At 63.7% G+C, this 55265-nt stretch carries 64 protein-coding genes and 1 pseudogene (1 of these 65 running past the window's edge); 16 read left to right on the top strand and 49 right to left on the bottom strand.

The window, feature by feature from the left end:
• Positions 1-1069, top strand: partial view of a class I adenylate-forming enzyme family protein gene (locus AC1RRT_RS17895; RefSeq protein ID WP_493015242.1) — the 3' portion only. 452 nt of this gene lie to the left of the window's left edge; 1069 of the gene's 1521 nt are visible here — the last part of the coding sequence; its start codon lies off the left edge, out of view; its stop codon occupies positions 1067-1069.
• A gap of 53 nt (positions 1070-1122) precedes the next feature.
• Positions 1123-1797, top strand: a complete 675-nt coding sequence (locus AC1RRT_RS17890; protein WP_493015241.1) for a hypothetical protein — start codon at positions 1123-1125, stop codon at positions 1795-1797.
• On the opposite strand, the gene kefC is transcribed toward AC1RRT_RS17890, so the two are convergent.
• The 3 genes from kefC to AC1RRT_RS17875 are packed head-to-tail and all read right to left on the bottom strand — an operon-like array spanning position 1794 to position 5001.
• Entirely contained in the window at positions 1794-3605 is a 1812-nt protein-coding gene (gene kefC / locus AC1RRT_RS17885; protein ID WP_493015240.1) for a glutathione-regulated potassium-efflux system protein KefC, read from the bottom strand. The two genes, AC1RRT_RS17890 and kefC, sit on opposite strands and share 4 nt — an antisense overlap.
• A gap of 9 nt (positions 3606-3614) precedes the next feature.
• Positions 3615-4217: a glutathione-regulated potassium-efflux system oxidoreductase KefF gene (gene kefF / locus AC1RRT_RS17880; protein ID WP_493015239.1), complete on the bottom strand. Its 603-nt coding sequence runs from the start codon at positions 4215-4217 to the stop codon at positions 3615-3617.
• 22 nt (positions 4218-4239) lie between these two features.
• Positions 4240-5001 carry an SDR family oxidoreductase gene (locus AC1RRT_RS17875; RefSeq protein WP_493015238.1) on the bottom strand — a complete coding sequence of 254 codons (762 nt, stop codon included), beginning with the start codon at positions 4999-5001 and terminating at the stop codon, positions 4240-4242.
• 127 nt (positions 5002-5128) lie between these two features.
• Here AC1RRT_RS17875 and AC1RRT_RS17870 point away from each other — a divergent pair, with 127 nt between their 5' ends.
• Both AC1RRT_RS17870 and AC1RRT_RS17865 read left to right on the top strand, forming a co-directional pair.
• A complete protein-coding gene (locus AC1RRT_RS17870) occupies positions 5129-5764 on the top strand; it encodes a DsbA family oxidoreductase (RefSeq protein WP_493015237.1) in 636 nt (211 codons plus the stop codon).
• A 2-nt stretch (positions 5765-5766) separates the two neighbouring features.
• On the top strand, positions 5767-6297 hold the full coding sequence (locus AC1RRT_RS17865; protein ID WP_493015236.1) for a PAS domain-containing protein: 531 nt from the start codon (positions 5767-5769) through the stop codon (positions 6295-6297).
• On the opposite strand, the gene mfd is transcribed toward AC1RRT_RS17865, so the two are convergent.
• The gene (mfd, locus tag AC1RRT_RS17860; protein WP_493015235.1) at positions 6294-9833 is read right to left on the bottom strand and encodes a transcription-repair coupling factor; all 3540 of its coding nucleotides are present in this window, start codon (positions 9831-9833) and stop codon (positions 6294-6296) included. The genes AC1RRT_RS17865 and mfd overlap by 4 nt on opposite strands.
• Positions 9834-9837: 4 nt before the next feature.
• Positions 9838-10104: an FAD assembly factor SdhE gene (locus tag AC1RRT_RS17855; RefSeq protein ID WP_493015234.1), complete on the bottom strand. Its 267-nt coding sequence runs from the start codon at positions 10102-10104 to the stop codon at positions 9838-9840.
• Positions 10105-10208: 104 nt separating this feature from the next.
• Between AC1RRT_RS17855 and recG the strand changes: the two genes are divergently transcribed.
• The 8 genes from recG (at position 10209) to AC1RRT_RS17815 (ending at position 19501) form a co-directional block, all read left to right on the top strand.
• On the top strand, positions 10209-12320 hold the full coding sequence (gene recG / locus AC1RRT_RS17850; RefSeq protein WP_493015233.1) for an ATP-dependent DNA helicase RecG: 2112 nt from the start codon (positions 10209-10211) through the stop codon (positions 12318-12320).
• A 265-nt stretch (positions 12321-12585) separates the two neighbouring features.
• The gene (locus AC1RRT_RS17845) at positions 12586-13122 is read left to right on the top strand and encodes an RNA polymerase sigma factor (protein WP_493015232.1); all 537 of its coding nucleotides are present in this window, start codon (positions 12586-12588) and stop codon (positions 13120-13122) included.
• Positions 13123-13193: 71 nt separating this feature from the next.
• Positions 13194-14180 (top strand): FecR family protein, encoded by a 987-nt coding sequence (locus AC1RRT_RS17840; RefSeq protein ID WP_493015231.1) that lies wholly within the window; start codon positions 13194-13196, stop codon positions 14178-14180.
• 150 nt (positions 14181-14330) lie between these two features.
• Positions 14331-16721: a TonB-dependent siderophore receptor gene (locus AC1RRT_RS17835; RefSeq protein WP_493015230.1), complete on the top strand. Its 2391-nt coding sequence runs from the start codon at positions 14331-14333 to the stop codon at positions 16719-16721.
• 11 nt (positions 16722-16732) lie between these two features.
• Positions 16733-17353, top strand: coding sequence for a DUF4198 domain-containing protein (locus tag AC1RRT_RS17830; RefSeq protein ID WP_493015229.1), 621 nt, complete (start codon positions 16733-16735; stop codon positions 17351-17353).
• Between the two features lie 114 nt (positions 17354-17467).
• Complete coding sequence (locus tag AC1RRT_RS17825; RefSeq protein WP_493015228.1) at positions 17468-17659, top strand: hypothetical protein; 192 nt, start codon at positions 17468-17470, stop codon at positions 17657-17659.
• Positions 17660-17678: 19 nt separating this feature from the next.
• Positions 17679-19175, top strand: a complete 1497-nt coding sequence (locus tag AC1RRT_RS17820) for a PepSY-associated TM helix domain-containing protein (RefSeq protein ID WP_493015227.1) — start codon at positions 17679-17681, stop codon at positions 19173-19175.
• Entirely contained in the window at positions 19175-19501 is a 327-nt protein-coding gene (locus AC1RRT_RS17815; RefSeq protein WP_493015226.1) for a DUF3325 domain-containing protein, read from the top strand. The genes AC1RRT_RS17820 and AC1RRT_RS17815 overlap by 1 nt, the downstream gene beginning before the upstream one ends.
• Positions 19502-19504: 3 nt before the next feature.
• Here the strand turns inward: AC1RRT_RS17815 and AC1RRT_RS17810 are convergent, their stop codons facing one another.
• The 10 genes from AC1RRT_RS17810 to AC1RRT_RS17765 form a co-directional block, all read right to left on the bottom strand.
• Positions 19505-21733, bottom strand: coding sequence for a methyl-accepting chemotaxis protein (locus tag AC1RRT_RS17810; RefSeq protein ID WP_493015225.1), 2229 nt, complete (start codon positions 21731-21733; stop codon positions 19505-19507).
• A gap of 148 nt (positions 21734-21881) precedes the next feature.
• Positions 21882-22085 carry a DUF1737 domain-containing protein gene (locus tag AC1RRT_RS17805; protein ID WP_493015224.1) on the bottom strand — a complete coding sequence of 68 codons (204 nt, stop codon included), beginning with the start codon at positions 22083-22085 and terminating at the stop codon, positions 21882-21884.
• 7 nt (positions 22086-22092) lie between these two features.
• Positions 22093-22677: a biotin transporter BioY gene (locus tag AC1RRT_RS17800; protein ID WP_493015223.1), complete on the bottom strand. Its 585-nt coding sequence runs from the start codon at positions 22675-22677 to the stop codon at positions 22093-22095.
• Positions 22678-22692: 15 nt separating this feature from the next.
• Positions 22693-24693, bottom strand: a complete 2001-nt coding sequence (locus AC1RRT_RS17795; protein WP_493015222.1) for an acetyl-CoA carboxylase biotin carboxylase subunit — start codon at positions 24691-24693, stop codon at positions 22693-22695.
• A gap of 14 nt (positions 24694-24707) precedes the next feature.
• Positions 24708-26240 carry an acyl-CoA carboxylase subunit beta gene (locus AC1RRT_RS17790; RefSeq protein WP_493015221.1) on the bottom strand — a complete coding sequence of 511 codons (1533 nt, stop codon included), beginning with the start codon at positions 26238-26240 and terminating at the stop codon, positions 24708-24710.
• 171 nt (positions 26241-26411) lie between these two features.
• A complete protein-coding gene (locus tag AC1RRT_RS17785) occupies positions 26412-27641 on the bottom strand; it encodes a pentapeptide repeat-containing protein (RefSeq protein WP_493015220.1) in 1230 nt (409 codons plus the stop codon).
• 124 nt (positions 27642-27765) lie between these two features.
• Complete coding sequence (locus tag AC1RRT_RS17780; protein ID WP_493015219.1) at positions 27766-28470, bottom strand: ATP12 family chaperone protein; 705 nt, start codon at positions 28468-28470, stop codon at positions 27766-27768.
• Between the two features lie 33 nt (positions 28471-28503).
• Positions 28504-30564 (bottom strand): AsmA family protein, encoded by a 2061-nt coding sequence (locus AC1RRT_RS17775; RefSeq protein WP_493015218.1) that lies wholly within the window; start codon positions 30562-30564, stop codon positions 28504-28506.
• 28 nt (positions 30565-30592) lie between these two features.
• Positions 30593-31294 (bottom strand): HAD-IA family hydrolase, encoded by a 702-nt coding sequence (locus AC1RRT_RS17770; RefSeq protein ID WP_493015217.1) that lies wholly within the window; start codon positions 31292-31294, stop codon positions 30593-30595.
• Between the two features lie 118 nt (positions 31295-31412).
• Positions 31413-31751 (bottom strand): hypothetical protein, encoded by a 339-nt coding sequence (locus tag AC1RRT_RS17765; RefSeq protein ID WP_493015216.1) that lies wholly within the window; start codon positions 31749-31751, stop codon positions 31413-31415.
• Positions 31752-31974: 223 nt separating this feature from the next.
• Between AC1RRT_RS17765 and queF the strand changes: the two genes are divergently transcribed.
• Both queF and AC1RRT_RS17755 read left to right on the top strand, forming a co-directional pair.
• Complete coding sequence (queF, locus tag AC1RRT_RS17760; RefSeq protein WP_493015665.1) at positions 31975-32397, top strand: preQ(1) synthase; 423 nt, start codon at positions 31975-31977, stop codon at positions 32395-32397.
• A 3-nt stretch (positions 32398-32400) separates the two neighbouring features.
• On the top strand, positions 32401-33228 hold the full coding sequence (locus AC1RRT_RS17755; RefSeq protein ID WP_493015215.1) for a hypothetical protein: 828 nt from the start codon (positions 32401-32403) through the stop codon (positions 33226-33228).
• On the opposite strand, the gene AC1RRT_RS17750 is transcribed toward AC1RRT_RS17755, so the two are convergent.
• Positions 33203-33823, bottom strand: a complete 621-nt coding sequence (locus AC1RRT_RS17750) for a cysteine hydrolase family protein (RefSeq protein ID WP_493015214.1) — start codon at positions 33821-33823, stop codon at positions 33203-33205. The two genes, AC1RRT_RS17755 and AC1RRT_RS17750, sit on opposite strands and share 26 nt — an antisense overlap.
• Positions 33824-33901: 78 nt before the next feature.
• Between AC1RRT_RS17750 and AC1RRT_RS17745 the strand changes: the two genes are divergently transcribed.
• Positions 33902-34774, top strand: coding sequence for a LysR family transcriptional regulator (locus AC1RRT_RS17745; RefSeq protein WP_493015213.1), 873 nt, complete (start codon positions 33902-33904; stop codon positions 34772-34774).
• A gap of 4 nt (positions 34775-34778) precedes the next feature.
• Here the strand turns inward: AC1RRT_RS17745 and AC1RRT_RS17740 are convergent, their stop codons facing one another.
• From AC1RRT_RS17740 to AC1RRT_RS17720, 5 genes are all read right to left on the bottom strand, one after another.
• Complete coding sequence (locus AC1RRT_RS17740; RefSeq protein ID WP_493015212.1) at positions 34779-36098, bottom strand: DUF3422 family protein; 1320 nt, start codon at positions 36096-36098, stop codon at positions 34779-34781.
• Positions 36086-37069, bottom strand: coding sequence for an RluA family pseudouridine synthase (locus AC1RRT_RS17735; RefSeq protein WP_493015211.1), 984 nt, complete (start codon positions 37067-37069; stop codon positions 36086-36088). Before AC1RRT_RS17735 ends, AC1RRT_RS17740 begins: the two co-directional genes overlap by 13 nt.
• Before the next feature lie 32 nt (positions 37070-37101).
• A complete protein-coding gene (locus AC1RRT_RS17730; RefSeq protein WP_493015210.1) occupies positions 37102-37467 on the bottom strand; it encodes a hypothetical protein in 366 nt (121 codons plus the stop codon).
• A gap of 114 nt (positions 37468-37581) precedes the next feature.
• Positions 37582-38871: a replication-associated recombination protein A gene (locus AC1RRT_RS17725; protein WP_493015663.1), complete on the bottom strand. Its 1290-nt coding sequence runs from the start codon at positions 38869-38871 to the stop codon at positions 37582-37584.
• 47 nt (positions 38872-38918) lie between these two features.
• Positions 38919-40352: a DegQ family serine endoprotease gene (locus tag AC1RRT_RS17720; protein ID WP_493015209.1), complete on the bottom strand. Its 1434-nt coding sequence runs from the start codon at positions 40350-40352 to the stop codon at positions 38919-38921.
• A gap of 97 nt (positions 40353-40449) precedes the next feature.
• Here AC1RRT_RS17720 and AC1RRT_RS17715 point away from each other — a divergent pair, with 97 nt between their 5' ends.
• Positions 40450-40908, top strand: a complete 459-nt coding sequence (locus tag AC1RRT_RS17715) for a PAS domain-containing protein (protein WP_493015208.1) — start codon at positions 40450-40452, stop codon at positions 40906-40908.
• 84 nt (positions 40909-40992) lie between these two features.
• On the opposite strand, the gene rplQ is transcribed toward AC1RRT_RS17715, so the two are convergent.
• The 28 genes and pseudogenes from rplQ to AC1RRT_RS17575 form a co-directional block, all read right to left on the bottom strand.
• Positions 40993-41415, bottom strand: a complete 423-nt coding sequence (gene rplQ, locus AC1RRT_RS17710; protein WP_493015207.1) for a 50S ribosomal protein L17 — start codon at positions 41413-41415, stop codon at positions 40993-40995.
• A gap of 35 nt (positions 41416-41450) precedes the next feature.
• The gene (locus AC1RRT_RS17705) at positions 41451-42467 is read right to left on the bottom strand and encodes a DNA-directed RNA polymerase subunit alpha (protein WP_493015206.1); all 1017 of its coding nucleotides are present in this window, start codon (positions 42465-42467) and stop codon (positions 41451-41453) included.
• 131 nt (positions 42468-42598) lie between these two features.
• Positions 42599-42991 (bottom strand): 30S ribosomal protein S11, encoded by a 393-nt coding sequence (gene rpsK, locus AC1RRT_RS17700; protein WP_493015205.1) that lies wholly within the window; start codon positions 42989-42991, stop codon positions 42599-42601.
• A gap of 38 nt (positions 42992-43029) precedes the next feature.
• Positions 43030-43407: a 30S ribosomal protein S13 gene (gene rpsM / locus AC1RRT_RS17695; protein WP_341894650.1), complete on the bottom strand. Its 378-nt coding sequence runs from the start codon at positions 43405-43407 to the stop codon at positions 43030-43032.
• 190 nt (positions 43408-43597) lie between these two features.
• The gene (locus tag AC1RRT_RS17690) at positions 43598-44248 is read right to left on the bottom strand and encodes an adenylate kinase (protein ID WP_493015204.1); all 651 of its coding nucleotides are present in this window, start codon (positions 44246-44248) and stop codon (positions 43598-43600) included.
• The gene (secY, locus tag AC1RRT_RS17685) at positions 44245-45591 is read right to left on the bottom strand and encodes a preprotein translocase subunit SecY (RefSeq protein WP_493015203.1); all 1347 of its coding nucleotides are present in this window, start codon (positions 45589-45591) and stop codon (positions 44245-44247) included. The genes AC1RRT_RS17690 and secY overlap by 4 nt, the downstream gene beginning before the upstream one ends.
• A gap of 88 nt (positions 45592-45679) precedes the next feature.
• A complete protein-coding gene (gene rplO, locus AC1RRT_RS17680; protein WP_493015202.1) occupies positions 45680-46195 on the bottom strand; it encodes a 50S ribosomal protein L15 in 516 nt (171 codons plus the stop codon).
• 51 nt (positions 46196-46246) lie between these two features.
• The gene (gene rpmD, locus AC1RRT_RS17675; RefSeq protein ID WP_492983558.1) at positions 46247-46459 is read right to left on the bottom strand and encodes a 50S ribosomal protein L30; all 213 of its coding nucleotides are present in this window, start codon (positions 46457-46459) and stop codon (positions 46247-46249) included.
• Positions 46460-46464: 5 nt separating this feature from the next.
• Positions 46465-47040, bottom strand: coding sequence for a 30S ribosomal protein S5 (rpsE, locus tag AC1RRT_RS17670; RefSeq protein ID WP_493015200.1), 576 nt, complete (start codon positions 47038-47040; stop codon positions 46465-46467).
• A 16-nt stretch (positions 47041-47056) separates the two neighbouring features.
• Positions 47057-47428 carry a 50S ribosomal protein L18 gene (gene rplR / locus AC1RRT_RS17665; protein WP_492983562.1) on the bottom strand — a complete coding sequence of 124 codons (372 nt, stop codon included), beginning with the start codon at positions 47426-47428 and terminating at the stop codon, positions 47057-47059.
• Between the two features lie 11 nt (positions 47429-47439).
• Complete coding sequence (gene rplF, locus AC1RRT_RS17660) at positions 47440-47973, bottom strand: 50S ribosomal protein L6 (protein ID WP_493015199.1); 534 nt, start codon at positions 47971-47973, stop codon at positions 47440-47442.
• Positions 47974-47983: 10 nt separating this feature from the next.
• Positions 47984-48379: a 30S ribosomal protein S8 gene (rpsH, locus tag AC1RRT_RS17655; protein WP_492983566.1), complete on the bottom strand. Its 396-nt coding sequence runs from the start codon at positions 48377-48379 to the stop codon at positions 47984-47986.
• A gap of 12 nt (positions 48380-48391) precedes the next feature.
• On the bottom strand, positions 48392-48697 hold the full coding sequence (gene rpsN / locus AC1RRT_RS17650; RefSeq protein ID WP_493015198.1) for a 30S ribosomal protein S14: 306 nt from the start codon (positions 48695-48697) through the stop codon (positions 48392-48394).
• A 20-nt stretch (positions 48698-48717) separates the two neighbouring features.
• The gene (rplE, locus tag AC1RRT_RS17645; protein ID WP_493015661.1) at positions 48718-49248 is read right to left on the bottom strand and encodes a 50S ribosomal protein L5; all 531 of its coding nucleotides are present in this window, start codon (positions 49246-49248) and stop codon (positions 48718-48720) included.
• Positions 49249-49274: 26 nt separating this feature from the next.
• Positions 49275-49598 carry a 50S ribosomal protein L24 gene (rplX, locus tag AC1RRT_RS17640; protein WP_493015197.1) on the bottom strand — a complete coding sequence of 108 codons (324 nt, stop codon included), beginning with the start codon at positions 49596-49598 and terminating at the stop codon, positions 49275-49277.
• Positions 49599-49601: 3 nt separating this feature from the next.
• Entirely contained in the window at positions 49602-49970 is a 369-nt protein-coding gene (rplN, locus tag AC1RRT_RS17635; protein WP_297686983.1) for a 50S ribosomal protein L14, read from the bottom strand.
• Positions 49971-50006: 36 nt separating this feature from the next.
• Positions 50007-50243 (bottom strand): 30S ribosomal protein S17, encoded by a 237-nt coding sequence (rpsQ, locus tag AC1RRT_RS17630; protein WP_492972841.1) that lies wholly within the window; start codon positions 50241-50243, stop codon positions 50007-50009.
• Between the two features lie 11 nt (positions 50244-50254).
• Positions 50255-50449, bottom strand: coding sequence for a 50S ribosomal protein L29 (gene rpmC / locus AC1RRT_RS17625; protein ID WP_493015196.1), 195 nt, complete (start codon positions 50447-50449; stop codon positions 50255-50257).
• 3 nt (positions 50450-50452) lie between these two features.
• Positions 50453-50872, bottom strand: a complete 420-nt coding sequence (rplP, locus tag AC1RRT_RS17620) for a 50S ribosomal protein L16 (RefSeq protein WP_493015195.1) — start codon at positions 50870-50872, stop codon at positions 50453-50455.
• A gap of 17 nt (positions 50873-50889) precedes the next feature.
• Positions 50890-51594: a 30S ribosomal protein S3 gene (gene rpsC / locus AC1RRT_RS17615; RefSeq protein ID WP_492983580.1), complete on the bottom strand. Its 705-nt coding sequence runs from the start codon at positions 51592-51594 to the stop codon at positions 50890-50892.
• Between the two features lie 119 nt (positions 51595-51713).
• A pseudogene (gene rplV / locus AC1RRT_RS17610) lies at positions 51714-52085 on the bottom strand (50S ribosomal protein L22); the annotation flags it as partial.
• A gap of 2 nt (positions 52086-52087) precedes the next feature.
• Complete coding sequence (gene rpsS / locus AC1RRT_RS17605; protein WP_492983582.1) at positions 52088-52366, bottom strand: 30S ribosomal protein S19; 279 nt, start codon at positions 52364-52366, stop codon at positions 52088-52090.
• Between the two features lie 19 nt (positions 52367-52385).
• The gene (gene rplB / locus AC1RRT_RS17600; RefSeq protein WP_493015194.1) at positions 52386-53222 is read right to left on the bottom strand and encodes a 50S ribosomal protein L2; all 837 of its coding nucleotides are present in this window, start codon (positions 53220-53222) and stop codon (positions 52386-52388) included.
• 3 nt (positions 53223-53225) lie between these two features.
• Entirely contained in the window at positions 53226-53519 is a 294-nt protein-coding gene (locus AC1RRT_RS17595) for a 50S ribosomal protein L23 (RefSeq protein ID WP_492972835.1), read from the bottom strand.
• Entirely contained in the window at positions 53516-54136 is a 621-nt protein-coding gene (gene rplD / locus AC1RRT_RS17590) for a 50S ribosomal protein L4 (protein ID WP_493015659.1), read from the bottom strand. Before rplD ends, AC1RRT_RS17595 begins: the two co-directional genes overlap by 4 nt.
• A 23-nt stretch (positions 54137-54159) precedes the next feature.
• Positions 54160-54843 carry a 50S ribosomal protein L3 gene (gene rplC / locus AC1RRT_RS17585; RefSeq protein ID WP_493015193.1) on the bottom strand — a complete coding sequence of 228 codons (684 nt, stop codon included), beginning with the start codon at positions 54841-54843 and terminating at the stop codon, positions 54160-54162.
• Positions 54844-54856: 13 nt separating this feature from the next.
• Positions 54857-55165 (bottom strand): 30S ribosomal protein S10, encoded by a 309-nt coding sequence (rpsJ, locus tag AC1RRT_RS17580; protein WP_144257943.1) that lies wholly within the window; start codon positions 55163-55165, stop codon positions 54857-54859.
• Between the two features lie 30 nt (positions 55166-55195).
• Complete coding sequence (locus AC1RRT_RS17575; protein ID WP_071531421.1) at positions 55196-55264, bottom strand: EF-Tu C-terminal domain-related protein; 69 nt, start codon at positions 55262-55264, stop codon at positions 55196-55198.
• Between the last annotated feature and the right edge of the window lies 1 nt (position 55265).

Here is a 55265-nt window from a genome sequence, read left to right as displayed (position 1 = left end):
CTATGCCGATACGGCGGCGGACGATCCGGCCTATCTGGTCTACACCTCGGGCACGACAGGGAAGCCCAAAGGCGTACTGCATGCCCATCGCGCCGCCTGGGGCCGCCGCCCGATGCATCAAGGCTGGCTCGGCCTGCGCGACAGCGACGTGATGCTGCATGCCGGCGCCTTCAACTGGACTTACACATTAGGCGTCGGCCTGGTCGATCCATGGGCCGTCGGCGCAACAACCGTGCTCTACAACGGCCCGCGCGACATCCAGGTCTGGCCTAAGCTGCTGGAGCGTCATCGCGCCACCATTTTCGCCGCCGTGCCCTCGCTCTATCGCCAGATCCTGAAATACTGCGACCTCGATGCGCATGACCTCACGGCGCTGCGACATGGCGCCACCGCCGGCGAGGCCTTGCCGCCGCCGCTGCTGGAGGAATGGCAGGCCCGTACCGGCAAGCCGCTTTATGAAGCGCTCGGGATGTCGGAGATCTCGACCTACATCTCCACCGGGCCCGGCATGACCATCAAGCCCGGCAGTCCGGGCAAGCCGCAGGCCGGCCGCCGGGTCGCCATCCTGTCGCCCGACAGCGATGATCCCGTGCTGCTACCGATGGGCGAAACCGGACTGCTGGCTGTACATCGCTCCGAGCCGTCGCTGATGCTGGGCTACTGGCATCGGCCGGAGGAAGAAGCGCTGGTCTATCGCGGCGACTGGTTCTGCGGCGGCGACCTCGCCAGCCTGGACGCCGACGGCTATCTCTGGCATCACGGTCGCAATGACGACGTGATGAATGCCATGGGCTATCGCGTCTCGCCGGTGGAAGTGGAAATGGCGCTGGCCGACCATCCAGCCGTGGCCGAAATCGCCGTCACCGAACTCAAGGTGCGGGCCGATGTCTCAGTGATCGCCGCCTTCATCGTGCCGCGTGAGGGCCAGACACCCGACCTGGCCGAGCTGAGCCGTTATGCCGAGGCCCGCCTGGCTGCCTATAAATGCCCGCGCGAATGGCGCGTCATCGCCAGCCTGCCTCGCACCGCCAATGGCAAGGTCCAGCGCAAGAGGCTGGCAGCCGGCTGAACTGGCACCCGGCTTGCAGTTACCCCATCAGAATTGAACCGATGGGGATCACCATGAGTATCGCAGCCACTGCCGCCAAGAGTCCGTTCGGCGACGCTATGACCGCCCACCAGACCGTCGCCAGCAACACGCCGGCCACGATGATCGCGGCCAAATTCTCCGATTTACTCAAGGAAAAGCAGGGAAAACCCCAGACGACCGCGACACCGAACGGCGTTGCCCCGTCTCCGGACCAGCTCGCCAAATCCCTCTTCGGCAGCGCCTGGGACGACAAGGCCAAGAGCGTGCGACTGGATAAACTTGCCGCCGCCATGCAGAAGCGCACGGCAGAATTTGCCGACCAGCTGCATCAGCGCCTGGCCGCGGCCGGCATCGATCCGAACATCCCGCTCGAGCTGAACGTCGGAGCTGGCGGCCGCATCCTGGTTGATGGCAATCACCCTAAGGCGGCCGAGATCAGCAAGATGTTCGAGGAGGCTCCGGCCTTTGCCCAGGCCTATCGCGACATCGCCGGGCAGAATGATCAGCTCGCCATGCAGCAGATCGGCGGCGCCTATATCAAAGAATGGGATGCCGGCAAGACTGACGGCGAACGCCAGGCCAGCTGGAACCGCTACAGCACCCTGATGGACAAGCTGTCCAGCATGTTCAGCGGCCGCATGACCTTCGGACCCAGCACGGTGGTGACGGAAAGTCAGCAGATGCTGCGCCGAATGGATATCGCTTAATCCTGATTCCAGCCGAGGCCGCGGGCAGCCTCCTGGGCCTTCTCGTCGGCTTCCAGATTCTGCTGCAGCCGGGCACGTGCCTGCCGCTGCAGCGAAATCCGCTTCTCCATATCGTCATCCCAATGGGCGTGCAACTGCAGCAGCAGCTGCTCATTATGGGTCTTGAAGGTAAGTGTCTTCTGCCGTGCCGCATAGGCCGACTGGCCGAGCGCCTTCAGCGTCTCTTCTCCGATATGCAGCGCAGAGCGGAAGGTCTCGCGTTCCACCACCGGCACCTCACGGGTCATCAGCTCCATGGCATGTGGCAGGTCACGGGCGCGCGCCACGATCTTCAGGTTCGGGAAATGCTGCTTGGCCAGATCGACCAACTGCAGCGACGCGTCCTGGCTGTCGACCGCCACCACCAGAACCTTGGCCTTGGCCGCACCGGCCGCCTCCAGCAGGTCAAGCCGCGTAGCGTCGCCATAGAAGACTTTGAAGTCGAAACGCCGCAACGTGTCGATGATTTCCGGATCATGATCCAGAACCGTGACGCCGATGCGGTTGGCATACAACAGGCGCACCACAATCTGTCCGAAACGACCGAAACCGGCAACGATCACCGGATTGCCTTCGTCTTCCGGCACATCATGCGGACGGTCGTCGAACGTCACGAAACGCGGTTCGATCATCCTGTCATTGAACACCACCAGCAGCGGCGCCGTGGCCATCGACAAGGCCACCACCACAGTCAGCAGTGCCACGGTCTCCGCATCCATGATCCCGAATCCTGAGGCTGCCCCGAACATGACAAAGGCGAATTCACCACCCTGCGCCAGCAGGAAGGTGAACAGTGCCGTCTGGCTCATGGGCAACCGGTTGATCCGGCCGATCACGAACAGCACCACGCCCTTCACCACCAGCAGCGCCAGCACCATGCCCAGCACGGTGCCGGGCCTCGACACCAACAGGCCGAAATCAACCGACATGCCAACGGCAGTGAAGAACAGGCCGAGCAGCAGCCCCTTGAATGGCTCGATATCGCTTTCCAACTCGTGGCGGTATTCCGATTCCGCCAGCAGCACACCGGCCAGGAAGGCGCCCAGCGCCATCGATAGACCGGCGACCTGCATCATCAATGCGATGCCGACGACGATCAGCAATGCCGTCGCCGTGAAAATCTCACGCAGACCCGTCTCGGCGATGATGCGGAACAGCGGCCGGGTCAGATAGCGGCCACCGAAAACAATGATCCCGATGGCGGCAACAGCCTTGAGCGCACCGACCCACCCCTCACTCTGGCCGCTCACGGCCGGCGCAACGGCCAGCAGCGGCAGCAGCGCAAGCATCGGGATCACGGCGATGTCCTGGAACAGCAGGATCGAAAAAGCCGAGCGTCCGCCCGGCGTGCCGAGCAGATTGCGCTCGGTCAGGGGTTGCAGCGCGATGGCGGTCGAGGACAGCGACAGGCCGAGGCCGGCGGCCAGCGCCACCTGCCAGGACCAGCCCAGCAGGACGAACAGTCCGCTCAAAGCCAGCGTGCTGCCGACCACCTGACCGCCGCCCAGGCCCAGAATGGGCCAGCGCATCTGCCAAAGCCGCCGCGGATTGAGTTCCAGCCCGATCACGAACAGCAGCAGCACCACGCCAAATTCGGAAAAGTGCAGGATTGCTTCCACATCGGTGATCAGTTTCAGGCCCCAGGGACCGACGATCATCCCGGCGATCAGATAACCCAGTACCGAGCCGAGCCCGAAGCGCTTGGCGATCGGCACGGTGACCACCGCCGCCGCCAGGTAGATCACCGCATTGAACAGCAAACCATCCATGTGCTGATCCTAGCGGTCGATGGCCGGCACGGCCGGCTGCAGGCAGGCCCCGGCGGCCTTGGGATGCGGATAGACATTCAGCCAGTCGCGATAGGCCACGGCATGAGCCTCGACCTCGATCTGCTTTTTCAGTCGCACGCCCTGCAACAGGAAAGGTTCGCGATAGGTCATACCGCAGAGCGTGGCCGAGCGTTCGAAGGGCCGCAGCAGTTCGGCCATGGTGACGCCGTTATAGCCGCCAGCCTGATAAGCTTCGTCCGGTCCGCCGGTGGATACCGCCTGCACCAGATCCTTGCCGCGCAACGCATCGCCTCCGGTGCCATAGGCCCAGCCATACTCAAGCACGGAGTCCATCCATTCCTTCAGCAGCGACGGACAGGAATACCAGTAGAACGGATGCTGCATCACAACCACGTCATGGTCGGTCAGCAGCGCCTGCTCCCGTTTCACGTCGATATGGAAATCAGGATAGATCTCGTAAAGGTCGTGGAGCGTGACATGTGTCAACTCCCGGGCGGCATCGGCCATGGCGCGGTTGGCGCGCGACAGATGCGGATACGGATGCGCAAACAGCACCAGGATTTTCGGCTTTTCCGTTTCCGGTATGCTCACGCGGCCCTCATGTCTTCTGCCGCTAGGTTACAGTCAGACCGTCATCAGCGGCAATGATCGCACCATTGATAAAGCGCGCCTCGTCGGAGGACAGTAGCATGATCAGGCCGTCCAGGTCCTTGACGTCGCCGACCCGGCGGCGCGGCAGCATCTCGATCAGCTTCTGGCCGCCTGGCGTCTGCCAGTGGTCGCGGTTGATCTCGGTCTCGATATAGCCGGGACAGATCGCATTCACGTTGATCCCGTAGCGGCCCCATTCCAGCGCCATCGCCTTGGTCATATGCACCACGGCCGCCTTCGACATGCAGTAGACTGAAAGCTGGCTCAGCACCTTCAGGCCGGCAACCGAAGCGATGTTGATGATCCGGCCGGCTTTCTTCTTGGCGATCATGTCTTTCGCCGCCGCCTGCGCCACGAAGAAGGCGCCCTTGGCGTTGGTGTTCATGGCGAAGTCGAAATCTTCGGGCGTGACATCGACGATCTTGCCCTGGCTGCTGACGCCGGAATTGTTGATCAGGATGTCGACGCCGCCGAACTTGGCGGCCACCTCGGCAAAGGCCGCCTGGATATTGGCATGGTCGTTCACATCCAGCTTCACGATGGCAGCCTTGCCCCCGGCCTTCTCCAGCCGCTCAGCCAGGGCCGCGAGCCTCTCGGTCCGGCGCGCCGCCAGCACAACCGTGGCCCCGGCAGCGCTCAGGAGCTCGGCAAACCGCTCGCCCAGCCCGCTGCTGGCCCCCGTCACAACCGCTACCTTGCCCGTCAGGCTGGTTCCCTGGCTCATCGAATCCTCCGGTCTTTTCCTAGGCTTGGATGCTGGGTTGTCCCCGCCATCCGGTCAAGCCCCCACCCGCCAGGGACTGGTCTGGCCCGCGGGCCTGCGCTACCGTTGGGCCATGCGCATCGAAATCGTGTCCGACGTCATCTGCCCCTGGTGCTTCATCGGCAAGCGCCGTCTCGAACAGGCCCTGGCCAAACGGCCGGACATGCAGTTCGAGATCGGCTGGCGGCCCTTCCAGCTCAACCCCGACATGCCGCGCGAGGGTGTCGACCGCAAGAGCTATCTGGAAAACAAGTTCGGCGGGCCGGCCCGCGCCAAGGAAATCTATGCCCGCGTCTCCGCCGAAGGTGCCAAGGAAGGCATCGCCTTCGATTTCGACGGCATCAAGCGCACACCCAATACGCTGGCCGCCCATAGCGTGCTGCGCTGGTCGCTGGCGTCGGGTGTGCAGAACGAATTGAAGGAACGCCTCTTCCGCCTGTATTTCCTTGAGGGCCGCAATATCGGTGACCATCAGGTGCTGGCCGATGCCGCTGCCGCCGAAGGCATGGATGGCGCGCTGGTCAAGCAGCTGCTGGATGAAGGCCGCGATGCTGATGTCATCCAGTCCGAGGACATGATGGCCCGCGAGCTCGGAATCACCGGCGTGCCCTTCTTCATCTTCGAGCGCAAATATGGCGTCTCGGGTGCACAGCCCGCCGACACCCTGCTGCAGGTGATTGACAAGGTCGCCGCAGAACCGGTCGATGAGGCCGCCGGGGACTGACCATGAACGTTGAAAGCTCCACCACAATACCACAGGGGATGCCCAGCCTTGGTTTCGCCGCTGATGCAGACAGCGTGCAGGATTCCAATGTGCGGCAGTTCCTGCAGCTGTGGTTCGATACACGCGCCGCTGGCCAGATGCCCGGCAAGGAATTCCTCGATCCGCTGCGCCTGCGCTTCCTACTGGGATCGCTGTCCCTGCTCGAAGTGCATGCCGACCCCCTGCGCTTCCGCTATCGCCTGGTCGGCACGGATATTGTCGAACGCTTGGGCCATGAACTCACCGGCAAATGGCTTGATGAACACCCTGATCCTGCCTGGCGACCATTCCTGCTCAAGGGTGCCACGATGGTCCATCACGCCGCCATGCCGGTCTATGGCCATGTGAAGGCGCGCACCTTAGCCCAGGACTGGCTGCTGGAAGTGGTGGCTGTACCGCTGTTCGATTTGGATGGCAATGTCGCCTATATCGGCGCCGGCCAGAGCTTCCCGCCCTACAAGTCCGAACGCCCGCTCGGGCAACCCGCTTCCTAGGCGACTTTCTTCTTCGCCTTGCCCGCGATTTCGGCCAGCCGGGACGCGATATGCAGCACGCCTTTCAGGCGATCCTCCGGCTCGGGCCAGTCGTGCATCAGCACCACCTTGTGATCAGGCCGCAGCTTCGCCTTGCCGCGTTCAGACTGGATGAACATCACCAACCCGGCCGGATCGACGAAGGTATTGTCGCGGAAAGTCAGCGTGGCGCCCTTCGGGCCGGCCTCGATCTTCAGGATATTGGCGTCGTGGCAATGCTTCTTGATCGCCACGATATCGAGCAGATGATGAACCTCCTCGGGCAGCGGCCCGAACCGGTCGATCAGCTCTGCGGCAAAGCCATCGATATCGGCGCGATTCTCCAGATCGGCCACGCGACGATAGAGCTGCATGCGCAGGTTCAGGTCAGCGACATAGCTTTCCGGGATCAGCACGGCCGTACCGATCTGGATCTGCGGCGACCACTTCTCACCTGAGCCACTCTTCTCGCCGCGTGCCGTGGCGCGAGCAGCCACAATCGCCTCCTGCAGCATCTCCTGATACAGCTCGAAGCCAACCTCGCGGATATGCCCGGACTGCTCTTCCCCCAGCAGATTGCCGGCGCCGCGCAGGTCGAGATCGTGCGACGCGAGCGTGAAGCCCGCTCCCAGCGTGTCCAGGCTCTGCAGAACGCGGAGGCGCTGTTCGGCCGAGGTGTTGAGCAGCCGGCCGCCCTGGTAGGTGAAATAGGAATAGGCGCGCAGTTTCGAGCGACCGACGCGGCCACGCAACTGGTACATCTGCGCCAGGCCGAACAGGTCCGCGCGATAGACCACCAGCGTGTTGGCGGATGGAATATCGAGGCCGCTTTCCACAATATTGGTCGCCACCAGCACATCGTAACGCCGGTCGTAGAAGGCGTTCATCACATCGTCCAGTTCGGTCGGCGCCAGTTGGCCATGCGCCACCACGGCCTTCAGTTCCGGCACATGGTCACGAATGAAAGCCATTGCGGTATCGAGGAATTCGATGCGCGGACACACGAAGAAACTCTGCCCGCCACGGAAATGCTCGCGCAGCAGCGCCTCGCGGATCACCACAGGATCGAAAGGCGTGACAAATGTGCGCACCGCCAGGCGGTCGACCGGCGGCGTAGCGATCAGGCTGAGCTCGCGCACGCCAGACAGCGCCAGCTGCAGCGTGCGCGGGATCGGCGTTGCCGACATGGTCAGCACGTGCACCTCGGCCTTGAGCTGCTTCAGGCGCTCCTTGTGCTTGACGCCAAAATGCTGCTCCTCATCGATGATCAGCAGGCCCAGACGTTTGAAGTCGATGCTCTTGGACAGCAGTGCATGCGTGCCGATCACGATATCGACCGTACCATCGGTCAGGCCCTTCTTGGTCTCCGCCGCCGACTTGGCCGTGACCATGCGCGACAGTTGCTCGATACGCAGCGGCAAGCCGCGGAAGCGCTGGAAGAAGGTGCGGTAATGCTGACGACAGAGCAGCGTGGTCGGACAGATCAGCGCCACCTGCTGGCCCGACATGGCGGCGGCGAAGGCCGCACGGATCGCCACTTCCGTCTTTCCGAAGCCGACATCGCCGCAGATCAGACGATCCATCGGCTTGCCGCTGGCCAGATCATCCAGGACCTCACCGATGGCGCGATCCTGGTCCTCGGTTTCCTCATAGGGGAAGCGCGCGCAGAATTCCTCGTAAAGCCCGTCCGGCGGCAGCACCCGCTCGCCCTGCCGCAATTCACGCTCGGCAGCCACCTTCATAAGCTCGCCGGCCATGTCCTTCAGGCGCTGCTTCATGCGCGCCTTGCGGTTCTGCCAGCCGACGCCGCCCAGCTTGTCGAGCGTCACTTCCGCGTCGGGCGAGCCATAGCGCGATAGCATCTCGATATTCTCGACCGGCAGATACAGCCGGTCGCCGCCATCGTAATGCAGCAGCAGGCAGTCATGCGGTGCGCCAGCCACGTCCAGCGTCACCAGATCTTTGTACTGGCCGATGCCGTGGTCGATGTGCACGACAAAATCGCCGGGCTGCAGCGCGCTGGCTTCGGCGATGAAATTCTCGGCCCGGCGCTTCTTCTGCCGCGGCCGCACCAGACGGTCGCCCAGGATGTCCTGTTCGGCGACAACGCAGATATCTTTCGCTTCGAAGCCATGCTCCAGCGGCAGCACGGCAATGGCCGGCACGCTGCGGGCCAGACCTTCGATCTCGCTCGCCTGTTCGATCGGCTGCGGCGCCGGCAGCCCATGGTCCTTGAGCACCAGCGCCAGACGGTCGCGCGCACCGATGGAGAATGTGGCGAACAGCACGCGTTTACCCGCTGTCACCTGCTTGGCCAGATGGCCGCCCAGCGCGTCATAGACGCTGACGACCGCGGCCTTTTTCTCGGCGGCCTGCGCCGCCTGCGTGCGTTCTGGCGCGAAGTCGCGACCCGGCCGGCCGCCCAGATCGACCACGCTCACATCAGGGCCGCCAACGGCATCGAAGGGATACAACATGCCGACGGCACGGCGTTCCAATCGCGCCGTCCATTCGCCGGCGGTCAGGTACAGCCTGTCGGGCGGCAGCGGCTTGTAGGGCGCACCGCCCTCTTCCAACCCGCGCTTCATCGCGGCGCGACGAGCGTCGTAATGATCGGCAATCGCCTTAAAACGTTCGTCCACCGCATCGCCGGCCAGGTGATCCAGCAACACGGTCGCCTGCGGTACGTAATCAAAGACCGTACCCAACTGTTCAAAGAACAGCGGCAACCAATGCTCCATGCCGATCTGCCGACGGCCAGCCGACACCGCTTCATACAGCGGGTCCTCCTTGGTCACCGTGCCGAACAACTCGCGATAGCCACCGCGGAAGCGCGCGATGGACTCGGGATCGAGCGGCACTTCACTCATCGCGGTCAGCGACAGGGCGCTCACCGTGTCAATGGTACGCTGATTGGCCGGATCAAAGCGGCGGATGTTCTCAACCTCGTCGCCGAAGAAGTCCAGGCGATACGGCGCATCGCTGCCCGGCGGAAACAGGTCGACCAGGCCGCCGCGCACGGCATACTCGCCGGACTCATTCACAGTGGAAACGCGGCTATAGCCGTTGCGGCTTAAATATTCGATCAGGCTTTCCGGCCTGATGCGGCTGCCCTTGGCGGCTTGGAAGCCCGTGCCAGCGAACCAGTCTGGCTGCGGCAGACGCTGCAACGCCGCGTTCACCGTGGTCAGCATCAGCCAGGGCAGATCGGGACGTTCGCCTGCCAGCCGGTTGAGCGTGTCCATGCGCCGCGCAGCGATCTCGGCATTGGGTGACACGCGGTCATAGGGCTGGCAGTCCCAGGCCGGCAACACCAGCACCGGGAGATCGGGGGCAAAGAATTTCAGCGCCGCTTCCAGGGTCGCCATGCGCGCGTCGTCACGGCAGACATGCAGCACGCCCTGCCCCTTCTGTCGCGCGGCAAGCGCGATCAGCAGGCGCGCGTCCTGCCCCTCCGGCACGCCGGCCAAGGCCCAGCGGCCTTTGCGACTCAGGATATCTGGAAGCACGAAACTCATCGGTTCAAAGCGGCAGCTTGTAGGCTTTCAGCAGCTTCATCACGCCGGTATCCAGATGCTTGGGCACCGGATCGCGGCCAATGGCCCAGGCATAGATCTGGGGATCATCGTAATTCTCCAGCAGGGCTTCGTACTGGTCGAGCTCGACCTCGGTGAAGGTCGGCAGGTGCCGGCGCGCGAAGCTGCCCAGCAGGATGTCGACTTCCTTCATGCCGGTATAGAGGCTGCGGTGCAGCAGACGCTTGCGGCGGATTTCGATATCCTCGGCCATGACCTGCCCTAGTTGAGCCCCTGTGGGGGTGTTTCCGGAACGTGGGCAGGATATAGTACGCGAAGCTGTAGATTCTCAAGGTTTCCCAAGAAATTTCCCGCCCCATGCGCCCGGAATCGCTGTTTCCCGCCTTCGCGCCGATCACCAGCCTGAAAGGCTGTGGCCCGAAGCTCGCCCCGCTGGTGGAAAAGCTGGTCGGTGGCGGCCGCGTGGCGGATCTGTGGTGGCACCTGCCCAGCGGCCTGATCGACCGACGCTATCGTCCCTCCATTGCCGAGGCCGAGCCCGGCCGCATCGCCACGATACGCCTGACCATCGACAAGCACCTGCCGCCGCGCACGCCGCGCCTGCCCTACAAGGTGGTCGGCCATGACGGCAGCGGCCGGTTGACGCTGGTCTTCTTCAACGGCCGTGAAGACTTCCTCAAGCGTAGCCTGCCCGAGGGCGAGACGCGCGTGGTCAGCGGCACGATCGAACTGTTCGATGGCCAGGTGCAAATGACGCATCCCGACCGCTTTGGCACCGAAGAGGAACTCGAGCAGATGGCCGCCGTCGAGCCGGTCTATCCGCTCACCGCCGGCGTGATGCCGCGCACGCTGGGCAAGATCATCGACGGCGCGCTGGCCCGCGTAATGGACCTGCCCGAATGGCTCGATCCTGCCTATCAGAAACGCGAAGGCTGGCCGGCCTGGCGCGAGGCGCTGCTGACCGCGCATCGCCCCGAAGGCGCCGATGACCTGGAGCCTTTCACCAAGGCGCGACAGCGGTTGGCGTTTGATGAGCTGCTGTCCAACCAGCTGGCGCTGCTGCTGATCCGGCGGCGGCTGAAGCGACTGTCGGGCCGGCCGCTGATTGGCGACGGCTCCTTGCGCGACAAACTCGAAAAGCTGTTGCCCTGGCCGCTGACCAATGCGCAGAAGCTGGCCAATGCCGAGATCGCCGGCGACATGGCGTCGGGGAAGCGCATGCTGCGGCTGCTCCAGGGCGATGTCGGCAGTGGCAAGACCATGGTGGCGCTGAATGCCATGCTGCTGGCCGTCGAGGCCAAGGCACAGGCCGCGCTGATGGCACCGACAGAAATCCTGGCCCGCCAGCATGCCGAGACGCTGCGGCCCTACGCGGAACAACTCGGCCTGACACTGGCGCTGCTGACCGGACGCGATAAAGGCAAGCCACGCACGGCTTTGCTGGAGAAACTGGCCAGCGGCGAGATCAATATCCTGATCGGCACGCATGCGCTGTTCCAGGATGATGTGGTGTTCAACGATCTGGCCTTGGCCGTAATTGATGAGCAGCACCGCTTCGGCGTCAGCCAGCGCCTGGGCCTGGCCGCGAAAGGCCAGCGCGACAAGGGCGGCGTCGATGTGCTGGTGATGACGGCGACGCCAATCCCGCGCACGCTGTCGCTGACAGCCTATGGCGACATGGACATCTCGCTGCTGACCGAGAAGCCGCCGGGCCGCACGCCGGTCGATACCCGCACCATCGCCGCCGACCGTTACCAGGATGTGGTCGCCGCCGCGAAAAGGAAAATCGCCGCCGGCGAGCGCGTCTACTGGGTCTGCCCGCTGGTCGAGGAAAACGAGCAGCTCGATCTTGCCGCCGCGGCCGAGCGTCACTCGGCGCTGAAGCTGGCCCTGGAGCCCGAACTTGGCGAGGGCAGCATCGGACTCGTTCATGGTAAAATGAGCCCTGCAGAGAAAGATGCGGCGATGGAGGCTTTTGCCGCCGGCCGCTCCAAGCTGCTGGTCGCCACCACGGTCATCGAGGTTGGCGTCGACGTGCCCGAGGCCACCCTGATCATCATCGAACATGCCGAGCGCTTCGGCCTGGCCCAGCTGCACCAGCTGCGTGGTCGTGTCGGACGCGGCGGCAAGCCCGGCGCCTGCCTGCTGGTCTATTCCGGCCCGTTGGGCGAGACCGCCAAGGCGCGGCTCAAGATCATTCGCGAGACCGATGATGGCTTCCGTATTGCCGAGGAAGACTTAAGGCTGCGGGGCGCCGGCGAAGTGCTGGGCACCCGTCAGAGCGGCCTGCCCGAGTTCCGTGTCGCCGACCTGGCCGCCCATGGCGACCTGCTGGCGGCTGCACGCGACGACGCCAAACTGATCCTGGAACGCGACCCGAAACTGGCCAGCGACCGCGGCAAGGCGCTGCTGACCCTGCTCTATCTGTTCGAGCGCGATGCCGCGATCCAGTATCTGCAGTCGGGCTGATCGCGGCGCATTCGTTTGAGTTCGTTTGGCTTCGTTCTCGTTCGTTTGGCTTCGTTTGCGTTCGTTTCGGTTCATTCCGGTTCGGTTGAGTTCGTTCCGGTTCGCCCGGACAGAAGCCTGTCAATCCAATCAGCGGGCCAATAGGTACATATGGGAAACATTTTCGCGCAGGCAAGTGCGGACATCTGCATACGCAGCTAGGCTCAGTAATTGCGACTTATTCGCATTATTGATAAGATCGGCCATCCTCCTTTACCGGTCCGACGTGCTTACCCTCGACATCGATCTGCTGTTCCGCCGCCACGGCCGAGACCTGCTGCGCTTCCTGCGTCGCCGGATCACCCCCGCGCAAGCCGAAGACGTGGCCCAGGAAGCCTTCGTGCGGCTGATGCGCCAGCCGGCCAATACCGATATCCGCGACCCACGCGCCGTGCTGTTCACCACGGCGGCCAACCTCGCCCGCGACATCGCGCGCCATGAACGCGTGGCCCGCGTCGTCGACGATCCGGCTGCGGTCCTGTCGGTCATCGTCGATCCTGCGCCCAGCGCCGAGACCGTGCTTGCCGATCGTGAAGACCTGGCCCGCGCCATTGCCATTCTAAACACCCTGCCCGAACGCACGCGTATCGCCTTCGAGATGCACCGCCTCGGCGGCCTGAGCCAGCCCGAGATCGCCCGCCGCATGGGCGTGTCGACCACCCTGGTCTGGCGCATGATCCACGAGGCTTATGCACGCCTGCGCCCGGCGCTGGATGCAGCCGCAGCCGAGCCCGGTGAAAATAAAAGTGATAACGGAGTATAATTTTGCCGTTTCCAAACGTCCTATAGGCGAGACCTTCACAACGATCCCGCCTTGACCACCCGCCAGACGCAATGACCGCCCAGGACCAGCATCCGACCAATCCGCGCGACGACGCCCTCTGGCGTACCGCGATGGAATACGTGCTGGCCATCCACGCCCAGCCATCGGTTCCGCTCGGCACGCCGATGGTGCGTGCCCAGGCCGACGCCTGGTGTGCCGCCGATCCACGCCATGCCGCGCTGTTCCGGGAAGCCGAACGTCTATGGCAACTGAGCGGCGCGCTTCCTGCCCGTCGCCATGCCTGGCCAGCGACCGTTGCCTCTGCCGATGACCGCCGAGGGTTGTCGCGTCGCCAGATCGTCGCCGGCGGCGGGGCCGCAGTGGCGGCCGGCCTGACCGGTCTTGCCCTGCTGCCGGCGATGCAGCAATGGCTGAGCGGCGACCACGTCACCAGCACGGCGGAAATTCTGAGTATCGATCTGCCCGACGGGAACCGCATCACGCTTGGCCCGCGCACGGCGCTGCGCGCAACGAAGGAAAACCTGCACAGCCTCGAACTGCTGCAGGGCTTTGCCGTCTTCGAACTGCTGACTGCCGGCAAACCCTACACAGTGCGCGCCGGCGGCATCAAGGCCAGCACGCCGGCGGGACGATTTGAACTGCGCAGCGATGACGCCGATGCCTTTGTCGCAGTCGAACAAGGATCCGTGGAGATCAGAACAACCGGCATGGCCGGCGACAGGATGCTGCAGGCCGGCGACTGGCTGTCGCTGCATGGCCTGCAGACCGATGTTGGCCAGGGTGAGCCGCGTCGCGTCGGTCAGTGGCGCGACGGGATCCTGACAGTGGAACGGCGGCCGGTTCGTGTCGTGGCCGCTGAAATCGCGCGCTGGCATCGCGGCCGCGTCATGGTGCTGGACCAGACGCTGGGCGAACGCCCGGTGAGCGGCGTCTTCGACCTGACGCAACCCGAGGCAGCGCTACGCGCCATGCTGCAACCTTTCGGCGGGCGCGTCCGCACCGTCACGCCCTGGCTGGCCCTGCTCGATATGGTCTGAAATCCGGATCTGAGCGGCGTCCCCAAAGTTTTTTCATCTTCCCTGTTAAAGCCCGAACCTCTCGCCCGTCCTTGAGGGTGCAAATGCGTCGCAAAAACCAACGCGGCGCGGATCAGAAACCGTTTGCACCAAGGCCTTGGGGGCGAGTTCATGTCGAAAATCCATTCCTGCACCGGCGGCATGCTGGCCATTCTGCTGGCCAGCACTGCGCTCTGCGACATCATTGTCCAGCCGGCCGTCGCCCAGGTGGCGCCTGCCACCATCGCCTTTGAGATTCCTGCCGGCTCTCTCGCTTCGGCGCTCGCCGTCCTCGGTCGGCAGGCCCGTCTGCAGCTCGCTTATGACCCCGCCATCGTCGGCAGCAAGACCTCCGCCGGCCTGCGTGGCAGCTTCACGCCCGACCAGGCCCTACAGCGCCTGCTGGACGGCAGCGGCCTGATGCACCGCTTCACTGACGCAAATACCGTTACGCTGGTCGAGATGCCCCGCTCCGGCTCCGCCGATGTCCTGCCCGCCATTGCGGTGGAAGGCATTCGCGGCACCAACGATATCGCCCGCACCGAAGGGTCGCGCTCCTACACCGCCGATGTTGCGACTGTTGGCGGCAAAGGCGCGACGGCCATCCGCGACGTGCCGCAATCGGTCTCGGTGGTGACACGGCAGCGCATGGATGACCAGAACATCACCACGCTGGACGGTGCGATGAAGCAGACCACCGGCATGAGCGTCACACGATTTGATGGCGCGGGAAATTTCAACACCATCCAGGCGCGCGGCTTTGACGTGGACAACGTGATGCTGGATGGCGTGAACATGTCGACCAGTGGGAACCTCGCCACCGGCATGGATACTTCGATGTATGACCGCATTGAAGTGCTGCGCGGACCGGCCGGCCTGTTCCAGGGATCGGGCGAACCGTCCGGCGTCGTCAACATGGTGCGCAAACGCGCCCTGCCCGACCTTTCCTATGGCGGCGGCTTCACCGTCGGCTCCTGGGAGACCTATCGCTCTGAAGCTGATGTCACCAGCAAACTCATTGAAAACGGCCGGGTGCGTGCCCGGGCCGTGGCGGTGAATGACGAGCGGGATTCTTTTGTGGATCAGCTGACCTCACACAAGAAATTCCTGTACGGAACAATCGAAGTCGATCTGACACCTGACACAACCTTCTCTTTTGGCGGCACCAATCAGGAGGTTGACTCGGTACTTGATCAAGGCCTGCCCTCCTTCTCCGATGGCAGCCTACCGCGCGTCAGGCGTTCGACCTTCATCGGCGCGAACTGGAATCAGCTCGATACCCAGACGAAGGATATCTTTGCCGACGTGGAGCATCGCTTCAGCAATGGCGGCAGCGCCAAAATCAGCATGCACCACTTTGATCGCGCGATGCTTTACAACGGCTATCGCGCCAACGGAACCATCAATCTAACCACCGGCGCGCTGAATATGGCGCCGGCGAAATACGATCTGAGCCGTCAGGACCTGTCACTGGACGCCTATGCCACCACGCCCGTCGAGATGTGGGGCCTGACCCATACCGTCACAGTTGGCACTGACTATCGTCAGTACCAGAACCGTGGCCTGTCGGGCACTGGCACCAATATCGTCACCAATATCTACAATCCGATTCACAATGTTCCCGTCATTGACGTCGCCATGACGTCACAGACGCTGACTGACCAAGAGCAATTCGGCACCTATGGTCAGTTGCGAATCAAACCTCTTAGCTGGGCCACGCTGATCGGCGGCGCACGCGTCAGCCACTACAACACTCAGGGCTACAACCTGGTGAATGGCCGGCAAACCTCAAGCGACTCCATGAGCGGTAAGGTCACGCCCTATGCCGGCGCGATCGCCGATCTGAACGATAAGGTTTCGGTCTACGCTTCCTATGCCGAGATATTCAGCCCCCAGACGCAGTCGACAGTCAGCGGTTCAGTCGTAGGTCCGCGCACGGGCGAACAATATGAAACCGGCGTGAAGGGCACTTTTGCGGATGGCAAAGCCAACACCCATTTCGCCCTGTTCCAGATCAATGACAACAACCGTGCCATCACCGATCCGACAAATAACCTGTTCTCGATCGCCGGTGGCGAGATCGAAAGCCGTGGCGCCGAAGCCGAGATCAGCGGGTCGCCCATGCCGGGCCTCGATCTGCTCGCCGGGTATTCCTATGTCATCAGCGAGTTCCTGAATCGTGCGGCCATCCAGGCGCAGGCCACACATACGCCGAAGCACACCCTCGACCTCTGGGCCAAATACACCTTCCAGGAGCCGGTGCTGAAGGGCTGGTTTGCCGGCGCCGGCCTGCGTGCGGTCAGCGAATATTATGCGGACAGCAGCAACCTCCGTTTCCAAGAGGATGGGCATGCCGTGGTGAATGCCGTCATCGGTTATCAGATCACCGAGAACATCATCACGGCCCTCACCGTTACCAATCTACTGGACAAGGAATACTTTGAAAAAGTTAGCGGTCCGGGCCGGCAGAACTTCTATGGCGAACCGCGCACCGCGATGCTGGCTATCAAGGCAAAATGGTAAGGAGAATGATAATGCGTGTCCTGCTCTCGATGCTGCTCCTGCTTGCCTGTTCTCTTCCCGCCCAGGCCCATCAGGTCTGGGCCGAATGGGCCGGCGGACCGGAAGCGAAAGCCTATTTCGGCGAATGGGAAGACGACCTGAAGGAAGGCCGCGACTTTCTCGCCAAATACGCTGCCGACCCGCAGGCGATCACACCCAACGCACCGCCAAAGCCGGCGACGCTGAATGACGGCTTCTTCACCTTCCCGGTCGCGCCCGGCACCGATGCCCGCCTGACCGCCACCTATGTCAGTGATCGCGGCGCGGCCTCGATGTTCCATGCCCGCGCGGGCCGCAGCGAGACACGTGGCGCCTTGGCGCTCGAACTGGTGCCGATATCCGCCAATGGCAACACCTTCACGCTGCTGCTGAATGGCCAGCCGGCACAGAAAGCCAAAGTGGTGGTGATCGGCCCGCCGCGCTGGACCAAGCATCTGACCACCGATGCCAATGGCCAGATCACCATCCAGACGCCTTGGCCCGGTCAGTATGTGCTGGAAGCGATCGTCGAGGACAACACGGCCGGCAACTGGAACGGCAAGGCCTACAGCAAGCTGCGCCATGTCAGCACCCTGTCCTTCGTCACCCCGTAAGGAGCGCTTCCCATCGCGATCGCGAGACTGCATATACCGGCCAGCCTGCGGCACGGCCTAGGGATAGCCCAGCGCATCATAGCCGCCGTCTTCGGTGGTTATGGCGTTGCCCATTTGGCGTCCATCGGCCTGTCGCGCACCTTGCCGCTGGAGCGCGCCGAAGCGCTGCAGGCCGCCACAATGTCGGCTTTCCTGCTTTATGCCGGCGTGGGCATCTGGGCCTTTTCGCCAATCAGCCTGTTGCGCATGTGGGGCGGTCTGGTGCTGACGGCCGCGCCGCTGGCAGCGCTGTGCTGGCTCGTCTGAGGTCAGGAGGACGGAGCGCGTGAAGGACGGTTTCCGCCAATCTATGGCATGGCTGCATACCTGGGCCGGGCTCATCCTGGGTTGGCTGCTGTTTGCCATGTTCCTGACTGGCACGGCCAGTTATTTCCGACCCGAGATGTCGACCTGGATGCAGCCGGAACTGCCGGTATCGACGGTTTCCAATGTCGTGGCGGCCGAGAATGCCGTGCGCACATTGCAGCTGCTTGCCGGCAATGCGCCGCGCTGGTTCATCTCGCTGCCCGATGCGCGCGACACCGCGCTGCGCATCAGTTGGCCAGAAGGCCGCAGCTTCCAGAGCCGTGTGCTCGATCCGGCAACCGGCGAACCGGTGACCGCGCGCGCCACCCATGCCGGCCAGTTCTTCTACCGCTTCCATTTCGAACTGCACATGCCGCGCCCCTTCGGGCGCTGGCTCGCCGGCTTCGCCGCCATGGTGATGTTTGTCACCATCATCAGCGGCATCATCACCCATCGGCGCATCTTCGCAGACTTCTTCACCTTCAGGCCGCGCAAGGCAGCCCAACGTTCCTGGCTCGACGGCCACAACATGCTGGCCGTGCTGGCGTTGCCGTATCACCTGATCATCACCTATACCGGTCTGATCACGCTGATGTTCACCTACCTGCCCTTCGGTGTCGCCTCAGTCTATGCCGACCGCCAGGCCTTCAGCGCAGAAGTCTTCGGTGTTGCGCCAGTGGCGGCGCGGCCTGCTGGCCAGATCGCCGCACTGGCGCCGGTCGGGCCGATGCTGGCCACGGCGATCGAACGCTGGCCCGAGACGCCGCCGGAGCAGATATCCATCAGCTTCCCCAATGATGCCCATGCCTCAATCGAGATATCGAGCTTCGATGGCCAGCGCATCCATCATGACCGGCGCGGCATGCAGTTCAACGGCATCAGTGGCGCGATGGTGACCGAGATGAGTCCGGACAAGCCGGTCTCGCAAACCCGCCAGGTACTGTACGGGCTGCATCTTGGTCGCTTCGGCGGTTACGACATGCGGGCGCTGTTTTTCCTCTGCGGCATGATGGGCACGGCGATGGTGGGCAGCGGCCTGGTGCTCTGGGCGGTGAAACGCCGCGAGCGCGCCGAGACAAAGGCCGCGCGCTTCGGCGTCACCCTGGTCGAGCGGCTGAATGTCGCTGTCATTCTCGGCCTGCCGATTGCCATGGCCGGCTACCTGCTGTCCAACCGCCTGTTGCCGCTCGGCATCGCCGGCCGCGCCGACAAGGAGGCGCTGGCCTTCTTCCTGGTCTGGATCGCCGCCGCGCTTTACGCCTTCATTCGACGCCCGGCGCAGGGCTGGGCCGACCTGCTGCTCGCCGCAGCCATCATCAGCGCCGCCACGCCGTTGGCCGGCTGGATCACCGTGGGCCTGCAGCATGCCGGTTTCGATGCCGGACTTCTCGCTACAGCGCTCGGCTTCCTGCTGGTCTGGCGGAAAGTCGTGCGTCGCCGCGCGGGTGCAACACTGCCGGCAAAGGCTGTCGCGTGATGATGGTGCTGTCAGCCGCGCTGATCTTCTGCGGCGCGCTGCTTCTGTGCATCGCCATGGACCGCCATCAGGGTCCGGTGCTGATGGCGCGGCTCAAGCCCGGCACGGTCCGCCTGCTGCGCTTCCTCGCCACGCTGCTGCTAGCCGCCGCCTATCCGGTCGCGGCTGCTGCAAAGGGCTGGAGCATCGGTGCGGTCGCCTGGATGCTGCTCTGCGCCGCGACGATTCTGGTACTGGTTCTGCTGCTGAGCTATGTGCCGCGCTGGCTGCCCCGGCTTGGGCTGATCGCCGCTCTGATCGGTGGCCTGTTCGCGCTGCTGCTGTAGCGCCTACTCCGCGGCAAGCGCCAGCTTCGGCGCCGGCGCGAGGCGGAAGAAGCCGACCAGCTCCGCCAGTTCCCGCGCCTGGTTGCTGAGCGCCCGCGCCGAGGCATGAGTTTCTTCGACCAGAGCCGCATTACGCTGGGTCAGGTCGTCCATGCCGGCGATCGCGTCGTTGATCTGGTCCAGGCCGCGCGCCTGCTCGGCCGAGGCGCCGGCGATCTCGGTGACGATGCCTGAGACCTGGCGGATCGACTGCACGATGTCGCCCAGACTGGCACCAGCCTCATGGGCAAGATTGGCGCCAGTCCGGACTTCAGCATTGGAAGATGCAATCAGTGCCTTGGTCTCTTTCGAGGCATTGGCCGAACGCTGCGCCAGCGCGCGCACCTCCTGCGCCACAACGGCAAAGCCCTTGCCCGCCTCGCCTGCCCGCGCCGCTTCCACAGCGGCATTCAACGCCAGCAGGTTGGTCTGGAAGGCGATCTCGTCGATCAGGCCCATGATGTCGGAAATCTTGCGCGCGCCCGCCTCAATGCGGGCCATGGCCTCGACCACCTGCGCCACGACATCGCCGCCGCGCTCGGCATTGCCGCGCGCGGCTGCCGCCAGGCGATCGGCATCCTGGGCATTCTCGGCATTCTGCTTCACGGTTGCCGTCACCTGATGCATCGATGCCGCGGTCTCCTCCAGGCTGGCGGCCTGGCTTTCGGTGCGATGGGCCAGATCCTCGGCGCCGGCGGTGATCTCGCCCGAGGCATCGCGCACCGCATGGGTGGAGCTGCCCAGCCGCTGCGCGAATTCGGTCATGCGCCCGGCCAAGCCGTTGGCCGTGGTCTTCAGGTCAGCGAAGACCCCGGCATACTGGCCGTCCATCCGGTGCGACACATCGCCATCGGCCAGCGCATGCAGCATGTCCGACAATTCGCCGATCACGGCTTCCAGGGTGTCGGATAGCTGGTTGATACTGCGCGTCACCTCGCGGAAGTCGCCGTCCTTGCCCTCCAGTTCCAGGCGCTGGGTCAGGTCGCCCTGGGACACCGCGCGCGACAGCGCCGCGATCTCGGCTGCCATGGCTGCCTCGCGCTGATGCCGCGCCTGCTGCTCGGCCATGTGGGCGCGTTCGCGCCGCTGTTCCTCGGCCGCCATGCTGCGCCGGTCGGTTTCGCGCCTCCGGAAGACCTCATAGGCGCGCGCCATGGCGCCGATCTCGTCCTGTCGCACCGCATCGGGGCTGGCAATCTCGAGATTGCCCTCGGCAAGCCCGTTCATCGCCCCGGTCATGCGGTGGATCGGCTGCAGGATGCCACGCGCCACGACGATGCTGGCGATCAGGATCGCCAGAACCATGGCGGCCGTGATCCCAGCCGATATCAGGATGATGCGACTGCGGGTCGCGTCGGCACGCCGGCGCTCGGCCGCCTCGGTCGCGGCCGCGTGCTCGACCAGGGCAGCCAGTTGCGGCGCCAGCGTATCGCGGATGCGGCGGGCCTCGACTTCGGCGCCGCGCAACGCCTCGCTCGCCACGCCATAGTCCTTTGCCGCCGCCAGATAGGCCGTCAGCAGGCTCCGCACCTCGTCCTTCACCGTGTCGAAGAATGGCGCCATCTTCAGCGTCGAGGCGAATTCACCCGCCGCCTTGTCCAGATCTGCCTCGAAGGCCTGCCGGTCGCCACTCAGCGCGTAAGCGACCTCGAAGCCACGCATCTGCAGCATGGTGATGGTAAGCTGATTGGCGATATCGAAGGTCATGCCCATCGCTTTGCCGCGAATATCCTCCAGCTTGTCTTGGAAAGCGCGGCCGGCCTGCAGCAGCGCGCCGCGCCGGCCGCTGTCGTTATCGAAACCGATGGCCTGCCGCGTCTCAATCAGGCGCCGGTAAATGTCCGGCAACGGCGCCGTCTCCTGCTCCAGGATGGCAAAGCGCTGTGCGATCTCGCCATTGCTGGTCTGGCGCGCCTGCGTCAACGTCGCGGCGATCGCACTGCCTTCCTCGACCAGCAAACCAGCCAGTGATGCATCCTGACCGCCGACCAGACGCTCGACCAACTGCTGCAGCGCGATGAAGCGCTTATCCAACCGCTCGGCCGTCAGTTGCAAGGTGGTGGCGTCCCGCACCTGCTGCTCGACCTCGGCAACCGCCATGCGCTCATAGAAGGACGCCGCGATGGTGACCGCGACAGCGAGAACGGCACCCAGGATGATGACGCCGATTCGATGACGGATAGAGATACGCATAAGCTGACCCGAGGCATGTATTTTTTATGGCGTCAGCCTTACAGGAGCCAAATGACAGCCGGGTGACATCTGCAAGATTTGTCGAGATGCCTTCATGAAAAAAGCCCGCATGATAGCGGGCTTTCTCAACGGTTGAACTAAATGTGATCTATTGCTCGGACAGCTTGAGCTCCGGCGTGTAGTCGCCCGGCTTGTCCTTGATGATGGCCTGACCGGCGATCACCTGCCTGCGTTCGGCATCATAGGTCAACGTCGGCCCGCCATGCAGTTCCCAGCCATTGTTCAGCGCGGCGGTGATGCGATGGCAAAAGGCGGCGTCATCCTTGCCGGTGAGATAGCGATAGAGCTTCATGATGAAATCAATCCTGGCTGCGGCGCTTCAGCGCCAGTTTCCAGGCCGCCTGCATGATGGCGACGCCCAGCGCGGTCTTCACTGCGGTGGCGGCCCAGAAGGGATACAGGCCGACGGCCAGGGCCTTCTCGATGCCGACCAGGGTCGACAGCCAGGCAACGCCCAATGCCAGGATCACGCCATGGCCCAGAGTCATCGCGACGGCGCCACGCAGCAGCGAGCGATCCCAGCCACGCTCGGCCAGCCAGCCGATCAGCCAGACCGAGACGATGAAGCCGACGAGGTAGCCGGCCGTCGGCCCCATGAAATAGGCCGGGCCGGCAGCGGCGCTGGCGAAGACCGGCAGGCCGACGAAGCCTTCGGCCAGATAGAGCAGCACGGTGGCGGTGCCGAGCCGGCTGCCATAGGCCATGCCGATCACCAGGATGGCCAGCGTCTGCAGCGTCATCGGCACCGGCCAGAATGGTACCTGCACCTTGGCCGACAGCGCCAGCAGCGCCGAACCGGCGATCATGGCCAGCGCGACACGCCAGGCGCGCATACCGGGCATCACGTGATTGAGCAGCGTGGTGTTGATCGTGGCAGTCGACATCATCGGCTCCTGACTTTACGCGAATTCGAGAATGACCTGGTCGACCGCCAGGCTGTCGCCCTTCTTGGCGTTGACCTTCTTCACGGTGCCGTCGCGTTCGGCGCGCAGCACGTTTTCCATCTTCATGGCTTCCACCACGGCCAGCGCCTGACCGGCCTTGACCGCCTCGCCTTCCGCCACGCTGATGGTGACGACCAGGCCCGGCATCGGGCAGAGCAGATACTTCGACATATCGGGCGGCAGTTTCTCGGGCATCAACCGCGCCAATTCGGCCGCACGCGGGGTGCGCACCGCCACATCCAGCTCGGCGCCGCCATGGACGACGCGCACCCCATCGGGTCGCGCCGAGACGCGCGCCACGACGGTCTGGCCGTTCACGGTGCCACGGAAGAAGGGCTGGCCCGGCTTCCAGTCGCTGCGAACCTTGAGCGCCTTGCCCTTCCCGATTTTCACATCGCAGCCGCCATCGGCATCGGTAACGCCAATTTTGTACTCGGTCTTGTTCAGCACCGCGATCCACTCGGCATCGGGGACCCATTCGGGCAGCCCGAGCTTGCCGCCCAGGTGACGGGCGCGCAGCTCATTGCGGATATGCAGCAGCGTCGCCACGGCCAGTGCTGTGTTCTGGCGCTCGTCGGGCAGCACCGTGCCGCCATAGCCGTTGGGCCATTCCTCGGCGATGAAGTTGGTCGACAGCCGGCCCTCGCGGAAGCGCGGATGATCCAGCACGGCCGAGAGGAAGTTGACGTTGTGGCCGATGCCACTGATCCAGGTCTCGTCCAGGGCGGCCGACAGCGTCGAAATCGCCTCGGCGCGGTCTTTGCCAAAGCTGCAGAGCTTGGAGATCATCGGATCGTAGAACATGCTGATCTCGCTGCCCTCGACCACGCCGGTGTCGTTGCGGATGACATCGGATTCCGGCGCGGTGCGCCAGCGCGCCAGACGGCCGGTGCTGGGCAGGAAACCGCGCAGCGGGTCCTCGGCATAGATGCGCACTTCCAGCGCCCAGCCGTTCAGCTTTACGTCTGACTGCTTGATGCTCAGCGTCTCGCCGGCGGCGACGCGGATCATCTGCTCGACCAGGTCGATGCCGGTGATCAGTTCGGTGACCGGATGCTCCACCTGCAGACGGGTGTTCATCTCCAGGAAGTAGAAGCTGCGGTCCGGGCCAACGATGAATTCCACCGTGCCGGCGCTGTCATAGTTCACGGTCTTGGACAGCGCGACGGCCTGCTCGCCCATCGCCTTGCGGGTCTTCTCGTCCAGGAAGGGGCTCGGCGCCTCCTCGACCACCTTCTGGTGACGGCGCTGGATCGAGCATTCGCGCTCGCCCAGATAGATCACATTGCCATGCTTGTCGCCGAGCACCTGGATTTCGATATGACGCGGTTGCTCAATGTATTTCTCGATGAAGACGCGATCATCGCCAAACGAGTTCTTCGCCTCGTTGGTGGCCGAGGAAAATCCTTGCGCCACTTCCTCGGCCGAGCGCGCGATGCGCATGCCCTTGCCGCCGCCACCGGCCGAAGCCTTGATCATGACGGGGAAGCCGATCTCGGTGGCGATCTTGACGGCCTCATCGGTCGATGCAATCGCGCCGAGATAGCCGGGCACCGTCGAGACGCCGGCCTTCTGGGCCAGCTTCTTGGACTCGATCTTGTCGCCCATGGCGTAGATCGCGTCCGGATTGGGGCCGATGAAGGCGATGCCCGCCTCTTTCAGGGCCGCGGCGAACTTGCGGTTCTCCGACAGGAAGCCATAACCCGGATGCACGGCCTGGGCGCCGGTCTGCTTGCAGGCCGCCACGATCTTCTCGATCACCAGATAGCTCTCGGCGGCGGCGGCCGGACCGATATGCACGGCCTCGTCGGCCATGCGCATATGCAGCGCGCCATCGTCGGCATCGGAATAGACCGCCACGGTCTTGATGCCCAGTTTGCGGCAGGTCTTGATCACGCGGCAGGCGATTTCACCGCGATTGGCAATCAGAATCTTGTTGAACAGTTTCTCGGCCATGATACGCGCCACCCTTACAACGGAATGTTGTCGTGCTTCTTCCAGGGGTTCTCCAGCTTCTTCTCGCGCAGCATGGCGAGCGAGCGGGCGATCCTGTAGCGCGTGTTATGCGGCATGATCACATCGTCGATGAAGCCGCGATGGCCGGCGACGAAGGGATTGGCGAACTTCTGGCGATACTCTTCCGTACGCTCGGCGATCTTGGCCGGGTCGTTCATTTCGGCGCGGAAGATGATCTCGACGGCGCCCTTTGGCCCCATCACGGCGATCTCGGCCGAGGGCCAGGCATAGTTGACGTCGCCACGCAGATGCTTGGACGCCATCACGTCATAGGCGCCGCCATAGGCCTTGCGCGTGATCACCGTGACCTTCGGCGTGGTCGCCTCGGCATAGGCGAACAGCAGCTTGGCGCCATGCTTGATGATACCGCCATATTCCTGGCTGGTGCCGGGCAGGAAGCCGGGCACGTCGACGAAGGTGACGATCGGGATGTCGTAGCAATCACAAAAACGAACAAAGCGCGCGCCCTTGCGCGAGCTGTCGATGTCTAGGCAGCCCGCCAGCACCATCGGCTGGTTGGCGACGATGCCCACGGTCTGGCCGCCGATACGGGCGAACCCGATGATGATGTTCTTGGCGTAATTGGGCTGCACCTCGAAGAAGTCGCCCTCATCCACCACCTTCTCGATCAGCTCCTTCATGTCGTAGGGCTTGTTCGGATTGGGCGGCACCAGCGTGTCGAGTGAGGATTCCTGGCGGTTGATCGGGTCCCAGGTCTCGCGGACCGGAGCCTTCTCGCGGTTGTTCAGCGGCAGGAAGTCGAACATGCGACGTGTCTGCGCCAGTGCCTCGACGTCATTCTCATAGGCATTGTCGGCCACCGAAGACTTGGTGGTATGCGTCACCGCGCCGCCAAGCTGTTCCTGGGTCACCACTTCCTGCGTCACGGTCTTCACCACGTCGGGACCCGTGACGAACATGTAGCTCGAATCCTTCACCATGAAGATGAAGTCGGTCATCGCGGGCGAATAGACCGCGCCGCCGGCGCAGGGCCCCATGATGACGGAAATCTGCGGCACGACGCCCGAGGCGAGCGCATTGCGCTGGAACACCTCGGCATAGCCGGCCAGGCTGTCGACGCCTTCCTGAATGCGCGCGCCACCGGAATCATTGAGTCCAATCACCGGCAGACCGACCTTCATGGCGGTGTCCATGATCTTGCAGATCTTACCGGCATGACTGGCCGAGAGCGACCCGCCGAAAACGGTGAAGTCCTGGCTGAAGACGAAGGTCGCGCGACCGTTGATGGTGCCATAGCCGGTGACGACGCCGTCGCCGGCCACCTTCTGGCCATCCATGCCGAAATCGGTGCAGTCATGCTCGACGAACATGTCCCACTCCTCGAAGGAGCCGGGATCAAGCAGAAGTTCGATGCGTTCACGGGCGGTCAGCTTGCCCTTGGCATGCTGGGCCTCGATGCGTTTTGCCCCGCCGCCCTGCCGCGCCTGCGCGCGTTTCTCTTCCAACTGCCGGATGATGTCCTGCATGCAACTCCCCGATTTGGCGCTGTTGAATGGGGCGCCTTATGACATGGCCGTGACACGGCAATAGCACATCGCGCGGACCGGCAAAATAGCCGGCGCTGCAGTGCAATAGCGGAAGTGAAACCCTTGCGATAAAAGGAATTTATCGCCGCTGATATATCAGACGAAAGCGGATTACCGCTGGGGCAGCCGGGCGTCGACCAGATCGGCCCCGTCCAGCAGGGCGCGCGACATATCGGCCCCCTCCAGCCAGGCCTGCCGCAGCCGGGCGCCGCGCAGGTCGGCGCCGCGCAACAGGCTGCGTGACAGATTGGCCGGAAAGGACTTGATCAGGCCGACAGTCAGGGGGCTGAGGTCGGCTTCGCGCAGGTCGGCCCGCACCAGCAGGGCACCGGTCAGATTGGCGCCACGCAGGTCAGCGCTGGCCAGATTGCAATCGCGCAGATCGGCATCGACCAGGCGCGCGCCCTGCAGGGAAGCGCGTTCCAGATTGAGCCCCTGCAGCACCGCCCCTTCCAGCATCGCGCCGGTCAGCACCAGGCCCGGGCGCGGCCCGATGCTGCGCAGGTCGTAGCCGCTGAAATCGAACAGCCGCCCTTTCACGCCGTCGGTCTCGACCCAGAGGCGATACAGGCGGAAAGCCTCGTCGATGCTGACATCGAGTTCGGCAATCGAACGACCGCGCGGCGTGTCGTCCAGAATGCCCCGCAGATCGGCACCGGTAAGTTGCGTCTTTTCCAGGCGCACGCCGACCAGCACCGCATCACGCAGTTCGGCATCCTTGAGATTCGCACCGGTGAGATCGGCGCCGGAGAGATTGGCGCCGGAAAGTTTAGCCGCCGAAAGATTGGCGCGCGTCAGCACGCAGTTGATCAGCACGGCATCGCTGAAATCGGTGCGGCCTGCCATCACGCCGGTCATGTTCGCACCGGTGAGATCGGCCGCCACCAGCTTGGCGCCACCGAGGTCGACCGCATCATGGTCGGGCTTGACAAGATGCACGCCGCCGACGGGATCGCGATGGGCAACCATGCCGTCGCAGAGATCGGCTTCCTGCAGCTTCGCGCCAGTGAGGTCCGCCCCACGCAGCGATGCGCCGCGCAGGTCAGCATGATTCAGCCGCGCATTCTGCAATGACGCGCCACGCAGGTCGGCGCCAAACAGCACCGCGCTGCTCAGGTTCGTATCGGTCATGTTGACCGCCTGCAGATTACAGCCAGTGAAATCGGCGCCGGCGAGATCGACGCCCGCCATGGAGAGGTGGGACAGGTCGCGGTAATGCAGGATCGCCCGCCGACCGCCGGGCAGGCGCTGACGGTACTTTTCGTGATCCGCAATGATGGCCAGAAGCTCGCCATAGCCCATCTTGGGCCGTTGCCGCTTCGGCGTGTCCATGCCTGCCATATGTCGGGCCCCCCTGAAGGCCGACATCAAGTCCCTGTGATCGGCAGGGACTATAGCAAGCGATTCAAAGCGCTGCCCAGAAAAGGTTGTGCCTGTGGATTAAGCACAACCGGTGGGAATAGCACTAAGGGGTGACCTTCAGTAAAGCGAGAAATCGGGCCGTCGCCTCCAGGTCGGAGGCCAGTCCGGCCCGCCGTTTGGCGGCTTCGGCATCCTCACCCCAGAGCCTGGCCTGGTGCAGTTCGTCCACCAGCCCGGCCTCGGTGGCCGCGGCGGCATCGACTCGGCCTTCCAGCAGCGCCAGTCCCAGCACCACCGAGCCGGTATTGGTGGTGGCGGCATGGAGCGCGGTCAGCTGATAGGGATCGCAGCCCTCGCAGACCCGTTGCAGGCGGGGCCGCAGCTCCGGCGGCTGGTCCACCGCCATGATCCCGCTGGTGACCACAATCTGGACGTCAAAACGCTCACGGAACCAGTCCAGCAGCGGCTGCCAGACCTCGGCCTGCTTTTCGGCCAGGGCTGCCGGCTGCGCGGCACGATAGGCCAGCAGGTCGGTATCGCTGTAACGCAGGATATCGTCGGTGGCAAAGCTGCGGTCATGGGCCACACGGTCGATGGCGGTGGCCGTCAGCTGCATCAGCGGCATGGTCGAGGGCCTGATCTCGTTCGCCTGCGCCTGCCATTCGGCGGCGATTGCCTCGGCCAGCCCGAGCGTCGGCACGCGCATCTCGGTCTTGGCCGGCGTTTTCAGCATCCGACCATCCAGCCGCACGCTCGCCGTGCCATCTGCCTCGGGCTGCGCCGTCGCTTCCTTGTAGAACCGCTTCATGACTGCGGCTTATAGCTGCGCCCCTGCTCGCCTTCAACGGCCGAACAGATTGCCCAGTCCGCGTTTCAGATTGTCGACCGGAGTATTTGACTGCGGCTGCTGCTGGGCCGGTTGCGAACCGGGTTTCGCCGTCGAGGCCGGCACCGGGCGACCTTCAGCGAGCGCCACAGCCTTGCTGCAGGCCGTCGCGGCATCGTCGCCACCGGAACCCAATGCCGGCGACAGCAGCGCCAGCGGGCCCAACGCCGCCATGCCGGCTGCAGCGCCCAGCACATTCTTGGCCAGCGCCGCCGGATCGGGCGTGAAGCTCGGATCGGTCAGCTTGCCGCGCACCATCACCGGCGGCAGCGCGGCGGCAAGGCCGGTGTCGCGCGACGACGGCACCAGACGCAGGTTCAGCTGCTCCGTGCCCAGGTTGACCGTGCCGTCGCCGGTCATGGTCATGCTGCCAGTTTCCGCCAGCATCGCCTTGGGCGTCAGCACACCCCCCTTGATGTCGAGGCCGGTGACGACACAATGCAGCTTGGTCTTGGCGGCGGCGCGATCCAGTGCCGACACCGCGCGCGCCATCCCGGGCAGGAAGTCACGGATATATTCTTCCTTCAGCTCGCCCTCGCCGACTTTCAGGATCAGCTTGCCATTCAGGCCGGCCATCAACTGTCGCATGCTGGCGCCCTGGCTGGTGACGTCCAGCGCCAGATCGGTCGGAGCGCCGCGCCGCACGATGTCGGTGATGCCGGCCTTCTGCAGATATTCGCTCAACACCACGCCCTTGCCATCCAGCTTGGCGCTCAACGCCTTGGATTTGCCGTTCATGGTGATGTCGCCAGTGAGGCTGCCCTGTGCCAAAGCGGCAACGGCCGGTTTCACATTCAGCACCCCATCCCTCAGCGTCAAAGCCAACGACACGCCCTGCGCATCAAAAGCCGGCGCCTTCAGGTGATCCGCCTTGTAGGCGATCTGCGCATCCGCGGCGTTCAGGCCATCGAGCGGCAGCGGATCGTTGCTGAACAGGCGACCATCACCGGCAGGTGCTTTCGCGCCGCCGCCACTGCCTCCACTGGCAGGTTTGGCGGCGTCCTTGGGCAGCAGCTTGTTCACGTCCATGCTCTTGGAGGCAAGATCGGCTTTTACCGCTGGCTTTGCGCCGGCGAGGTTGAGTTCGGCCGTGCCGGTGAGATCGCTATCGGCAATCTTGGCGTTGATGTTGTTGAGCGCATAACGCTGCGGGCCGAGATCCTTCACATCGGCCTGGAAGGTCAGCGGCACCGCCGGCGCACTGGCACCGAAAGCGGCCGCCAGCTTGGCCAGGTCGGGCGCGTCGGCCGTCACTTTAAGCGCGATGCCCTTGCCCTGCATCGGCTGGGCAACGCTGCCATCCACAGTCAGCTTGGCATTGGGCACGGTGACGGTGAGCTTCACCGGCCAGGGCCGGCTCGGCGCCATCAGATCGTCCAGGCTGCCCAACGTGCCGTCGGCCTTGATCTCGTTGCCATTGACGATGGCGACCAGTTTCGTGGCCAGCGTGTTGCCGCTGGCCTGCTTGATCGAGAATTCGCTCAAATTCACATCGGTCTTCGCGCCGGTCTGCGCATCGTGATAGGCGAGCTTCACATTCTTCAGCGCGACATTCTCGACGGTGGGGATGCTGCCGCCGCCGGACTGTGCGGCAGGCGTCTGGGTCTGGGGTTGCTGCTGCGGGGCCGGCTTCTGGCCGGCGAAGTCCCAATTGGCCCGCCCCTGACGGTCTTTTTCCAGCAATAGATCGACGTCGTTCAACACGAGGCTGTCGATCTTGACCTGGCTGCGGATCAGCGCGATCAGATCGACCTGCGCTGTGAACTCGCCGATGGTGGCCATCTGTGGCCGGCTGCCCCAGCTCGCATTGGCGAAGCTGACTCGCTTGACCCCGATACCCAGCGGCCAGAGGCTGAGCTTCATGTCCTCGGCAATGTCGAGCTTGCGACCAGTCGCTTCTTCGACGGCCGCCACGATCTGCGGCTTGAAGCGGTTCACATCCACGGTCAGCACCGCAACCACGGCGGCGACAATCAGCAGCGCCAGAACGGCGCCAATCCATTTCAAAGCACGCATGCGGCACCTCCCGTCAAAACACTAACGATCAGGCCATCAATTCGATCACCAGATCAGGAAGTTCCTCGAAATTTTTAATGACCCTCTGCGCCCCGGAATTCCAGAGCACCTCTTCCTCGTGATAACCCCAGGCGACACCGATCGCCCTCACCCCGGCATTGCGGGCCATTTCCATGTCGTAAGTAGTGTCGCCCACCACAATGGTCGAGGTGCGATCTGCACCGGTCTCGGCCATGGCCTGCAGCACCATGTCGGGCGCCGGTTTGCCGACCGCCACCACGTCATTGGTCTGCAGGGTGACGAAGCGGCCGGTCAGACCATGGGTCTTCAGCGTGAAGTCGAGGCCGCGCCGCGCCTTGCCGGTGGCGATGCCGAGCAGGAAGCCGGCGGCCTCCAGCCGGTCGAGCGCATCGACCAGGCCGGGGAACAGCGGTTCGTGGTGATCGGGCACCAGACGCTGGGCGATCGCCGCCTGTTTGTATGCATCGACGACAGCAGTCAGGGAGCCGGCACCATAGGGCAGCAGGCTTTCGATCGCAGCATCCAGCGGCAGGCCGACCGTGCGACGCACCGTATCGGCTTCCGGCACGATCAGGCCGTTGGCAGCGAAGGCGGAGTGCATCGCGGAGACGATATGATGCTGGCTGTCGACCATGGTGCCGTCGCAGTCGAACACCACCAGTTTCGGCGGGATGAAATCGTGGCCTGCATTGTTTTTAGAGGAATCCATGACCCCAGACTCGCATGCCCGGCCGCCGCGCTCAACTCCAAGTCGCTTTCTCGGCTGAAAACCAATAAAAAAAGGCTCCCGTCCGAAGACGGGAGCCCCAATCAGCCGTCACTGCGCCTCAGTTGACGGCTTTCTTGGCGTCGCGGGACTTCTGGTCAGCCTTGGCCTGGTCCTGCTTGAGCTGGTCCTTCTTCAGATCGGCCTTGCGCTGGTCGTCCTTCTTCAGGTCGGACTTCAGCTCGGTTTTCTTCGCATCCTTGTGCTGGTCGGCCTTGTGATCCTCGGCCTTCTTCACCGACGGGCTGGCCGGGGTCGCCGGCGTGGCGGGCGCGGCAACGCCCGGCTGGGCCGGCGTGGCGGGCTGCGCCGGGGTGGCCTGGGCATAGGCGCCGGCGGCGCCAAAGGACAAGGCGCCGGCAACGGTCAGGGCGGTGGCGAGGGTTTTAAAACGGGTCATGAGCATGCCTCCTTCGGGGGCAAAAGCACCGACGGTACATCCACCCGGATGCCTCGGTCGGTACGGGTGTCACACTGTCGGCCGATCATGGCGGCACGGGGATGCAATCAAGGCGTTGTTGTGGCAGATAGATAGCATGACAAAGCCGACCAAATCCCGCTCGCCCTCCCGTCCCGGCACCCGCCGCGCCCCCTCGGTCGCCGGCCTGACCCAGCTTGGCAAGATGGCCGCCCAGCCGGCGCGCCCGGAAGATGCCGTGCTGGAGACCGTGCCCAACCCGCAACCGGGTGTGACCTATCTGATCCGCTTCACGCAGCCGGAATTCACCAGCCTCTGCCCGATGACCGGTCAACCCGACTTCGCGCATCTGGTGATCGATTACGTGCCAAACCGGCAGATCGTTGAATCGAAATCGCTGAAGCTGTTCCTCAACAGCTTCCGCAACCACGGCGCCTTCCATGAAGACTGCACCGTCGGCATCGCCAAGCGCCTGGTCGCGGCGATGCAGCCGCGCTGGTTGCGCATCGGCGGCTACTGGTATCCGCGTGGCGGCATGCCCATCGATGTCTTTTACCAGACCGGCAAGCCGCCGGCCGGACTGTGGCTGCCCGACCAGGGTGTCGCACCCTATCGCGGTCGCGGCTGATTCATGCATCGTCGCGGCCTTGCGCTGTTGCTTCTCGCTGTCGGCCTGGCCGGTTGCAGCAGCATGGAAAACAGCATCCGCGACATGAACCGCAGCCTCTACCGCGGAATGGGCGGCGGCAGCGACCGTCCGCGGTTGTCGGATGGCACAGCCGCCAGCGACCGCCCCGTCACACCCTGCTTCAACGCCGAGGCCGGACTGCTCTATCTCAGCCAGACCGGCCGTTGCGCACCGGGCTACAGTCCGGTCGGCACCGATATGGCTGAACGCCAGTTCCAGGCATCAAACTCACGCGCACCGGTCGCTGGCCGCGGCGCACCCGAGATCACGCCGATCCAGCCTCGCACCTATCAGCCGGCTACCCGTGGCGGCATCGGCAACACACCGCAGGCCAATGTGCCGCCCGGCGGCGGCGCGGCCATCGGCACCATCACGCCCTATGACAGCAACCCGGCGCGCGTCGGCGAAGGCGTCTATGCGCTGTGCTACAGCGACAGCACGGGACAGGTCTTCGAGGCGCAGGCCTGCCCGCCGGGCAGCCGCTGGATCAACACCGAAGAGGCCCAGCTGCTGCAACGCGCGCAGTTGACCGAGGCGATCTGGTGCTTCTATCCCGATCGTCGCGTGCTGTATCGCAGCCGCGCCTGCCGGCCGGGCGACCAGAAGCTGAGCGTGGCCGAGGCCAACCAGGTCTGGGACACCCTGCCGACAGACCGCCGCACGCGCACGCGGCCATCGGAAACACCAAACGCCGTGCAGGCGCCGGTGCCGACGATGAACCCCGTGCCGCGCAGCGGCGTGAACGCTACGCCGCTGCCTGCGCCGAAATAAGGCTGGCGTCTTTCAGCACAATTGCAAACCGGTCGTTCAGCGCCGCCATGGTGATGCGATGCATCTCGGTTGCCGAGATCGCACCGGTCCCGGTCGGGTCGGGCAGATCGCGGTCGGCGCAGGCCGAAGCGACCACGGCGGCACGGTAGCCGTGGTCCAGCGCACTGCGCGCCGTGGCACTGATGCACATATGGCTCTGGAAGCCGGCGATGATCACATCGGTGCGGCCGAGGCCTTTCAGCACCTCATCCAGGTTGGTCTTGGCGAAGCTGTTTGGCAGGCCCTTGGTGACGATGGTCTCGCCATCGAGCGGCCGCACGGCGGAAATGAAATCAGCTTTCGGCCCCTCGGGATTGAACAGCGCCCCGCCCGGCCGACCGTGATGCCGCACATGAATCACCGGCGCGCCGCTGGCCCGGGCGCCGGCCAGCAGGCGAGCAATCTCGGCCACTGCGGGCTCGACACCGGTCAGCGGCAGGCCGCCATCGACCAAGTATTCGTTCTGGGCATCCACCACCACCAGGGCGGCCTTGTTCCAGTGGAACGGCACGCCGGCGGCGCCGGCCATTTCAAGCAGGGTCTTGGGACGGGTCATCACGCACACTCCGATTGAGGATTATATGCTCTGATTTAGGCCATGGCAGGTCTTGTGCAAATTCCATAAGATCGCGCGATGACTATGCAAAAACGCACAGATGGCCAAAGCCAGCCGGACTGGAACGACCTCCGCTATGCCCTGGAGCTCGCCCGTCACGGCAGCCTGTCCGGCACCGCCCGGGTGCTGAAGGTAAACCACGCCACGGTGGCGCGGCGGATCGCCGCGCTGGAAGAGGCGCTGGGCTTCCAGTTATTCGAGCGCCGTGCGCGTGGCTACCGCCCAACCCCACTGGCCGCCCCGGTGCTGCAGGCGGCCGAACAGATCGAGGCACCACTGTTACGGCTGAACCGGCTGGCCGAAGCCCAGCGCGGTGAACAGGTGGAAGGTCTGGTGCGTATCACCGCCACCGAAGGCGTCGCCAGCCATTCCATTGCGCCCTGCCTGGCCGGGATGCGCCGGCGCTGGCCGCGGCTGGAATTGGAGATTCTGGTCGACCATCGCTCGCTCAGCCTGGCGCGGCGCGAAGCCGATATCGCCATCCGCTGGGCCCGACCCAAGACCGGCGAGCTCTATGCCAGCCGGCTGGGCGCCGTCCCCTATCGCCTCTATCGCCATGCCAACATCACCGACAGCATGGCGGTGGCCGCCTTCGACGAAAGCCTTCCCGACCTGCCGGAAACGCAATGGCTGGCCAAGCAGACAGGGCTGCGTACGGTGCTGCGCAGCAACAGCATGATCCCGATGGTGGCGGCCGCCCGCAGCGGCGCCTGCGCGGTGCTGCTACCCGATTATATCGCCCGGCAGTATCCCGAGCTGATCGCAGATAGTGGCAAGCCGCCGGTGACACGCGATCTATGGCTGGTGATCCACCGCGATCTGCGCAAGGCGCCGCGCGTGCGCGCCGTGGCGGACTATCTGTCGGACGCGATCAAAGCCGCGCTGCGCTAACCAATCAGTGCAGGCCGGCCTTCTGCAGGGAACGGCGAAAGCGGCGCAAGCCCCACCAGACGATCAGCGCGACGACCGGAATGGCAATACCGATGGCGATCTCCTTGTCGACCGGCAGGCCAACCGCATGCAGCGCCTGCGCGGCATAGCCGACCAGACCGACCGTGTAATAGGTGATCGCCGCAACCGAAAGCCCCTCGACGGTTTCCTGCAGGCGCAGCTGCAGTCGCGAGCGGCGGTTCATCGCATCCAGCAGTTCGACATTCTGCCGTTCCAGCGCCACATCGACGCGGGTGCGCAGCAGGTTGGCGATGCGCGTCGCGCGCCGTGAAAGTCCTTCGATGCGCTCGGCCATCGTGATGCAAGTCCGCATCGCAGGAGAAAGCCGCCGCTCCATGAATTCGCCGATGGTCGGCTGCCCTTCGATACGAATCTCGCGCAGCTCGGCGATGCGGCGCTCCACCAAAGCGTGATAAGCCCGTGCCGCGCCGAAACGATATGGCGTCTCGACCGCCAGCGTCTCTACTTCGGCGGCCAGGCCGGCAATCTCGCGCAGCAGCGTCTGCTCGCTTTCATGGGCCACATCGACCATGCGGCCAGACAGCTTGGCCAGCTCCTGTTCCAGCACCGTGATGCGCGGCGCCACCTGCTGCGCGAGCGGCAGCGCCAACAACGCCATCATGCGGTAAGTCTCGATATCGAGCAGCCGCATCACGATGCGGCCGCATTGTGCCGGCGTCAGGCCGCGATCGTGCAGCACGAAACGCACGGCATCGTCAGCGCCCAGATGAAAATCCGTCCACACCGTTGCCTGACCGCCGGCCAGACCGCTGGCCGCCAGCGTTGGCCCGTCGAACAGGCTCTGCAGCATCGTGGCATCCGGTTGCGGCTCGCTACCGGCCAGCACCGTCACATCGGCCGCGATCATCAGCCGGCCGGGCAGCTGCGCTAGCCAATCCGCTGGCAACGGCAAATGGCCCGCCGCCATCTCCTCGCCGGCGGCGCGCCGCAGATACAGCGTATAAGTCGAGAATTCCGTGCGCTTTTCCCAAATCAGATGCCCGCCATCCGGCAACGGTACCGCGACATGACGCGCACCGGCTTCGGGTTCAGCTGCTTTCACGATCCGGCATAGCGTTGCCAGATGGGCATGTTCGGCAGCGCCCTCCTCGCCTTTCAGCATCACGCCCAGATGCAAAACGCGACCGGGCGCCGCCAGTGGCAGCGGCGGACGGGCATGGACTTCGGCCGCAAGATCCGGACGCAGCGGATGCGCCCGCTGTCGCAGGTTTTCAGGCAGAAGCGGCTGGTCTATTCCAGCCATGCGTCGGCGCTTTTCTCGATCTCCAGACCGAGAAAGTCCCAAGTCGCCTGCATATGCTCCGACAGCGGCGCCCGCACTTCGAGCATTCCGCCATCAGGATGGGCAAGGCGGATAGCACGGGCATGCAGGTGCAGCTTGCGGCTGACACCGCCGGTGAGATGCGCTTCGGCACCGCCATATTTTCCATCACCGACGATCGGCCGCCCCATTAGGGCGGCATGCACGCGCAACTGATGGGTGCGACCGGTGAGCGGCGCCATGGCGAGCCAGGAGGCGCGCCGGCCAGCCGTGTCGATCGTGCGATAGAGCGTGACGGCATTCTTGCCGTCTTCCTCATCGGCCGCCATCTTCTCGCCGGCAGCGCCGGGCAGCTTGGATAGCGGCATGTTGATCTTGCCCTGACGGATCTCCGGCACACCCATCACCAACGCCCAGTACAGCTTATGCGCCTCCCGCGCTTTCAGCGCGCCGGCCAGCTTGGCGGCGGCCGAAGCCGTGCGCGCCAACAGGATCACGCCCGAGGTGTCCTTGTCGAGGCGATGCACCAGGCGTGGGCGTTCGGTGCTGCCGAACTTCAGGAAACCCAGCAGGCCATCCAGGTGTTCGGTCTGCCCGGTGCCGCCCTGGGTCGCCAGACCCGGCGGCTTGTTGATGACGATGACGGCATCGTCCTTGTGCAGAACGGCGGCTTCCAGTTCGGCGATGCGCGCCGGCGTGGCGCGAGCCGGCCGGGGTTCGCGCGGACGCTCGTCATCCTTCGGCGGTTCACCCAGCGGCGGAATGCGGATGGTCTGCCCCAGTTCGAGGCGTGTCGCTGCCTTGGCGCGGCCGCCATCGACACGCACCTGCCCGGTGCGCAGGAGCTTCTCCAGCTTGGCATGGCCGAGCCAGGGATAGTGGCGCTTGAACCAACGATCGAGCCGCAAATCGGCTTCGCCGTCGCTGACGGTGCGGGTGATGACCTGGGACATGAATTGATACTCTGACTGAAAGACGAAACTGCTTAGCGCCAGACGCGGCGCAGGCGATCTTTTTCCTGAGGCTCTTCCGGCGGCGTCTGAACGACTGGCTCAGCCGCCTTCAGCCGCGCCTTCTCGGCCTGGCGCGCGATCCATTCCTGCCGGCGCTGCTCATGGCCTTCGACCGACTGGACCTCAATTTCACATTCTTGGCCAGCCTGAAAGATAATCTGACGCGTCACATTCTTGAACTGCGCCAGCTTGCCATAGAAGCAGTCGTCACGGCTGGGAACCTGCCCCGGCACGTAGAAGGCCTTTTCCTTCGGCCCGTTGACGGCATGGTTCATCAGCCCTGCGAGAACCAGCAGCCCGAGAATCACACCACCATATAGGCCGAGCTTTTGCAGCACGGAGAACCTGCCCAGAAATTTGACGAGTGCGGACGGCATAGTCCAAAAATATACCAAATTAGTTTAACGGTCAGCGGTTGTAACTTGGTTAACGCCGCTGGAACGCTGCCGGGGTTATTCGCCCTCACCTTGGCGCCGGGTCCGCAGCTTCTGCCAGTACTCCAGCCTTTTCTGGATTTCCCGCTCAAATCCTCGCTCCACTGGCCGGTAGAAGTTTTGCCGCTCCATATCCGAAGGGAAGTAGTTCTGGCCCGAAAAGCCGTCCTCGGCATCGTGGTCGTAATTGTAGCCGGCGCTGTAGCCCAGTTCCTTCATCATCTTGGTCGGCGCATTCAGGATGTGCATCGGCGGCATCAGCGAGCCATGCTCCCGCGCGGCCCGCTTGGCCGCCTTCTCTGCCTTATAAGCCGCATTGGATTTCGGCGCCGTCGCCAGATAGATCACCGCCTGCACCAAGCCAAGCTCGCCTTCAGGCGAGCCGAGAAAGTCGTACATGTCCTTGGCAGCCAGGGCCTGCAGCAACGCATTGGGATCGGCCAAGCCGATATCCTCAGCCGCGAAGCGGACCAGACGGCGCGTGATGTATAGCGGATCCTCGCCGCCGGCCAGCATGCGCGCCATCCAGTAGAGCGCCGCATCGACATCGGAGCCGCGCAGTGACTTATGCAGCGCCGAGATCAGATTGTAATGTTCATCTTGGGTCTTGTCGTAGATCGGCGCGCGTTTCTGCAGCGTCTCGGCCAAGCGCGCCGGATCAAGCGGCTCAGTCTCGGCCGGCAGCGTGTAGATCTGTTCCGCCATGTTCAGCAGATAGCGGCCATCGCCATCGGCCATGGCGCGGAGCGCCGCACGAGCCTCAGATGTCAGTGGCAGCGGGCGCTCCTCGATTGCTTCGGCGCGGGCCAGCAGCGCTTCCAATGCCGTATCGTCAAGACGATGCAGAACCACGACGGAGGCCCGCGACAACAGCGCCGAGTTGAGCGCGAAACTGGGGTTCTCGGTGGTGGCACCGACCAACACCACGGTGCCGTCTTCCACATAAGGCAGGAATCCATCCTGCTGGGCGCGATTGAAGCGATGGATTTCGTCAACGAACAGCAGCGTGCGCTTGCCCTGTGTGCGACGTTCGCGTGCCGCCTCAAAAACCTTGCGCAAATCCGCAACACCGGAGAAAACGGCCGAGAGTGGCGCGAATTCCAGCTCGGTGGCATCGGCCAGCAGGCGCGCGATCGAGGTTTTGCCAGTGCCTGGCGGGCCCCAGAGGATCAGGCTGGCCAGCTTTTTGGCCTGCACCATGCGGGCCAGCGGCCCCTCGCCCTTCAGCAGATGATCCTGCCCGATGATGTCATCGAGCGTGCGCGGGCGCAGGCGATCGGCCAGCGGACCAGCCGGCGGCGTTTCCATGCCGGCGGCGCTGAACAGCGTCTCTGCGGTGCCGCCCGCCTTCTTGCTCATGCACGCACCGAGAAGGACAGCAGTTGCTTGCCGCGCCGCAGCACCACGGTCCACTGGTTACCGCCGCGCAGGATGCCCTGCAGGCTGCGCACATCGGCGACGTCCTGGTTATTGATCTTGACGACGATGTCTCCTACGCGCACCCGCAAGCGGTTGGACGGCGAACCTGGCGCGATATCGGTGACGATCACACCGCGCGCCAAGGTATCGATGCCGATCTCCTCGGCAAAAGCCGGCGACAGGTTGGCCACCGTGGCGCCCGATAGCGGCTGATTGCCGGTAAGCTGCGTCCGGTCGCGCGGCGGTATCTCGGGCGCTTCTGTCAGCGCGACCTGCAAAGTTTGCCGCTGGCCGCGGCGCATGATGTCGACGCGCGCCGTGTCGCCCAATTTGCGGGTGGCAATACGAAAACGCAGCGCCTGCGGATCGTTGACCTCACGACCGTCGATGGCCAGCACGACGTCGCCGACGCGCAGGCCGCCGCGCTCCGACGGACCGCCGCGATAGACCTCGCTGACCAGCACGCCATTCGGGCGCGTCAACCCCAGGCCCTGGGCGATCTCGGAGGTGACGGTCTCACCTGTGGCGCCGAACCAAGGGCGTCGGATGCCCTTCCCCGCCATGGCGCTGGCAACCGTCGACGAAACCAGATTGGCCGGGATGGCAAAGCCGATGCCGACCGAGCCACCCGACTGGGAAAAGATCGCTGTGTTTATGCCGGCGATCCGGCCATCCAGCGTGAGCAATGCGCCACCGGAATTGCCAGGATTGATTGCCGCATCGGTCTGGATGAAAGACTGCGCGGTCAGGTCGTCTGAGATGGCGCGGCCGACAGCGGAGACGATGCCCTGTGTCACCGTCTGCCCCACGCCGAAGGGATTGCCGATGGCGACCACCAGGTCACCAACTTGCAGTTCGTCGGAATCACTGAACTCCAGATACGGCAGGGTCTCTCCCCGCACATCGATGCGCAGCACGGCCAGATCGGAGCGCGGATCGGCGGCGATTACCCTGGCCTCGAACTCACGACGATCGCTGAGCGCCACCACGATCTCGGTCGCGCCGTCGATCACGTGATTGTTGGTCACGATGATCCCTTCGGACTCGACAATCACACCCGAGCCCAGCGACTGTGCAACCCGCTCGCGCGGCTGACCGCCGCCCGGCATCTGGTCGCCGAAAAAGCGACGGAAGAACGGGTCATCCATCAGGGGTGAACGTTGCACGCGCTCGACCCGGCGCGTGTAGACGTTCACCACAGCCGGGGCCGCACGCTGTACCAGCGGCGCGAAACTGAACTGGATCTCGGCGCGGCTGGCCGGCACGCGCGGTTGCGGCTGCGCACCTGCCGACTGCGCACCAGACTGGGCTGCCGGCAGCAGGGCCAGGAGAGAAATGGTCAGAATTCTGAGGATGGCTGCGCGTGTCATGACCGTGCTTAAATAAGGATGTTTCCGAAAGGTTTTCAATGGGGCGCCCCCATCAACAATTAACCCCGTCTTCATTCCCAGCCGGGATGCTGGTGTCATGAACCTGGAACAGCCGCTCCTGCAGCAGCTTTACGCCTACTGGGACACCAAGCGCGCCGGCGGCACACATCCCGGCCGCGATGCCATCGATCCCCTGGAGCTGCGTTTCATTCTCGGCAGCCTGATCCTGATCGATGTGGAGGCAGACCCGACCCGCTTCCGCTACCGCCTGTTTGGTAGCGACGTCGCCTACCGCCAGGGCTTCGACATGACGGGCAAGTATCTCGAGGATCATCCATGGCCGGAGCTGGCCGCGCTGGCGCGCGACGCCTACATGCAGGTGCTGCAGACCCGCAAACCGGCGTTGATCCGCCGCAAGGGCGTGATCGACGAGCAATATGTCGATCATCATTCGTTGGTGCTGCCGCTGGGCCAGAGCCGGGTCGAGATGCTGTTGATCGGCGTGATTTTCGCCCCCATCTCCGAGGAAGAGATGGCGCAGGACCTACGCTCCTAGACACACCCTCGTCTCTCTCTGCGGCAGACAAAAAAAATGGCGGGCACCGGGCCCGCCATTTTCGTATCAGGTGATCGAAGCGCCTCAAGCGGCGGCTTCGGCCTCGGCAGCTTCCTGCACCGGGCCCGAATCCTGGCCCTTGGCGGAAACGTCACGATCGATCAGCTCAACGACGGCGAGCGGCGCAGCATCGCCATAGCGGAAGCCGGCCTTCAGCACGCGGCTATAGCCGCCGTTGCGCGAGGCATAACGCTCGTTCAGGGTCGAGAACAGCTTGTCCACGGCTGCCTTCTCCGGCAGGAAGGACAGCGCCTGACGACGGGCGTGCAGATCGCCGCGCTTGCCGAGCGTGATCAGCTTGTCGATCAGCGGCTTCAGCTCCTTGGCCTTGGGCAGCGTGGTGGTGATCTGCTCATGCTTGATGAGCGACGCCGCCATGTTGCCAAACATCGCACGGCGATGAGCGCTGGACTTGTTCAGTTTGCGGCCGGCATTGCGGTGACGCATAGGGACTCTCCTCGATCTTCGTCAGGCGGACAGGATCAGTATTGATCCTGAAGCTTCTTCGCCAGTTCCTCGATATTCTCCGGCGGCCAGTTGGGAACATGCATGCCAAGATGCAGACCCATCTGAGCCAGAACTTCCTTGATCTCGTTCAGCGACTTGCGGCCGAAGTTCGGCGTGCGCAGCATCTCTGCTTCGGTCTTCTGGATCAGATCACCGATGTAGACGATGTTGTCGTTCTTGAGGCAGTTGGCCGAACGCACCGAGAGCTCGAGCTCGTCGACGCGGCGCAGCAGGTTCGGATTGAATTCCGGCTCGCTGGCGACCTTCTCACGCGATTCAGCCTTCGGCTCTTCGAAGTTGATGAAGAGCTGCAGCTGGTCCTGCAGGATGCGGGCAGCATAGGCCAGCGCATCGTCCGGCTTGATCGCGCCGTTGGTTTCCATCTGCATGGTCAGCTTGTCATAGTCGAGAATCTGGCCCTCGCGGGTGTTCTCGACCTTGTAGGAGACCTTGCGAACCGGGCTGTACAGCGCGTCCACCGGAATCAGGCCGATCGGCGCATCTTCCGGGCGGTTGGCAGACGCAGGCACGTAACCCTTACCGGTCTCGACGGTCAGTTCCATGCGGATGGTGGCGCCGGCGTCCAGCGTGCACAGCACGTGGCTCGGGTCCATCACTTCGATGTCGTGACCGGTCTCGATCATCTTGGCGGTGACTTCGCACGGACCCTGGGCGTTCAGGTGCATGCGCTTCGGGCCTTCGCCGTGCATCTTCAGCGCCATCGACTTGATGTTCAGCACGATGTCGGTGACGTCTTCACGCACGCCAGGGATCGACGAGAATTCATGCAGCACGCCGTCGATCTTGATGGACGTGACAGCAGCCCCCTGCAGCGACGACAGCAGCACGCGACGCAGCGCGTTGCCCAGCGTCAGACCAAAACCACGCTCCAGCGGTTCGGCAACGATAGTCGCGGTCCGGCCCGGCACAGCGCCCGGCTCGATAACCAGCTTGTTCGGCTTAATCAGATCGGTCCAATTCTTCTGGATCACCTTAACCTCGTTCGGTTGCGGCGGGAGCGGAACTCCGCCTAGACCACCTCGGTTGCGACAACAGCCGCCTTGAAGAGGCGGCCGGCCGCGTTGTTCTTTTCTGCGCCGGACCTAAATCCGGCGCGGACCGTTTAGATGCGGCGACGCTTCGGCGGACGGCAACCGTTATGCGGGATCGGCGTCACGTCGCGGATGCTGGTGATGACGAAACCGACGGCCTGCAGAGCGCGCAGCGCGGACTCGCGACCCGAACCCGGGCCCTTCACCTCGACCTCGATGGTGCGCACGCCATGCTCGGCAGCGCGACGACCGGCCACGTCGGCCGCGACCTGCGCGGCATACGGGGTCGACTTGCGCGAGCCCTTGAAGCCCTGGCTGCCAGCCGACGACCAGGCAATGGTATTGCCCTGCGCGTCGGTGATGGTGATCATCGTGTTGTTGAACGAAGCATTCACATGCGCAACGGCAGAGGTGATGTTCTTCTTTTCCTTGCGCCGGGGGCGCGCGGCCTTGTCCTTGACCATGGGGATCCTGCAGTCCTTCGAAAACGGGGGCTAACGATTTATCGCGCGGCTTTCTTCTTGCCGGCGATAGCGACAGCCTTGCCCTTACGGGTACGGGCGTTGGTATGGGTACGCTGACCGCGGACCGGCAGGCCCTTGCGGTGACGCAGGCCGCGATAGCAGCCCAGGTCCATCAGACGCTTGATGTCCATCGCGATCTCACGACGGAGGTCGCCTTCAACCTTGTAATCGCGGTCGATCGTCTCGCGAATCTGCAGCACCTCAGCATCGGTCAGCTGATTGACGCGGCGCTCCGACGGGAGCCCCACCTTCTCGCAGATTTCTTTCGCCTTCACCCGGCCGATGCCGTAGATGTAGGTCAATGCGATCTCGACCCGCTTGTTGGTCGGAATGTTCACGCCAGCAATACGCGCCACGCTTTTTCTCCTCGAATCACTCATTCCGGCCTGACCGGAACGATCACTTGGGCGACATTTAGACACGAGACAAACCCAACGAAGTCAATGACTTACGTCGGGATCCGCTGCCTCTTATCCTGCTCGCGCCCCTTGCCCAAGGGGCGCGATTATAGAAACTCTTCCTACTCAGTCAACTACTTAAGTGCGGTCAGAGCGATGCTAAAACCGCCTCAATCTGACTGGTAACCTCGTCAATTTCAGCCATCCCGTCGACCCGCTTCAGGATACCTCGTCCGTCGTAATATGGGAGCAAGGGAGCGGTCTGCTCGTGATAGGCCTTCAGCCGGGGGACCACAGTCTCTGCCTTGTCGTCCGCCCGGCGGGTAAACTCGGTCGAGCCGCAACGGTCGCATACACCGGGCTGCTTGGTCGGCTGGAATTTGTCGTGATAACCCGCCCCACACTTGGCGCAGGTGAATCGGCCGGTAATCCGCTCAACCAGAATGGAGTCATTGACCTTCATTTCAATGACGGCATCCAGGCGGAGCTTGCGCTCGGCCAGCATCTTGTCGAGGGCTTCGGCCTGCTTGGTGGTGCGCGGGAAGCCGTCCAGGATAAAGCCCTTGCGGCAGTCCGGCTGGTCGATCCGGTCGGCGATGATGCCCACCACGATCTCGTCCGAGACCAGGGCGCCGCTGTCCATGATCGCCTTGGCCTTGAGGCCGATAGCGGAGCCGGACTTCACTGCAGCGCGCAGCATATCCCCGGTCGAGAGCTGGACCAGGCCATGCTTGCCCATCAGGCGCTGCGCCTGGGTGCCTTTGCCGGCGCCCGGCGGTCCGAGCAGGATCAACCTCATTTCCGCGCTCCCCTCAGCTTGGCCTTCTTGATGAGGCCCTCATACTGGTGTGCCAGCAGATGCGACTGGATCTGTGCCACGGTATCCATGGTCACGCTGACCACGATCAGCAGCGAGGTGCCGCCGAAATAGAACGGCACCGAATACTGCGAGATCAGGAATTCCGGCAGCAAGCAGACCGCGGAGATGTAGGCGGCACCAACGACCGTCAGACGGGTCAGCACGAAATCGAAATACTCGGCGGTGCGCTGGCCCGGACGGATGCCCGGCACGAAGCCGCCGTACTTCTTCAGGTTATCCGCGGTTTCGGTCGGATTGAATACGACAGAAGTATAGAAGAAGCAGAAGAACACGATCAGGGCGACGTAGGTCGCCATGTAGAGCGGCTGGCCATGGCCCAGCAGCGTGGTCACGGTGGTGACCCAACCAGGCGCGCCGGCACCGGCACTGAACTGCGCGACGGTCGCCGGCATCAGCAGCAGCGAAGACGCGAAGATCGGCGGAATGACGCCCGAGGTGTTGAGCTTCAGCGGCAAATGCGAGCTCTCGCCGCCAAACATGCGGGCGCCCTGCTGACGCTTGGGATATTGCACAAGGATACGGCGCTGGGCGCGCTCCATGAACACGATGAAGGTGATCACGCCGACGATCAGGATCATCAGGAACAGAATGAAGAAGGTGCTGAGCGCGCCAGTGCGACCGAGCTCAAGAGTCGCGGCCATGGCACGCGGCAGCTCGGCGACGATGCCGGCGAAGATGATCAGCGAGGTGCCCTGGCCGATGCCGCGCTGGGTGATCTGCTCGCCCAGCCACATCAGGAACAGCGTGCCGCCGGTGAGCGTCACAACGGTGACGAGACGGAAGAACATGCCCGGATCGAGCACGGCGCCACCCCGGCTGCCGGTCATGCCTTCAAGGCCAACCGCAATGCCATAGGCCTGCACGATCGCCAGGGCGACGGTGCCATAGCGGGTATACTGGTTGAGCTTCTTGCGGCCCGCCTCGCCTTCCTTCTTCAGCGCTTCGAGCTGCGGCATGATTGCCGTCAGCAGCTGCACGATGATGGAAGCCGAGATATACGGCATGATGTTGAGCGCGAAGATGGTCATGCGCTCAAGCGCGCCGCCGGCGAAGACGTTGAACATCCCGAGGATGCCACCGGCCTGCTGACGGAAAATATCGGACATGATCTGCGGGTCGATGCCCGGCAGCGGAATATAGGTGCCAAGCCGGTAGACGATCAGCGCGCCGATCGTGAACCAGATGCGCTTCTTCAGTTCGGTCGCTTTGCTGAAGGCCCCGAGATTGAGGCTGCCAGCCATGCGTTCCGCTGCCGATGCCATATGTGCGAACCCTAAAATCCGACCGCGTGAACCTGAGACGGACGGCGGGGCTTTTTGAGCCCCGCCTCCGGACCTGAAAAGATCTGACTTACTTCTTCTTGCCCTTGGCCTTCTTCTCGGCCTTCGGCTCGGCTTCCGCCTTCGGCGCAATCAGCACGGTGATGCTGCCGCCGGCCTTCTCCACCGCCGCCTTGGCGGTCGCCGAAGCGCCGCTGACGGTGATGGTGATCTTGGCCTTCAGCTCGCCGGTACCAAGCAGGCGCACGCCGCCCGACTTGCGCGAGCACAGGCCGGCCTTCTTCAGCGCCGCTTCGTCGATCGGCTGCGTGGCATCGAGCTTCTTCTTCTCGATGGCCGACTGCAGGCGGCCGATGTTCACGGTCTCGAACGAGACCGGGTTCAGCGGATTGAAGCCACGCTTCGGCAGACGACGATAGATCGGGGTCTGACCGCCTTCGAAGCCCTTGATGCTGACGCCGGTGCGGGCCTTCTGCCCCTTGACGCCGCGGCCCGAGGTCTTGCCCTTGCCGGAACCGATGCCGCGACCGACGCGCATGCGGTTCTTGCGGGCGCCCTCGTTGTCGGCAATCTGATTGAGACGCATGTTTCTAACCCTTCCGCTCGGGCCGGCCATGAAAGACCGACCGCTTAATCCTTAGCCTTCGACCTGAAGCAGGTGCTGCACCTTGGCGATCATGCCGCGCACCGAGGGTGTATCCTCGAGCTCACGGGTCTGATGCAGCTTGCGCAGACCCAGACCGACCAGAGTGCCCTGCTGGTCAGCAGTGCGCTTGTTGGCCGAACGGATCCAGGTAACCTTGACCGTCTTGCCGGCCGCCTTGGCGGCCTTCTTCTTTGCCGGAGCCATATGACTTACTCCTCGGTCTCAGACTTGCGGCCGAGAATGTCGGCCACCTTCTTGCCGCGCTTCGACGCGATGTGACGCGGTGCGTTGAGCTGCTTCAGCGCCTCGAAGGTCGCCTTGACCATGTTATGCGGGTTGGAGCTGCCGAGCGACTTGGTCACCACGTCAGCAACGCCCAGGGTCTCGAACACGGCGCGCATCGGACCGCCGGCGATGATGCCGGTGCCCGGAGGAGCCGAGCGCAGCACAACCTTACCGGCGCCATGACGGCCCTCGATGTCGTGATGCAGCGTGCGGCCTTCGCGCAGCGTGACGCGGATCATATTGCGCTTCGCATGCTCGGTGGCCTTGCGGATCGCTTCCGGCACTTCACGGGCCTTGCCCGAACCGTAACCGACGCGGCCCTTCTGGTCACCGACGACGACGAGAGCGGCAAAACCGAAGCGACGACCGCCCTTCACCACCTTGGCGACGCGGTTGATGCTTACCAGCTTGTCGACGATATCGCTCTCACCACGATCGCGATCACCACCGCGGTCGCCGCGTTCGCGGTCGCCTCGTTCAGCCCGTTGAGTAGCAGCCATGATACCCGAACCTTTCTTAGAAACTCAGACCGGCTTCGCGCGCAGCCTCGGCGAGCGCCTTGATGCGCCCATGATAGAGGTACGCACCGCGGTCGAAGGTCACCTCCGTGACGCCAGCGGCCTTGGCGCGCTCGGCGATCAGCTTGCCCACCTGCGAAGCGGCGGCCGTATCGGCACCGGTCTTCAGCGAGCCGCGCAGACCGGACTCCAGCGAAGAGGCCGACACAACGGTCACGCCCTTCACGTCGTCGATGACCTGGGCATAGATGTAACGCGACGAGCGATGCACGCTCAGGCGCGGACGGCCATGGGCCGCCTTGACGATACGAGTCCGGTTGCGGGCCTTGCGGCGGGCAGCCAGATCGTTCATGCGAGTCTTGTTGCTCATCGTCGCGATCCTTACTTCTTCTTGCCTTCCTTGCGGAGGATAGTCTCGTTGGCATACTTGATGCCCTTGCCCTTATAGGGCTCCGGCGGCTTGATCGAGCGGATGTCCGCCGCGACCTTGCCAACGAGCTGTCGGTCCGCGCCCGAAATCTTGATCGAAGTGGGCTTTTCCACCTTGATCTCGATGCCGGCCGGAATGGGATAAATAACCTCGTGGCTGAAGCCCATGTTCAGCTGCAGGTTCTTGCCCTGCATCGCCGCACGCAGACCGACGCCGTTGATTTCCAGTTCCTGGTTGAAGCCGTCCTTGACGCCTTTGACCAGATTGCTGACCAGGGTCCGCTGCATGCCCCACATGGAACGCGAGCGACGGTTCACCTGGCGCGGCTTGACGGTGATCTTGCCGTCAACGAGCGTGACGTCGAGATCCTCGACGATGGTGAGCTTGAGCTCACCCTTCGGACCCTTAGCGGTCAGGGTCTGGCCGGCCAACTGGACCTGCACTCCCTGCGGCACCGGAACCGGATGCTTGCCGATACGCGACATGATCGACTCCTTAGAACACGCGGCAGAGGACTTCGCCGCCGACATTGGCAGCGCGGGCCTCAGCGTCGGACATCACACCGCGCGGGGTCGACAGGATCGAAATCCCGAGACCGCCACGAACCTTGGTGAGGTCCTTGATACCGGAATAAACGCGACGACCAGGCTTCGACACGCGGTCGATGGTCTTGATCACCGGCTCGCCCTCATAATACTTGAGTTCGATGCGGAGATTGCGCTTGTTGGCTTCTTCCTGCAGCTCGTAGCCGCGGATGTAGCCTTCCTTCTTCAGCACTTCGAGCACGTTCATACGCAGCTTCGAAGCCGGGCTGGCGATAGTCGCCTTGCCCGCCTGCTGCCCGTTACGGATACGGGCCAGCATATCGCCCAGGGGATCGGTCAGAGCCATCTCTTGCTCTCCTTACCAGCTCGACTTGACCATGCCGGGGATCTGGCCATTCGAGGCCAGCTCACGCAGCATGTTGCGCGACAACTTCAGCTTGCGATAAACGGCACGCGGACGGCCGGTCAGTTCGCAACGGTTGCGCACACGGATCTTCGCGGAGTTGCGCGGCAGTTCGGCCAGCTTCAGGGCCGCCTCGAAGCGCTCTTCCGGAGTGATGCTCTTGTTCTTGATCGTCGCCTTCAGCTTCGCACGCTTGGCGGCATACTGAACCGACAGCCTGCGGCGGCGCTCGTTTTTCTCAACAGAACTCGTCTTTGCCATATCGGGCGTCCCTTCTCGGCTCAGTTCTGGAACGGCATGCGGAAAGCGGCCAGCAGAGCCTTGGCTTCCTCATCCGTCTTCGCCGTGGTGCAGATGATGATGTCCATACCGCGGACATCAGCGACCTTGTCGTAATCGATCTCAGGGAAAATGATCTGTTCCTTGAGGCCGAGCGAGTAGTTGCCACGACCGTCAAAGCTCTTGCCATTCACGCCGCGGAAGTCACGGACGCGCGGCAGCGCGATGTTGATCAGGCGATCCAGGAACTCGTACATGTGCTCGCGACGCAACGTGACCTTGCAGCCGACGCCCTGGCCTTCGCGGAGCTTGAAGTTCGCGATCGCCTTGCGGGCCTTGGTCAGCACCGGCTTCTGGCCGGTGATGGCGGCCATTTCAGCGGCGGCGGCAGTCAGCTTCTTGGAGTCCTGCGCGGCTTCGCCCACGCCCATGTTGACGACGATCTTGTCGATCTTCGGCACTTCCATGGCGTTCTTGTAGCCGAACTTCTCCATCAGCTGCTTGCGCACCTGGGTTTCGTAGATGTCTTTCATACGCGGATTGGCCATGTCAGCCTCCATCAGCGATCGATGACTTCGCCGGAGCGCTTAGCAACGCGCACCTTGCGGCCATCATCGAGGAGTTTCACACCAACGCGGGTCGGCTTGCCGTCCTTGGGGTCGGCGAGCATCACGTTGGAAACATGCAGCGGGGCTTCGCGCTGCTCGATGCCACCAGCCGCAGCGCGGCTCGGCTTGACATGCTTGGTCACCTTGTTGGCGCCAGCGACGGTCACGCGATTGCTCTCGCGGCTGACGCTCAGCACCTCACCGGTCACGCCCTTGGAGCGACCAGTGATCACGACGACCTTGTCGCCCTTCTTGATCTTCATAGCTTCGGCCATGGCTTACAGAACCTCCGGCGCCAGCGAAATGATTTTCATGTGACCCTTGCCACGCAACTCGCGGGTCACCGGGCCGAAGATACGGGTGCCGATCGGCTCTTCCTGCTTGTTGATCAGCACCGCAGCGTTGCGGTCGAAGCGGATGGCGCTGCCATCAGCACGACGGATTTCCTTCGCGGTGCGAACGATGACGGCGCGATGCACGTCACCCTTCTTCACCTTGCCGCGCGGAATGGCGTCTTTCACGGAGACGACGATGACATCGCCGACCTGCGCCGTCTTGCGCTTCGAACCGCCCAGCACCTTGATGCACTGGACTCGGCGCGCGCCCGAATTATCGGCGACGTCGAGATTGGTTTCCACCTGGATCATTGGACCTGTACCTCGCTAAATATCTTTATGTGCGGTTCAGGAAGCGTTTTCGACGACGATCCAGCGCTTCAGCTTGGAGATCGGCTTCGATTCCTGAATCGACACAACCTCGCCCTCTTTCCGAGAATTGTTCTCGTCATGGGCATGGTAGTTCTTCGAACGACGGATGAACTTCTTGTACACTGGGTCCATGATGCGGCGCTCGACCTTCACAACGATGGTCTTGTTGCCCTTGTTGCTCACCACGACGCCCTGCAATACGCGCTTCGGCATCTCTTCTCTCCTTACGCCTTCTTGGCGACGGCCGTCAGGGCCGTCCGCACACGGGCGATGTCGCGACGCACCTGGGTGACGCGCGCGGTGTTCTCAAGCTGGCCGGTCGCCTTCTGGAAGCGCAGGTTGAACTGCTCCTTCTTCAGGTCGACGAGCTTGGTGGCCAGCTCATCCTTGGTCTTGCCGACCAGTTCGTTACCCTTCATGGCTTACGCTCCCTCACCAATACGAGTGACGACCTTGGTCTTGATCGGCAGCTTGGCGGCGCCAAGCAGGAAGGCTTCCTTGGCGAGAGTCGCCGGGATGCCGTCCAGTTCGAACATGATGCGGCCGGGCTTGACGCGGCACACCCACAACTCCGGCGAACCCTTGCCCGAGCCCATGCGGACTTCGGCAGGCTTCTTCGAAACCGGCAGATCGGGGAACACGCGGATCCACATGCGGCCCTGACGCTTGATGTGACGGGTGATCGCACGACGGCAGGCCTCGATCTGGCGGGCGGTGACGCGCGCCGGCTCCAGAGCCTTCAGGCCGAAGGCGCCAAAATTCAGATCGGTGCCGCCCTTGGCGACGCCCTTGATGCGGCCCTTAAAGGCCTTACGGAACTTAGTACGCTTGGGTTGCAACATGTCTCGTTACTCCCGGCTCAACCCTGGCGGCCCTGATGACCCTGGTGACCCTGGGTCTGCTCAGCCATACGCTTGTCCTGCGCCATCGGGTCATGGGCCATGATTTCACCCTTGAACACCCACACCTTCACGCCGCAGCTGCCATAAGCAGTCTTGGCGGTGGCGCGGGCGAAGTCGACATCGGCGCGCAGCGTGTGCAGCGGCACGCGACCTTCGCGATACCACTCGACGCGGGCGATTTCGGCGCCGCCGAGACGGCCGCTGCAGGTGATGCGGATGCCACCGGCGCCCAGACGCATCGCCGACTGCACGGCGCGCTTCATGGCACGGCGGAACGCCACGCGGCGCTCCAGCTGCTGGCCAATATTCTCGGCAACCAGCTTGGCGTCCAGCTCCGGCTTGCGGATCTCGACGATGTTCAGGTGCACTTCAGACTTGGTCATCTTGGCCAGGTCGGAACGCAGCTTCTCGATGTCGGCGCCCTTCTTGCCGATCACCACGCCCGGACGTGCCGAGTGGATGGTGATGCGGGCCTTCTTGGCCGGACGCTCGATGACGATGCGGGCGACGCCGGCCTGGGCCAGGCGCTGCTCGAGATACTTGCGGATCTTCAGATCCTCATGCAGCAGACCGGCATATTCCTTGTCGCTGGAATACCAGCGGGAATCCCACGTGCGGTTGATGCCGAGGCGAAGCCCGATCGGATTGACTTTCTGACCCATTACGCCTGCTCCTGCGCTTCAGCCTTCTTCGCCTTCGGGGCCGACTTGGCCTTCTTGGCGGGGGCTGCATCAGCCTTTTCGGAAGTCGCCTTGGCCTTCTTGGCCGGCGCCTTCTTCTCTTCTTCGCGCTCGCGCACCACGATGGTCAGGTGGCTGAACGGCTTCTGGATGCCGGCGCCGCGGCCGCGCGCACGGGCATGGAAGCGACGCATAACCAGACCTTTGCCCACGCTGGCTTCCGACACAACCAGACGGTCGACGTCGAGCTGGTGGTTGTTCTCGGCATTGGCGATCGCCGACTGCAGGACCTTCTTGACGTCCTGGGCGATGCGACGCTTGGAGAAACTCAGCTCGGACAGAGCCGCCTCGACCCGCTTACCGCGGATCAGGCCGGCAACCACACCAAGCTTGCGCGGGCTAACACGGATGTTGCGCCCGATGGCCATGGCCTCGGTCTCGCCGAGGCGGGATTCGCGTGCCTGCTTGCTCATGGTTACTTCTTCGCCTTCTTGTCGCCGGCCGTATGACCCGGGAAGGTGCGGGTCGGCGAGAACTCGCCGAACTTATGCCCCACCATTTCCTCAGTCACGTTCACCGGGATGAACTTGTTGCCGTTGTGCACGCCAAAGGTCAGGCCGACGAACTGCGGCATGATCGTCGAGCGGCGCGACCAGGTCTTGATGACCTCCTTGCGGCCCGAAGACTGAACCTTGTCGGCCTTCTTCAGCAGATACCCGTCGACGAACGGGCCTTTCCAGACAGAACGAGTCACGATCTACCTCCTAGCCCGATCAGCTGTGCTTGCCCGACGGGCGGCGGCGCAGGATCATCTTCTGCGTCCGCTTGTTGTTACGGGTACGCTTACCCTTGGTGTTCTTGCCCCACGGGGTCACCGGATGGCGACCGCCCGAGGTACGACCTTCACCACCGCCATGCGGATGGTCGATCGGGTTCATGGCAACGCCGCGCACGGTCGGGCGGATGCCCATCCAGCGCTTGCGGCCGGCCTTGCCCAGATTTGTGTTCTGGTTATCCGGGTTGGACACCGCACCGATCGTGGCCATGCACTCGGCCTGCACCAGTCGCTGCTCGCCCGAGGTCAGGCGAACCAGGGCCATGCCCTGATCCTTGCCAACCAGCTGGACGAAGCTGCCGGCCGAACGGGCCATCTGGCCGCCCTTGCCCGGCTTCATCTCCACATTGTGGATGATGGTGCCGACCGGGATCGACTTCAGCGGCATCGCATTGCCCGGCTTGATGTCGGCCTTCTCACCCGCCACCACGCGGTCGCCAACCTTCAGGCGCTGCGGAGCGATGATGTAGTTCAGCTCGCCGTCATCGTACTTGATCAGCGCGATGAACGCGGTGCGGTTCGGGTCATACTCGATCCGCTCGACAGTCGCGCCGATATCGAACTTGCGGCGCTTGAAGTCGATCATGCGATAGCGGCGCTTGTGGCCACCACCGATATGACGGGTCGTGATGCGACCGAAATGATTGCGGCCACCGGTCTTCTTCAGGCCTTCGGTCAATTCCTTGACCGGACGACCCTTGAAGAGCTGCGAGCGGTCGATCAGGACCAGCTGGCGGGTGGACGGCGTAACCGGCTTAAAATTCTTCAACGCCATGGTTTAGATCCCCGTCGTCACGTCGATCTTGTGGCCATCGGCGAGGGTAACCATCGCCTTCTTCCAATCTGAGCGCTGGCCCAGCTCGCCACGAAACATCTTGACCTTGCCCTTAACACGCAGGGTGTTGACGGCCTTCACCTTGACCTTGAACAGCGCCTCGATGGCGGCCTTGATCTCGGGCTTGGTGGCCGACAGCGGCACCTTGAAGGTGACCTGGTTGTACTCGGAAGTACGGGTCGCCTTTTCGGTGATCACCGGCGAAAGGATCACATCGTAGTGGTTCACGTTGCTCATTTCAGGCGAGCCTCCAGAGCCTCAACCGCGGCCTTGGTCAGAACCAGGGTGTCACGGCGCAGGATGTCGTACACATTGGCGCCCTGCTCCGGCAGCACGTCGACATGACGCAGCATGCGCACAGCGCGAGCGAAGTTTTCGTCCAGCGTGTTGCCGTCGATGACCAGGGCGTTATCCAGGCCCAGGCCCTTGAACTTGCCAGCCAGTTCCTTGGTCTTGCCGGCCTTCAGAACGGCGCTGTCGACGATCTTCAGCTTGCCTTCGGCCAGCTTGGTCGACAGAGCGGTCTTCAGCGCGAGCTTGCGGACCTTCTTCGGCAGATCGATGGCATGGCTGTGCGGCACCGGGCCGAAAGCCTTACCGCCGCCGCGGAACTGCGGAGCGCGGATGCCACCATGACGGGCGCCACCGGTGCCCTTCTGCTTGATGATCTTGCGGGTCGAACCGGCAACCTCACCATAGGTCTTGGTCTTGTGCGTGCCTTGCTGGCGCTTGGCAAGCTGCCAGATCACATAGCGCTGCAGCAGGTCGGCGCGCGGCGGCAGGCCGAACACGTCCGCGGACAGCGTAAGCTTGCCCGAGTCCTTGTTCTCCAGCGTCGTCACGGCGATTTCGATTTTATCGGCCATGGTTATCTACCTTACTTCTCGGCGGACTTCAGAGCGGCCGGCATGGGCAGATCCTTGGCGGCCGGCTTCTTCACCGCGTCACGGATAACCACATACTGTCCCTCGGAGCCCGGGATGCTGCCCTTGACCATGATCAGGCCGCGGGTCGCGTCGGTACGCACGATCTGCAGGTTCTGCTGCGTGCGCTGACGGTCACCCATATGGCCGGCCATCTTCTTACCCTTGAAGACCTTGCCCGGATCCTGGCGCTGACCGGTCGAACCATGCGAACGGTGGCTGATCGACACGCCGTGGCTGGCTTCCAGACCACGGAAATTGTGCCGCTTCATGACACCGGCAAAGCCCTTACCGATGGTCGTGCCGGTCACGTCAACGAACTGGCCGACGAGGAAATGCTCGACCGACAGTTCGGCGCCGACCTCGACCAGGCCTTCGGCCGGGACGCGGAATTCAACGACCTTGCGCTTCGGCTCCACATTCGCCTTGGCGAAGTGGCCGCGCAGGGCCTTGGACACATTCTTAGGCTTGGCAGCTTCGATGCCGAGCTGAAGAGCGGTGTAACCGTCCTTCTCCTCGGTGCGCTGCGCCACAACCTGGCAGTTGTCCACCTTCAGCACGGTCACCGGCACGTGCGTGCCGTCGTCCGTGAACAGCCGGGTCATGCCCAGCTTGCGTGCAACCAATCCGGTCCGCATGGGTTCCGTTCCCTTACAGCTTGATCTCGACGTCCACGCCGGCGGCGAGGTCGAGCTTCATCAGCGCGTCCACCGTCTGCGGGGTCGGGTCGACGATGTCGAGAAGACGCTTGTGGGTGCGAATCTCGAACTGCTCGCGCGACTTCTTGTCGACGTGCGGCGAACGGTTCACCGTGAACCGCTCGATATGGGTCGGCAGCGGGATCGGACCGCGCACGCGCGCACCGGTGCGCTTGGCCGTGCTGACGATCTCGCTGGTGCTCTGGTCGAGCACGCGATGATCAAACGCCTTGAGGCGAATGCGGATATTCTGGCTATCCATGTCTCTCTATCCTGGTTCGCTCGGCGTAACTTACGCGATGACCTTGGCGACGACGCCGGCGCCGACGGTGCGGCCGCCTTCGCGGATCGCGAAGCGCAGA

The sequence above is a fragment of the Ferrovibrio sp. GW821-FHT12B10 genome (assembly GCF_058807515.1).
This window is presented reverse-complemented; position numbering and strand designations above follow the sequence as displayed.

Bases quoted from the DNA above. Each gene is read 5' to 3' on its own strand.
- AC1RRT_RS17890 (WP_493015241.1), top strand. From the start codon at position 1,123: ATGAGTATCGCAGCCACTGCCGCCAAGAGTCCGTTCGGCGACGCTATG.
- kefC (WP_493015240.1), bottom strand. From the start codon at position 3,605: ATGGATGGTTTGCTGTTCAATGCGGTGATCTACCTGGCGGCGGCGGTG.
- AC1RRT_RS17875 (WP_493015238.1), bottom strand. From the start codon at position 5,001: ATGAGCCAGGGAACCAGCCTGACGGGCAAGGTAGCGGTTGTGACGGGG.
- AC1RRT_RS17865 (WP_493015236.1), top strand. From the start codon at position 5,767: ATGAACGTTGAAAGCTCCACCACAATACCACAGGGGATGCCCAGCCTT.
- mfd (WP_493015235.1), bottom strand. From the start codon at position 9,833: ATGAGTTTCGTGCTTCCAGATATCCTGAGTCGCAAAGGCCGCTGGGCC.
- AC1RRT_RS17855 (WP_493015234.1), bottom strand. From the start codon at position 10,104: ATGGCCGAGGATATCGAAATCCGCCGCAAGCGTCTGCTGCACCGCAGC.
- recG (WP_493015233.1), top strand. From the start codon at position 10,209: ATGCGCCCGGAATCGCTGTTTCCCGCCTTCGCGCCGATCACCAGCCTG.
- AC1RRT_RS17840 (WP_493015231.1), top strand. From the start codon at position 13,194: ATGACCGCCCAGGACCAGCATCCGACCAATCCGCGCGACGACGCCCTC.
- AC1RRT_RS17835 (WP_493015230.1), top strand. From the start codon at position 14,331: ATGTCGAAAATCCATTCCTGCACCGGCGGCATGCTGGCCATTCTGCTG.
- AC1RRT_RS17830 (WP_493015229.1), top strand. From the start codon at position 16,733: ATGCGTGTCCTGCTCTCGATGCTGCTCCTGCTTGCCTGTTCTCTTCCC.
- AC1RRT_RS17815 (WP_493015226.1), top strand. From the start codon at position 19,175: ATGATGGTGCTGTCAGCCGCGCTGATCTTCTGCGGCGCGCTGCTTCTG.
- AC1RRT_RS17810 (WP_493015225.1), bottom strand. From the start codon at position 21,733: ATGCGTATCTCTATCCGTCATCGAATCGGCGTCATCATCCTGGGTGCC.
- AC1RRT_RS17805 (WP_493015224.1), bottom strand. From the start codon at position 22,085: ATGAAGCTCTATCGCTATCTCACCGGCAAGGATGACGCCGCCTTTTGC.
- AC1RRT_RS17800 (WP_493015223.1), bottom strand. From the start codon at position 22,677: ATGTCGACTGCCACGATCAACACCACGCTGCTCAATCACGTGATGCCC.
- AC1RRT_RS17795 (WP_493015222.1), bottom strand. From the start codon at position 24,693: ATGGCCGAGAAACTGTTCAACAAGATTCTGATTGCCAATCGCGGTGAA.
- AC1RRT_RS17790 (WP_493015221.1), bottom strand. From the start codon at position 26,240: ATGCAGGACATCATCCGGCAGTTGGAAGAGAAACGCGCGCAGGCGCGG.
- AC1RRT_RS17785 (WP_493015220.1), bottom strand. From the start codon at position 27,641: ATGGCAGGCATGGACACGCCGAAGCGGCAACGGCCCAAGATGGGCTAT.
- AC1RRT_RS17780 (WP_493015219.1), bottom strand. From the start codon at position 28,470: ATGAAGCGGTTCTACAAGGAAGCGACGGCGCAGCCCGAGGCAGATGGC.
- AC1RRT_RS17775 (WP_493015218.1), bottom strand. From the start codon at position 30,564: ATGCGTGCTTTGAAATGGATTGGCGCCGTTCTGGCGCTGCTGATTGTC.
- AC1RRT_RS17770 (WP_493015217.1), bottom strand. From the start codon at position 31,294: ATGGATTCCTCTAAAAACAATGCAGGCCACGATTTCATCCCGCCGAAA.
- AC1RRT_RS17765 (WP_493015216.1), bottom strand. From the start codon at position 31,751: ATGACCCGTTTTAAAACCCTCGCCACCGCCCTGACCGTTGCCGGCGCC.
- queF (WP_493015665.1), top strand. From the start codon at position 31,975: ATGGCCGCCCAGCCGGCGCGCCCGGAAGATGCCGTGCTGGAGACCGTG.
- AC1RRT_RS17755 (WP_493015215.1), top strand. From the start codon at position 32,401: ATGCATCGTCGCGGCCTTGCGCTGTTGCTTCTCGCTGTCGGCCTGGCC.
- AC1RRT_RS17750 (WP_493015214.1), bottom strand. From the start codon at position 33,823: ATGACCCGTCCCAAGACCCTGCTTGAAATGGCCGGCGCCGCCGGCGTG.
- AC1RRT_RS17745 (WP_493015213.1), top strand. From the start codon at position 33,902: ATGACTATGCAAAAACGCACAGATGGCCAAAGCCAGCCGGACTGGAAC.
- AC1RRT_RS17740 (WP_493015212.1), bottom strand. From the start codon at position 36,098: ATGGCTGGAATAGACCAGCCGCTTCTGCCTGAAAACCTGCGACAGCGG.
- AC1RRT_RS17735 (WP_493015211.1), bottom strand. From the start codon at position 37,069: ATGTCCCAGGTCATCACCCGCACCGTCAGCGACGGCGAAGCCGATTTG.
- AC1RRT_RS17725 (WP_493015663.1), bottom strand. From the start codon at position 38,871: ATGGAAACGCCGCCGGCTGGTCCGCTGGCCGATCGCCTGCGCCCGCGC.
- AC1RRT_RS17720 (WP_493015209.1), bottom strand. From the start codon at position 40,352: ATGACACGCGCAGCCATCCTCAGAATTCTGACCATTTCTCTCCTGGCC.
- AC1RRT_RS17715 (WP_493015208.1), top strand. From the start codon at position 40,450: ATGAACCTGGAACAGCCGCTCCTGCAGCAGCTTTACGCCTACTGGGAC.
- rplQ (WP_493015207.1), bottom strand. From the start codon at position 41,415: ATGCGTCACCGCAATGCCGGCCGCAAACTGAACAAGTCCAGCGCTCAT.
- rpsK (WP_493015205.1), bottom strand. From the start codon at position 42,991: ATGGTCAAGGACAAGGCCGCGCGCCCCCGGCGCAAGGAAAAGAAGAAC.
- AC1RRT_RS17690 (WP_493015204.1), bottom strand. From the start codon at position 44,248: ATGAGGTTGATCCTGCTCGGACCGCCGGGCGCCGGCAAAGGCACCCAG.
- secY (WP_493015203.1), bottom strand. From the start codon at position 45,591: ATGGCATCGGCAGCGGAACGCATGGCTGGCAGCCTCAATCTCGGGGCC.
- rplO (WP_493015202.1), bottom strand. From the start codon at position 46,195: ATGCGTCTCAATCAGATTGCCGACAACGAGGGCGCCCGCAAGAACCGC.
- rpmD (WP_492983558.1), bottom strand. From the start codon at position 46,459: ATGGCTCCGGCAAAGAAGAAGGCCGCCAAGGCGGCCGGCAAGACGGTC.
- rpsE (WP_493015200.1), bottom strand. From the start codon at position 47,040: ATGGCTGCTACTCAACGGGCTGAACGAGGCGACCGCGAACGCGGCGAC.
- rplR (WP_492983562.1), bottom strand. From the start codon at position 47,428: ATGAGCAACAAGACTCGCATGAACGATCTGGCTGCCCGCCGCAAGGCC.
- rplF (WP_493015199.1), bottom strand. From the start codon at position 47,973: ATGTCGCGTATCGGCAAGCATCCGGTTCCGGTGCCGCAGGGAGTGCAG.
- rpsH (WP_492983566.1), bottom strand. From the start codon at position 48,379: ATGGCTCTGACCGATCCCCTGGGCGATATGCTGGCCCGTATCCGTAAC.
- rpsN (WP_493015198.1), bottom strand. From the start codon at position 48,697: ATGGCAAAGACGAGTTCTGTTGAGAAAAACGAGCGCCGCCGCAGGCTG.
- rplE (WP_493015661.1), bottom strand. From the start codon at position 49,248: ATGAAAGACATCTACGAAACCCAGGTGCGCAAGCAGCTGATGGAGAAG.
- rplX (WP_493015197.1), bottom strand. From the start codon at position 49,598: ATGGCCGAAGCTATGAAGATCAAGAAGGGCGACAAGGTCGTCGTGATC.
- rplN (WP_297686983.1), bottom strand. From the start codon at position 49,970: ATGATCCAGGTGGAAACCAATCTCGACGTCGCCGATAATTCGGGCGCG.
- rpsQ (WP_492972841.1), bottom strand. From the start codon at position 50,243: ATGCCGAAGCGCGTATTGCAGGGCGTCGTGGTGAGCAACAAGGGCAAC.
- rpmC (WP_493015196.1), bottom strand. From the start codon at position 50,449: ATGAAGGGTAACGAACTGGTCGGCAAGACCAAGGATGAGCTGGCCACC.
- rplP (WP_493015195.1), bottom strand. From the start codon at position 50,872: ATGTTGCAACCCAAGCGTACTAAGTTCCGTAAGGCCTTTAAGGGCCGC.
- rpsC (WP_492983580.1), bottom strand. From the start codon at position 51,594: ATGGGTCAGAAAGTCAATCCGATCGGGCTTCGCCTCGGCATCAACCGC.
- rplB (WP_493015194.1), bottom strand. From the start codon at position 53,222: ATGGCGTTGAAGAATTTTAAGCCGGTTACGCCGTCCACCCGCCAGCTG.
- AC1RRT_RS17595 (WP_492972835.1), bottom strand. From the start codon at position 53,519: ATGAGCAACGTGAACCACTACGATGTGATCCTTTCGCCGGTGATCACC.
- rplC (WP_493015193.1), bottom strand. From the start codon at position 54,843: ATGCGGACCGGATTGGTTGCACGCAAGCTGGGCATGACCCGGCTGTTC.
- rpsJ (WP_144257943.1), bottom strand. From the start codon at position 55,165: ATGGATAGCCAGAATATCCGCATTCGCCTCAAGGCGTTTGATCATCGC.